Source organism: Aminobacter sp. MDW-2 (genome assembly GCF_014250155.1).
GTDB lineage: Bacteria > Pseudomonadota > Alphaproteobacteria > Rhizobiales > Rhizobiaceae > Aminobacter > Aminobacter ciceronei.
In genome coordinates this window covers 169,384-227,054 of the sequence record NZ_CP060198.1, presented here as the reverse complement: position 1 = coordinate 227,054, position 57,671 = coordinate 169,384, and the positions used below count along the sequence as shown (strand labels likewise).

Genomic DNA, 57,671 nt, shown 5'->3' with positions numbered 1-57,671 from the left:
ATATTGGCAACCGCGCCCTTGGCCTTGAGCGGGGCGACGAAGGATTGCGGCACGATGCCGTGGCGGAAGATGGTGGCGTTTGCCGACATCTCTCCGACGGTCAGAAGAGCGACATCGGCCTTTGCCGCGCGTTTGCGCACGTCGAGCAGTTCCGGCTGGGCCCACAACAAGTCTCGCAGCTCGCGGCTGTGGGCGATGACCGGCGCGGTGATCTGGTAGCTGTCGACGCCAAGCGTCTCCGCAACCTTTGCCGCCACCGCCGACGGGTTGACCCATTGTGAGTGCGGCAGGCTGCCGACCAGGGCGACAACGCTCGCGTTCTTGAGCTGCCGGCGGTTGAGAAAGCCGATGCTGGAGTGAAGCGTCGCCCCGCCGCCGATCGCCAGCGTCATGCCGTCCTGCATCTGCTGGTCGAGATAAAGCGCCACCGAATGGCCGATCGCCCGTTCCAGATGTTCGTCGGCCGAAGGTGTCGGCACCACGATCGCGGCGTCGAGCCCCCAGCGCTTTTCCAACGCCCGCTCGAGCTCGACCTGCCTGGCGGTCTGGGCGTTGATCGTCGTTACCACCACGCCGTCGGCGGTGCAGGCGGCAAGAGTGCGCATCACCTTGACCCGGCTGACCTTCAGCTTGTCGGCGATCTGTTCCTGGGTCAGGCCCTCGACATAATAGAGCCATGCCGTCTTCACCGCGAGGTCGGACGAGACCATGGCGGCACCCGGCTCGACCGACATTTCCTGCTTCGTGCGCATTCCTTGTCCGGTCTCCCCCTCGGCGCCACAACGATTCTGGAGAATGGCTGTTCTGCAGTCTGGCGCAAGGGCCGGATGCCGGTTCCGAAGCCTGTTTTCATGCTCCAAATTTCGCAATGCAGCATGATCATTTGTATTTGACACGCAACAAATGATCATATCATAAATGTGTCAGCGTTCCGTCACCCAAGTGTCAAACGCGCTGTGTAGGGAGGTCGTGGCACGCGGATCTGAAGCCGACTTGCCATGTGTGGACACAACAGGAGGTTTCATGAAAACGACATTCGCCAGGCTGGCCGCAAGCCAGCTCGCCCTGGCCGTGGCGCTCTTCGCCGGCGCTGCCAGCGCTGAAACGTTGACCCTTTATACGTCGCAGCCGGAAGCTGATGCGACCAAGACCGTCGAGGCCTTCAAGAAGGTCCATCCGGACGTCGACGTGCAGGTCTACCGTTCGGGCACCAGCGATATCCTCGCCAAGCTCGCCGCCGAGTTTGCCGCAAACAGCCCGCAGCCGGACGTGCTGCTGATCGCCGATGCGGTCTCGATGGAACTGCTGAAGAAGGACTCTCGCCTGATGGCCTATGCCGAGGCCAAGCTCGATGGCTTCGCAGCGGACTCCTATGACGCCGACAAGACTTACTTCGGCTCCAAGCTGATCACGACCGGCATTGCCTACAACACCGCAGCTGCCGAGAAGCCAGAGCATTGGGCCGATCTTGCCAAGCCGGCTTACGCCGACGGCCTCGTTATGCCGAGCCCGCTCTATTCCGGCGCCGCCGCCTACCTGCTCTCCGCCTTTACCGGCAATGTCGACTATGGCTGGGACTATTTCGACAAGCTGAAGGCCAACAACACGATCTCGGTTCGCGGCAACGGTGCCGTGCTGAAGTCCGTGGCCAGCGGCGAGAAGCCCTATGGCATCCTGGTCGACTTCATGGCGATGAATGCCAAGGCCAAGGGCTCGCCGGTCGAGTTCGTTTTCCCGTCCGAGGGCGTACCTGCCGTCACTGAGCCGGTGGCCATTCTTTCGACGGCAAAGAACGTCGCGGGCGCCAAGCAGTTCGTCGACTTTATCCTGTCCGACGATGGCCAGAAGCTGGCACTCGAGCAGGGCTACCTGCCGGCCAAGCCTTCCGTCGGCCGGCCCGCCTGGCTGCCCGAAGGCGTCGAGGTCAAGGTCATGAACTTCGACGTCAAGGCGATCGTCGAGAAGATCGAAGCCGACAAGGCGAAGTTCTCCGGCCTGTTCGGCGGCTGATCGTCCGACCCGGAAGGCCGATCGGCCTTCCGGGTCCTTTCTCCAGATTTGAACTGGCCGATGTGCCAGTATCGCGCGGCATCCTTGTTAGCGAGTGCCGCCCTGCTTTCCGGAACCCGAAAATGTCTGTCAGGCTGAAACAAGGTCGCGGCCAGGAATGGGCCATGACGGTGGTGGTTGCCGCACTCATCGTGCTGCTGTCCATCCTGCCGATGCTGCGCCTGATCCAGGAGATCTTTGCTCCCGGCGGGACGCTGTCCACCGCAGCGATCAGCGCCGGACTGACCAATGCGACGACCTGGGTCGCCACCGGCAACACGCTCGTGGTTGGCTTCTTCGGCACAGCTCTCGCCGTGATCCTGGGCACCTCCGTCGCGCTGCTCGTCACCCTCACCGACGTCCGGGGACGCAGCGCCTTCGTGCTCTGCTACGTCATGCCGCTGATGATCGCCCCGCAGGTGACGGCACTCGCCTGGCTGCAATTGTTCGGCCCGGCCAGCCCGCTGCTCAAGATGCTCGGCATCGCGCCCCCGCTCGGCAGCCGCAATCCGCTCTATTCGCCGGAGGGCATCATCCTGCTGCTCGGCGTGCAGTATGGCCCGCTGGTCTTCCTGCTCGTGCGCGCCGGTCTGCGCAAGCTGCCGCGCGAGCTGGTCGAGGCCGCCCGCGCCAGCGGCGCCGGCTGGTTCACAGTGCTGCGCACCATCGTGCTGCCGCTGATGACGCCGTCGGTCGTTGCCGCCGCTGCACTTGCCTTCGTCTCCTGCGTCGGCAATTTCGGCATCCCCGCCTTCCTCGGCATCCCGGCCAACTATCTGGTGCTGCCGACGCTGATCTACCAGCGCCTCGCCGGCGGCGGCCCGGCCGTGCTCGGCGACGCCGCCTTCCTGTCGGTGCTGATCGGCCTCATCGCCATGGCGGGCATCCTCGCCCAGGAAATGATGAGCCGGCGCCGCGACTACCGTATCAGCTCGACATCGCTTGCTGCCGAACCCTACGAGCTTGGCAAGTGGCGGGTGCCGGTGCAGGTCGTGATGTGGTGCCTGATCGTGCTGATTCTGGTGCTGCCGCTGTTCGGCTTGCTGCTTTCGTCGCTGGTGCCCGGCTATGGCATCCCGCTCACCGCCGCCACCGCCACGCTCGACAATTATCGCTTCGTGCTGTTCGAATATGGCGCCGCCAGGCGCGCTTTCCTCAACAGTTTCGCACTGTCTCTCTCCGCAGCCGCCTTCGCCGTGCTGGTCGCCATCCCGGTCGCCTATCTCGTTGCCTGGAGCGGCAAGAAGTGGGTCAAGTATCTGAACCTCGCAGTCGAGTTGCCCTATGCCCTGCCGGGCGTGGTGCTGGCGATTGCGTCCTTGCTGATGTTCCTCAAGCCGATTCCGTTCACCGGCATCCAGATCTACAACACCGTCTGGATCATCCTTTACGCCTATCTCGCACGCTTCCTGGTCCTGGCGCTCAGGCCGACGATCTCCGGCTACCACCAGATCGACCGTGCGCTCGAGGAGGCGGCGCGGGTCGCAGGTGCCAGCCTGTTCACCCGCATGCGCACCATCATCTTCCCGCTCGTCGCACCGGCGGCCCTTGCCGGCGGTCTGCTCATCTTCATGACCGCACTCAGCGAGCTGACCGTCTCGGCGCTGCTGTGGTCATCAGGTTCCGAGACTATCGGCGTGCTGATGTTCTCTTTCGAGCAAGGCGGCGATTCCAACTACGCGTCGGCGATTTCGGCGATCACGGTGGCGATTACCTTCGTCCTGATGCTGCTGGCAAATCTGCTTGCCGCCCACCTACCCAGCGGAGTGCTCCCATGGCGGGACTGACCATCAACGGCGTTACCAAGACCTTCGGTGATTTCGACGCCGTCAAGGATGTCTCCATCGACGTCAGGGACGGCGAGTTCCTCGCTGTTCTCGGGCCGTCGGGTTGCGGCAAGACCACGCTTCTGCGGCTCGTCGCCGGTTTCGAGAACGTCACATCGGGCGACATCCGCATCGGCCGCGAAATCGTCTCGACCGCGCAAGGCTGTGTTCCGCCGGAAAAGCGGCGGGTCGGCATCGTCTTCCAGAATTACGCTTTGTGGCCGCACATGACGGTTGCCGAAAACATCGGCTATTCGCTGAAGGTCGCCAAGGTCGATGCAGAGACCCGCAAGCGCCGGGTCGAGGATGCCATGGCGCTGGTCGACCTCAAGGGTTTTGGCGACCGCCGCCCCGCCAATCTATCGGGTGGCCAGCGCCAGCGCGTCGCGCTCGCCCGCTGCCTGGTGGCGGCACCGTCGCTGGTGCTGTTCGACGAGCCGCTGGCCAATCTCGACGTCCACCTGCGCGCGGCCATGGAGGACGAGTTCGCTGCCTTCCACAAGCGTACCGGCACGACGATCGTCTACATTACCCACGACCAGGCCGAAGCGATGGCGCTGGCCGACCGCATCGCCGTCATGGACAATGGCCGCCTGGCCCAGCTCGCGGCTCCCCGCGATCTCTATCGTGAGCCGGCCAACGAGATGGTCGCGTCATTCATATCAGAAGGCATCGTCCTCCCGGCCAAGGTGCTGATCCCGGCCGAAGGCGGCCACGTCAAGGTCGATGTGCTCGGCCAGGAGGTCGTGGTCCGCTGCCGTCCTGACGAGATGCGACGCGCCGAAGCCAAAATTTGCTGCCGGGGGCCTGAAATCTCGGCGGCCGCCCCGGACGAGCCGGGCATCGACGGCACGGTCAGGCGCGCGGTCTACAAGGGCGGCGTGGCACGCATCGAATTCGCCCCCGATGCCGATCCTTCGGTCGTGCTGCACTTCGAACAACCCGATCCCAATCCCTTCGAGGCCGGCGCCAGGGCCCGCGTCCGCATCGCTTCCGGCTGGCTCATCCCGGGCGGTGCCTCGGCATGAGCATGCGCATCGACCTCTGCGGTGGTTTCGGTGAGAAGGGACGCACCAGTGTCGCCGTGTCAGGCGGCAACCGACGCATCCTGCTCGACGCCGGCATCAAAGTCGGCGCTTCCGGCGCGGAATACTACCCGGTGCTTCCTGCCGACGTCGGCGACATTGATGCAGTGCTGATTTCCCACGCCCACGAGGACCATGTCGGGGCGCTGAGCTGGTTGCTGGCGCAAGGCTATCGTGGTCGCATCCTGATGACGGCCGAGACGCGGGAGGAAGCTTCGGCAACGCTCGATGCCTATGCCGAGCCGGATGATTTCAAGCGCTTTCCGCTTCCCGAGGAACAGATAGAACTTTTTGAGCCCGGCGACAGCCTGATCATCGGCGGGTTGACGATAGCGACGGGCCGCTCCGGCCATGTCGTCGGCGGTGTCTGGTTCGCCGTCGATGACGGCAGCCGCAAGGTCGTCTATTCCGCCGACGTCGTGCCTGACAGCAGCGTGTTCGTCATGGATTCGATGCCGCGTTGCGACCTTCTTGTGTTCGATGCGTCTTATGGCGCCGATCCGGTCAGCGGTACGGCACGTGCGCAAGCCATCGCCGAATGGGTCGCGGCCCGGCCCGGCGGCTGCCTGCTGCCGACGCCGCTTTCCGGCCGCTCGCTCGAGCTGATGGCCATTCTCGATGGCCCCTTTGCCATCCATGCCAGCATGCGGGCATCGCTCGCCGTCCAGATCGAGGCGAGGACGGCTCTTCATCCGACGATGGTCCCCCAGTTACGGCAGCGTCTGGCCAATGCCATTGACTGGCATGACGGCGATGCCTTGCCGGCCTGCCCGTTGCTCGCCGATGACGGCATGGGCAAGGCCGGGCCGTCGGCGATGCTTCTGCCGCTGGCGGACGCTGCCGGCTATCCCATCCTGCTCTCTGGCCACCTGCCGGCCGGTTCGCCGGGCGATGTGCTGCATGCTGCGGGTCGCGCCGACTGGATACGCATGCCGACGCACCCGACATTGTCGGGAAGCCTGGCCATCTGGGAAGGCGCTGGACGCCCGACAGCTTTCGGCCATTCTTGCCTGCCGGGCATGCTCGCCGAGCTTGCGCCCCACATGCCGTCGCTGCGCACAGGCCTGCGCACCGGCGACAGCTACACTCTAGCTGCCTGAGGTCCGCCATGAGAATCCTGATCTGCAACGACGACGGCATCGCTTCGCCGGGCCTTGCCCGCCTGGCGGCAGCGGCAGAGACCATCAGCGACGATGTCTGGGTCGTGGCGCCTGAACGCAAACACACCGCCGCGGGGGCCTCGCTGACCATGGCCGAGCCGCTCACCATGCGTCGTACCGCCGAGCGCTGGTACTCGTGCTCGGGTCGCCCGGCAGACTGCGTCGTGACCGCCATGACCTGGCTGCTTGCCGGCGACGGCAGGCCCGACCTCGTGCTCGGCGGCATCAATGACGGCCGCAACGTCGCCGAGGATCTCGCCTACTCCGGTACGCTTGGCATTGCCCGCGAGGCGAGCTTCTGGGACGTGCCGGCGATCGGCTTCTCGCAGGTCAAGTCGCCGGAAATCCGTGCCGGCAATGATGCCTGGCTCGGCGGCCTGATCGCCGACCTCTGGCGCAGGCGGGCTGATTGGGTGCTGGAGGGCCATTGGCTCAGCATCAACCTGCCGTCGTCGCTGCCGGCCGAAATCCGCCAGCCAAGCATCGGTCGCGACAAGATCGCCCGGCGCTCCGAGGTCGTCGAACAGGATGGCGACCGCACCGTGCTCGTGGTGCCCCGCGGCCGTGAAAGAACAACAGTCGAGGGTGATGAGAACAGCACCATCGACGCCGGCTACATCACCATCAACCGTATCAACTGGTTCGGCGAGACGCGCCTTGCCGAGGGTTTTCTGAAGACGCTATAGGTCGACATCGAGGCGCGTGCGGTTCGTACCGAGGTCACAGTCTCCGTCGGGCCAACAGCAGAAACAGCGCCAACGCACCGCTCATCAGGCCCAGTGCCAATGGCAGGCCCTGATGTCCGATCAGTTGCATGGTGAGGCCGGTCGCGGGCGAGCCAGCGATGCCGCCAATGCCCCAGGCCAGTGCGAAGCCTGCATTGCCGGCTATCAGGGCCTGGCCGGCGAAGCGTTCGCCGAGCTGGATCAGTGCCATGGTGTAGATCCCGAACGATGCGCCGCCCCATAGAAACAGCATCGGCCAGATCAGCCACGCGTCGAAGACCAGCGGCAAAAGCAGGCAGCCGGCCAGGGACCCCAGCGCACAGAGCAGCATGGTCCGCGCCGCGCCAAACTGCTCGGCCAGCCGTCCGAGCAATATCTGCAGCAGGGCGTTTCCTGCGATGAAGCAGGTGATCAGCGAAGCGATCCTGCCCTCGGCGCTGCCAAGTGCTGCGCCATAAACCGCAAACAGGGAGATCAATGTCTGCTCGAAGGCTGCGGCGGTGAAGACCGCAAACAACAACAGCGGCGCAAGCGCGACGAAGCCGCCGATCGAAGCTGCGTCGCCGTTATGCGCCATCTTTGGCATGCGTTGTATGACAGCAAGCACGATTGTGCCGCAGACAAGGAATGCCACGATGCCGACCATGAAGGGCGGCCAGCCATCGGTGCCGACGAAGCCCAGGGATAGCGGGCCGATGGCGAAGCCGCCTGAGACGATCGACGAGTAGAGGCCCATGATGCGCCCACGGCGCGATGCCGGCGTGATCGCCAGCAGCCAGGTTTCGCTGATCACGTAAAGCGGATTGGCGAAGAAGCCGAGCAGGAAACGCAGCGGCATCCAGGCCCAGACGTCCTGCATCAAGGCGATCGCCATCAGCGTCGTTGCCGCCAGCATCGAGCACAGGATCGCAAGCCGTCCCGCGCCGATGCGCTGCGTCAGCGCGGGTATGACAGGCGAAGAGGCGATGAAGCCCAGCGGCGTCATCGCCGCCGACAGGCCGATCAGGCTCGGCTCTGTTCCTTGGCGTTCGAGGATGAAACTGAGCAGTGGATAGGTCAGCCCCTGTGCCACCGCAAACACCGTGACGGTGGCGATGACACCGGCCATCGCTTCCCATGGGACCTCTCGCCTCGATGTCGCGCTATCGGTCGTCATGCAGGCCTCGAAACAGGGCAAGCCACTCTCGGCTCCTCTGCAGGCGTTCGGGGTATTGGCGGTCAGGTGTCATCGGTCTTCTTCACGCCTGCAAGAAGTGCTTGGCGATCTCAGCCTCGACCTGTGGTGCCGTCAGGCCGATATCCTCGATCAAGTGGGAATCGGATTTCAATTTCTGCTCGAGTTCCCAGCGGAAGCGTATCCGCCAGCGCCAGTTGGCTATGGTGCCTGGCAGGGCCGCCCATCTCGCTCGAGGGGAGGCAGATGTGTCCATGCAAATATCGTTCATGCCACCCTCCGTCTGGTGCTGGAGCTTCGACCTGGATGAGGATGACTTCTGCAGAAGACGAACGGCGTCGTCCTTAAGTCCCGCCAAATAGTTCCAAAAACTTCCAAACCGGCTATAGATGCGCTGCATGGGAGTGCGTTTCGCCTTTGGTCCGTTCTTGCTTGATCCGGATGCCGGAACGCTGCTCCGGAACGACGATCCCGTAGCCGTCAGCCATCGCGGGATGAAGCTGCTTGCAGCGCTGGTCGGGCGGTCGCGCGCGATCCTCGGCAAGGCCGAGTTGATGGACGCGGCCTGGCCCGGTACAACCGTTGAGGAGGGCAATCTCACCGTCCAGATCGCGCAGCTCAGGAAAATGCTCGGTCCTAAGGCCGACGGTGGCGAATGGATCTCCACGGTCCCGCGCGTCGGCTACCGCTTCCTGGGCAGGGTCGAGCAGCTTGGCGAAGCCGGGCGAAAACCCTTGCCGCTGCCCGACAGGCCGTCGATTGCCGTGTTGCCTTTCGTCAATGTCGGCGACGGTTCAGAGCAGGGGGCTTTCGCGGACGGCCTGACCGAAGACCTGATCACTGACCTGTCCAGGGTTCCAGGCCTGTTCGTCATCGCGCGCAACTCGTCCTTTGCCTACAAGGGGAGGGCGATGGATGTTCGCACGATCGCAAGCGAGCTCGGTGTGCGCTACCTGCTCGAGGGCAGTGCCCGGCGCGCTGCCGGGCGGGTGCGCATCAACGTCCAACTGGTCGATGCCGTGAGCGGCGATCATCTCTGGGCGGAGCGCTTCGACCGCAGCCTGGAAGATATCTTCGCCGTGCAGGACGAGGTCACGGGCAAGATCGTCGAGGCGTTGCTTGGCCGGTTGCGCACCCCGCCACCGCGCGTCCGGCCCAAAAACCTCGAGGCCTATGATCTGTGCGTCCGGGCACGCAAGCTGATGGACGATTCACCGCAAGCGGCGCGTGAAGCGCATCTGATGTTGTCGCGCGCGATCTCGCTCGATCCCGGTTACGCCGAGGCCCATCGCTGGCTCGCCATGAACCATTGGATGGGATGGGTGCACAGCGGCGGACCGGCGGAAGCCGGCCGCAAGGACGCTTTGGACCTGGCGCGCAAGGCTGTGGCGCTCGATCCCGGCGACGCCGGCTGCTGCTGGGTGCTGGCATATCTGCTGGCCTACGACAAAAGCTTCGCCGAGGCCGATGCGGAGTTCGCCAGGGCGATCGAGCTCGACCCGAACGAAGCCGACACCTGGGCTGCACTCTCCGACATCGCGATCCTTGCAGGACGGATCGAAGATGGCCTCGCTCACATCCACAAGGCGTTCCGGCTCAACCCGTTTCCGGCAGGCTGGTATTATCTGGTGCTTGGCCAGGCGCAGTATGCGGCCCGGGACTACGAGGCTGCCGCCGAGACGCTGCTCAAGGACGAGACCTATCGCACGAGCTCGCGCCGTTTCCTGGCGGCAAGCTTGGCCCAGCTGGGCAGGCTCGACGAGGCACGTGCGGAAGCCGAACTGTTTCTTGTCGGCAACCCCGACTACACCACCCGCCACTGGGCCGCGACTGAGCCGTTCCGCGACGCCGCCACGCTTGCGCATTTCGTCGACGGTTTCTGCAAGGCGGGGCTTCCCGAGTGAGGCGCAAGTAGTTACCTGTCGCAATGTCGTCTGGCAAGTTCCATAAGATAGATTACGCGGCAATTGCTGTTGCCAGGGTGGTGGCCGCTGACGGACATTCGGCCACGCCGCCTGCCATTGCGAGGCGTCCGGCGCGTGTCTAGGGCAGCCTGGTGAGCACCACGTCACGACCGCGATCGCTGTTGAGCACGATCGCGTCGCTCCTGATGCGAACACTGTAGAGCCACGGCAGCACCCAGGGCGCGATACGCCATTGGTCGTGGATGTCGGTTTCGCTCGGGCGAGCGAGATACATGTCCGCATCGCATGCATCGAGCGAAAGCCGTGCCGTGCCAAAAGGCGATGTCACGCGCATGCTCCAGCGGCCGTCAACATTTCCGATGCTTGCGGTCAAACCGCTCTCTGTGCTGCTGTACGTGCCTGACGGGTCGCTCCCGGTTTGCCTTGATGCTTCCACCCGTCGATAGCGCCTTGAACGGCCGAACGTTTCGGTTCGTATGGATCCGTCCGCTTCCAACCAAAAGACAAATGCCGGCAGCGAACCACGGGCATGGAACTTACCCACTTCCGGTTCCTCCAGTGCCGAGACGCCCATGCTGCCGACGATTGCTGGCAGTCCGCCCGACTCCTCGAGACCAAAGACGCGGCCGCCATCGTCGGATCGCCAGAACCCGTAACGGGTCTCGAGGGATGCAATGCCTTCCGGCGAGAGCAGGCCGCCAGGGCTGCGGCCAAGCACGATGTCGAGCACGTCGCGCGCGAGCCCAAACGATGAAAAATCATCGTGATTGGACAAGACGATGATGGAGATGTCCTCCGACAGGTTGCGGAACGATTCCGAACGCGAGCCGGCGATCCAGCCGCCATGGCCGACGAGCGGAGCGCCCTTGTGGCATGTGTTGACGAGGCCTAGTCCATAGGGCGACGCGACGCCGTTGATCGTTACATAGGGCTTTCCCATGCGCTCGATCATCTCGGCTGTGCCGACCTTTGGCTCCCGCAGGTTTTGCTGCCAGATGATCATGTCCGCCAGGGTCGACACCAGGCCGCCTTCCCCGCCGATCGCAATGCCCCAGGCAGATTTGAGCCATTGGCCCTGTGGCCCACGCCGGTGATGATCCGCCAGACGGGGACGGATTTCGTCATCTCTCACCATCAGTTGCGTATCAGTCATCCCGAGGGGACCGCTGATGTAGTGCTCAAGCGCCTCGTTGAAACTCTTGCCTGTTACCTTCTCGATCAGTTCAGACAGCAGGAGAAAGTTGGAATTGCTGTAGAGGAGGTCTGTCAGGGGCTCGAAATTGAGCCCCTGTTGCCGTGCGACGATTGCCTTTGCAGCCGACCTGGAGGACGGCGCGGTGATTGGAATACCAGCCATGATCATCGAATCCAGGATGTCGCGAATGCCGCTGGTGTTCGATGCCAGATGGCCAAGCGTCACCCGGCTGCCCCAATCGGGCAGCCATGGAAAGTGATCTCGTATGTCGTCTTCGAGCGAAAGCTTGCCCTCACTCTCCAGCATGAGGATCATCAGCACGGTGAACTGCTTGCTTTGGGACGCTATTCGCACAACCGAGCGGTCCGTCAGCGGCAGTCGATGGGCCAGGCTGGCAAGCCCCCTCGCCCGTTGATAGACAGGGCGGCCCTTGTGCAGAACAGCTACGGCGACGCCGGGGCCGTCGGGCGATGCTGCCTCGGAGATACATGCATCAAGCAATGCGACTTCGGTTGATCCGAGCGATCCCGAACGCTGAGAAACAGACATTTGATGTTCCGCTAATATTCCGCGACAAGAAGCCTGTCCCCGTGAGGAACGGGGACAGGCGGTCCCTTACTTCTCCAGCGACACGTTCCAGAACGAGGCCCAAGGAGACGGCCAGAAACCCTTCAATCCGGGCGCCTTGGCCGAAAGTGCGCTAAAATTTCCAACCTTGATTATTGGCGCTTGCTCCATGATCAGCGACTGCACGGTGCCAAAAGCAGCAACGCGCTTCGCCGGATCGGCGGTGCCTGTCAGCGCCGTCATCGCATCCGCAATTTCTGGCGTGCTCCACCAGCCGACCGCCGTTGGAGAAAAGATATTGATCAGCGCCGGCTCAGCCAAGAACGGGCTGTGCGTGATGAAGATGTCCCACAATTCAGGATTCAGGATGCGCTGGGTCAAGGTCGCCCAATCGACGACCTCCATTTTCACGTCGAAACCAGCGAGCTTCAGGTATTCTGCAGCGACCAGCGCCATCTTGTAATGAAACTCGTACTGGCGGCTGGTCAGAATCCGCAGCGGCGTCGGCGTCGTCAGCCCGGCGTCGGTGAGCAGCTTCTTTGCTGCATCGGCATCGCCGACATCATAGTTGCCCTCAACACCGACGTTGCTATGCCATTGGTATCCCTCCGGATACATTGCGCCCTCGACAGCAAAGAATTTCGGGTCGCCAAAGGCGGCAGCGAGCATATCGCTTTCGCTGAGGGCCGCCTGCACGGCCTTTCTCACCTTTACGTCAGCAAGAACGCCTTGCTTGGCATTCATGCGCATCATCAGCCAACCGGAGTTCTGCAACAGAACCGCCTCTGACTTGCTGTCGGCGAGCCGGCCCATTTGTTCGACGGGCAGCGAGTCCGTATATGCAAATTGCCCCGCAATGGCCCCTTCGAGACGGGTGGAGGCGTCCGGTGCCGGAACGAACCTGATCTCGTCGAGATAAGCGATCCTCGCACCAGCATAACCGGAGCCTTCCTCGGCGCGCGGCTTGTATTTGTCAAAGCGCGTCAGCTGGATGTATTGATCCGGCTTGCGCTCCTTGAGCTGATAGGGGCCGGTGCCGATGACCTCGACCATCGGGTCTGTCTGCTTTTCGCTGGGCAGCATGATCGCGGCGGAATTGTTGAATGCAAGCAGAGCCGGCAGTGCTGAATAGGGCTTGGTCAGGGTGATACGAATTGTCGACTGATCGACAGCCTCGATCTGCTTGACGGTCGGAGCGATCTGCTTACCCCGGCCTGCGAGCTTCATCCAGCGGTCCAGGGAAGCGACGACGTCTGCGGCGTCGAACTGGGTGTCGTCGTGGAAGACGACGCCCTGGCGCAGCTTGATGGTGTACACGGTCCCATCGTCGCTCACCTCGGGCAAGCTCTCCGCCAGCAGCGGCGCGACATTCCAGTTCTTGTCGAAGGTAAAGAGCGTCTCGAAGATGTGCTGGCTGATCATGCCGACGAGATCTGTCGACGTAATCATCGCGTCGAGCGTTGGTGGCTCTCCAACCGTCGCGACATTGATAATGCCACCTTTGGTTGGCTCCGCATAAGCCGCAGATGCGGTTGAAAGCGCGGCCAACGCAGAAACAACAGCCAGTCTCATCGTCATAATGCCAGTCCTCCCAGACTTCCAGTGTAATGGAATATATTCCATATTTTAGAGGCTAGGCTTTTGTCGGTTGTTGTCAAACCTTTTCTGCCGATCCAGTGGCATTGATGCTTGGGCCAATGCACGTCGATCCCTCTTCGCCGAGCTCCTTCGGGGCGCGAAGGTTTGCCCGGTTAGGATCGGCCCTGATGGCATGGAACCGCGTGCCCACGCCCACACGGCCGTGAAGCTTGGCGTTGCGCTTCGGTTGTGGAGCGGCGCCGCGTCAGCGGTCCCTGATCTGGTGGAGCTGATGCCTGGACCGCGGCTGGATCTCGATATCGCCAGGCGACATGGCCTGCGTCTGGTCTTGCTGTCATGACCGAACCTGCCGAGATATATTGTATATATATACTTAAATTTATGTGCATCTTAAAAGCAACTTCGTGAATAGATGATATTTTGATAATTGATCACCTCCGTAGGTCGCATGGGGGTGCGGTGTGGTCGTGTCAAGTATATTTCCCGAGATGCAACAGACCGGTACGAATGGCTCAAAAGTACAGACTCTCAATTATTCAGTCTCAGGTGATACGGACTCTGATAGCTTTAAATCTTGGCAACAGCTTCTGGCGTCGCTGTTCAGGGTGACGCGGCCGTTTCATCGGCGAGAGCATGGTTTTTTCGCCTCGCTGACCGTTTACCACCTAGGCTTGGCGCTGGTTCTGCACGGAAAGAGCGATGCCGTGCGTTACTCGCGCTCCGATGCCTGGACCCTGCGCGATGACTTGGATCATCTTTTCATCCATGTCTGCAGCCAGGGCGGCGGCCATCTCAGGCGCGCCGGCGAGAACAGGCGACTGAACCATCTCGATGTCGGGATCGTCGACCTGGCAAGCCCGCTCGATTTCGTCGCCTATGCCAGCGAAAGCGTAAGCCTTGTGTTGCCGCGATCGCTCCTGTCGCCGACCACCGGCGAACTGGACAGGCAGCATGGCCGCATTCTGTTGCGGGACACCCCGGTTGGCGGTCTGCTTGGGCAGCACATCGTGACCTTGTGCCAGACGGCGCCACGGCTATGGCTCCACGAGGCGGTGGCGCTCGCTCGGGTGACGGCGAACCTGGCCGACACATGCCTGGGCATCGGCGCCGTCTCGTATCCGGCGCCCACGACGACGTCTCACGGCGGTCTCATGCGGTCCATCCGAGGTTACATCGAAGAGCGGTTGCACCAGCCGGAACTGGCGCCCGAAGAAGTGGCCTCAGCGTTCCTCATTTCGCGAAGCCAACTCTATCGGTTGTTCGAGACATCTGGCGGCGTCAGGCACTACATCAGCCGCCGCCGCCTTCGCCGCGCGCTGCTCGACATCTGCAGCCCGGCCCTTCGCCATAGGCGTATCGGCGACATCGCCTACGATCTCGGCTTCAGGAATGAGGCTCATTTCAGCCGGATCTTCCACGACGCCTTCGGCAGTTCGCCCCGTGCTGCACGCGCTGCCAGCAAGCGCGGCGATGCTGAATGGCTCGCGGTCGCCTCTCCCGCACCGGGCGGTAATCAGCTGGAGCATTGGCTCAAAGAGTTGATGGCTGGGTGACCTACCCACAGCGCCTCGCGGTGGAGAGCCAGCAGAGCTTGCTGGGACAGACAGACATGTTTTTGGGACGCCAGCCGGAGGACGGGTCTCCGAAATTGCGACAGATTATATTCAGCGGCGTGGCGGAAGGTTACTTAAAATACTACGAAATATTCTTGGAGTTCCAAGAGTTTCGTGGGAGCGCGCTTCGCGGCGATTTCTGTTGTGTCTGATTTTTGTCAACCATAGTTCCAGGAGGCCAAAATGGCGAAGCTACACATCTACAAGAAGGTCGGGAATACATGGACGAAGATCGCCAATGGTGACGGCACCGTCAGCACCGACGAGCCGTTCACGGTTACCTTGTCGTCAGGGTCCGTCACCAGCGGAAACACCTACGACATCAGGCAAGGCCAGTCGGTGACCGGCGACCTGTGCAATTGCACTGCGGTCAACGGCAAGAACGCGACCTTCAGCGCGGCGGCGGCCGACGAGGTGGAGACCTACGAACGAGATGTCGCACGGCAGAGCCTGGCGAGCTTCTACGCGGCCCTGGACGCGGTGTCCAAGGCAGTGACAATCCTTGTCGATCTCGATGACCTGGCCACGCTCAAGACCAACAACTACGCCATGTGCTTTGCCAAGAAGGTCGCCTCCGGCAGCGACGGCGGCAGCTACAACGTCGTCTGGCAGTCGCTGACCAAATATGTCTACAGCACTGCCTTCTCGTGGACGCCTCAATTCTCGCTGTTCGGCACCAATGTCTTCGCCGACACGGTGACGGTCACGGCGACAACCAACCAGCGGGCGCTCGGCCTCGGCCAGCAGTGCCTGCTCGACGCGAACGGTATCCTGCAGCCGCCGGCGACCGGCGGTCCAGTCACCGGTGTCTCCATGCAGAACCAGTTCGGCCTGATCCACCCGGCGCTGAGCCAGATCTCGACGCTGAACGGTGTCCAGCAGACGACGCCGCTCTACGTGGCGCCCAGCGGCATGGTTCAGGGCTCGGTGACGCTGACCCCGATCGACACCGTGATGGTGTGGTTCCAGCAGGACATCGCCACCTCGACGATGTTCAGTTCGGCTCGCTCCATGTCCACCGAGATCGACCTCACCTCGACCAACACCGCCACCCGCCTCTACAAGGGCGGCCAGTGGTCGACCCCATCCTGACCTGCAAAGACTCCCGGGCGGTGCTCGTCGCCCGGGAGGTCTTTCGCGGCAACGCAATACCCCCTCACCATCGTTCGGCGCTCGTCGCACCTGTCATGAAACCATCATGCTGTTGTCATCGCGCTGAAATCTCATTGCCCCAAACGAGGACCGCAATTCCGTTCAGGCAAAGAGGTTTCCCATGTCACGCAAGCTCCTGCTTTTGACGTCCGCGCTGGCGGCGTCCGCAGCCATCCCCGCTTATGCCGACCAGGCGTTCAACCGGATCGCCACCTTCCCGGTCGCAACCAATCTGCCGGCTGGCGTCGACGCCGCGACCCTGACCTCGTCGGAGATCATCGCCGCGACCGAAGACGGCATGACGCTGGTCTATTCCGACAGCCCGCTCGGCGGGGTCGGCTTCATCGACATCACCGACGCCAAGGCGCCGAAGGCTGCCGGTATCGTCAAGATCGAAGGCGAGCCGACTTCCGTCACGGTCCTGGGCGGCAAGGTCTTCGCCGGCGTCAACACATCGAAGACCAAGCAGGAGCCTTCGGGCAACCTGACCATTATCGACCTCGCCTCCAAGGCAATCGACGCCTCCTGCGATCTTGGCGGCCAGCCGGACTCGGTGGCGCTGAGCAAGGATGGCAAGTTCCTCGCCATTGCGATCGAAAACGAGCGCGACGAAGAGCTGAACGAGGGTGCGCTGCCGCAGCTGCCAGCCGGCAATCTGAAGATCGTCTCGTTGAAGGACGGTACAGCCGACTGTGCGTCGATCAGGACGGTCGACCTGACCGGTATCGCAGCGGTTGCGCCGGAAGATCCGGAGCCGGAATTCGTCGCCTTCAACGAAGCTGGAGAGATCGCCGTCACGCTGCAGGAAAACAACCACATCGCCATCGTGGATGCAGCCTCGGGCAAGGTCGTCTCGCATTTTTCGGCAGGCGAAGTGACGCTCGAAAACGTCGATACCAAGAAGGATGGGGCGCTAAGCTTCACCGGCAAGGTCGAGAACGCTGTGCGCGAACCCGATGCGGTGAAGTGGCTCGACAATGATCGTCTCGTCGTTGCCAATGAAGGCGACTACAAGGGCGGTGCGCGCGGCTTCACCATCTTCTCCAAATCAGGCGAAGTGCTCTACGAGTCCGGTCCATCCTTCGAATACCAGGCCGCCACCGCCGGTCACTATCCCGACGCCCGCAACAAGAAGGGCATTGAGCCGGAAGGCCTGGAGTTCGCCCAGTTCGGCGGCCAGAAATACATCTTCGTTGCCGCCGAGCGGGCGTCGCTGATCGGCGTCTACAGAGACACCGGCAAGGAGCCGGAATTCGTCCAGCTGCTGCCCTCGGGCATCGGCCCCGAGGGCCTCGTCGCCATCCCGCAGCGCAACCTGCTGGTCACTGCCAACGAGACGGATCTCGTCGAGGATGGCCTCGCACGTTCGCATGTCATGGTCTATGAACTCGGCGAAGGTGCAGCCAACTATCCGCAGATCGTGGCAGCTCCCAACGAAGACGGCACGCCGCTCGGCTGGGGCGCACTTTCGGGTATCGCCGCCGATCCCAAGGAAGCCGGCAAGCTCTATGCGGTGTCGGACTCGGTCTACCGCTCGGCGCCGGCGATCTTCACCGTCGATACCACCAAGACCCCTGCCCTGATCACCGCAAAGACCGTCGTCACGCGTGACGGCAAACCGGCGCAGAAGCTTGATCTCGAAGGCCTGGCACCGGATGGCAAGGGCGGCTTCTGGCTCGCCTCCGAAGGCCGTACCGACAAGCTGACCCCGCACGCCATCTTCAACGTCAACGCCAAGGGTGAGATCAAGGAAGAGATCGCGTTCCCGGCCGAGCTGCTGGCGCACGAGACCCGCTTCGGCCTCGAAGGCATCACCACGCTTGGCGAAGGCGACAACCTGACCCTGGTCATGGCGATCCAGCGCGAATGGGCAGACGACCCCAAGGGCCAGGTCAAGCTCCTGGCCTACAAGCCCAAGGACAAGGAATGGTCGGCGGTCCGCTATCCCCTCGACAAGACCGAGAAGGGCTGGGTCGGCCTGTCGGAAATCACCGCCCATGACGGCAAGCTGTTCATCGTCGAACGCGACAATCTGATCGGCCAGGAGGCCGTCAACAAGCGTCTCTATTCGGTCGCGCTCGATGGCTTCAAGCCGGCCAAGCTCGGCGGTGAGCTGCCGGTGGTGGCGAAGACGCTGGTGCGCGACCTGGTGCCGGATCTCAAGGCCGCGACCAACGGCTACGTCGTCGACAAGGTCGAAGGTTTTGCCATCGATACGTCGGGTGAGGCCTTTGTTGTCACCGACAATGACGGCGTCGACGACTCTTCGGGCGAAACCCTGTTCATTCGTCTGGGCAATATTGCAGCGGTCAACTGATCGGATGACGTCAGTCGAAACGAAAAAGCCGCGGCATCGATGCCGCGGCTTTTTCTGCTGTCCGGCGTTGCGGAGGCTGGATGGTGTTCGTTCAATCGATCTGCAGGACCAGCGCCGGATGCAGCTTCTTCAGGTTCGGCAGCGACTTCGACTGCCATGGGATCTCGGAGCTGCCGCGCACGACGAGTTGCACATCTGGGTGTTTGCGCACCTCGATGGTGAACTTGGCCAAAAGGTTGATGCCGGATGAGTTGAGAAACTCGAGGTCGGTCAAGTTGAGCGTCATCGTCTCAGGCTTTTCAGCCAGAATGGTGGTCATGACAGCCAGCACCGGCGCATAGGCTTCGGAGCCGGCAAGCCGCATGGAGCCGTCGAAATAGACATCGCTGTTTTCGGTCCAGACGCGATAGTCATCGGTTCTTACTTCCATGTGCGCCTTCATTCTTTCCTAGTGAGCCTGCGAGATCGGGATCGTGGCATAGGTCTCGACGTGCACTCGGTTGCTGGACTCAACCGGGCTGAAGATCCATGCCAGTCTGGCGCCATAGTCGCTCATCAGCGTCAGCAATCCAAGCCCCGAGCCGGTAGCATCGGGATCAGCTGCATTCGCCTCGATCTGCTGGATCAAAAGGTCTCCCGGATCTCCTATGGTAATCTGGGAGAGAAGCTTCTGAAACGTTATCGCGGTCTTGTCTGCCACGACGTTGGAAACCTTCACCTTGAAATTGTTTGAGTCCATCGATGCTTCGACGATGATCTCGCCCGGCTCGCGAAACTTCACGGCATTCTCGATCAGCTCGTTGACGAGGTATCCAATGCTGTGGCGCACTTCCTTGTAGTCGTTTCGCGACGCGTGGAAGGGCAGCGCGAAAAGATCAGCGATGAAGTCCGAAGTCGTTGCGCAGTGGTGCCATTTCAGGTCCAGCGGCCCGTCAAACAACCTGACGCGGCTGATGTTGTCCCGCATGCCCATCGCAATGTCGGCCGGTCCATACATAGTTGTCATGTGCTCACCTGTGCCTCATGACGACGAGTGTAATGTCGTCGTGTATCTTCCGTGTGCCGATATACGCCATCAGGTCGTCGACAATTCCGCTCTTGATCTCTTCCGCGCTGCTACCGTAGCGTGATCGTGCACTTTCGCTGAGCCGGTCGAGGCCGAACAGTTTGCCGCCCGTTCCTTCAGCCTCGGTCACGCCGTCGGTGTGAAGAATGATGACGTCGCCGCTGCTGAACGGGATGTTGCGAGTGGCGACAAACGGCGAGATGTCCCGTTCGAGGCCAACCGGCAAGCCCAGGTCGAGCGTGTCGATCCGTTCGACCTTGCCGCCGTCGCGGACGACAAGCACCTCTTCATGCTGACCCGACAGAACCAGGCGCTCGTCTTCATAGTCGAGGAAGGCCAGTGACAGGTGCTTGTCGGAGTTGGTGCGCTCCAGGTTCTTGAAGATGGCGCGGTTCAAGCGGTCGAGGAACTGGCGGGGATTGTCCTCGCCGGTCTCCTGCAGCGCGCGTGCCACCGACTGCACCATCAGCATCAGCACGCCACTCTCGAGGCCGTGTCCAGTGACGTCGCCAATGCCGATCTTCAGGCGGTGCCCATCCTGTAGGACGTCGTAATAGTCGCCGCCGACCTCGTCTGCCGGCCGCATGTAGGCCGCGATCTCGATGCCCGGGATCAGCGCCAGTTCGCGTGGCTTGGGCAGCACCATCATCTGGATCTGGCGCGCCACGTCGAGTTCGGCGCCGAGCCGCACATTTTCGCTGCGCAGCTTTTCGTTGAGCGTCGAGATTTCGACATTGGCGTCTTCGAGATCCCTGGTGCGCGCGTCAACCAGCTGCTCGAGGTTCTCTGTGTGGAAGCTGATCTGCTCGGCCATGCGGTTGAAGGCCACACCGACCTCGCCCACCTCATCCTTCGACGGGATGTTGACGCGGACGGAATAATCCTTTGCCTGCAGCCTCCTGGCGCCAGCTGCAAGCGCGCTGAGGCCTGCCGTGATGCGCTTGGACAAGCCAAACACTGCGGCAAACACGATCATCAGTGAAACGATGATGGCCAGGAGCTGATAAAGCAGGATCCGGTTCGTCGCCTTCGAAATGCTGTCCTGCGCTGCAAACAGCGCAGCATAGATCTCGCGCTCGGGCACGACGATGCCGACCGACATCGCCTGTTCTTCGATGGGTCCGGTGGTCCATAGATTCGTCGGCTTCAGCCCCTTCAGCACGACAATGTAAGGGACGTCCTCCCCGTCCTTCTGCAAGAGGACATGCTGAATCGCACCGTCATTGCTGCTGTCGAGGTCGAGGGTTGCGATCGCAGGTTGGGTGCTGGTACGCAGAGAGCGCTCGAGGCCGGTAACCCCGCCCGTACCCTGTTCATTCGAGGAAACCAGCCCGATCGTCGCTTCGCTCTTCGCGTTGATGGCGACCACATTGCCGTTCGGCATCGTCAGGAAGCCGAAACCCGTTTCGGCGATCTTGACGTTCTCGACGATCTCGGCGAGCTGGTCGAGGGTGATATCGGCGCCGGCGGCACCTGCAACGCCCGTGCGGTCGCGCGTCCACAGCGGATGGAAAAAGCTGACGATCAGCTTGCCGGTGATCGCGTCGGTATAGGGCGCGGTCTGGGTGATGTCGTTGTTGGGGATGAAACGCGACGCCGGATCGAGCGCCCATTTCTGCCACGAGCCATAGATGCCGGGGAAAAAGAACTCCCAGAATTCCGAATTGTTGTGGCCGGGATAGAGGCGATCGAAGGTCTGGGCCTGGTCCGTATAAGGCGCCGTCCTGAAGATCGGGCGCTCCTTTGGGCCAATGTAATACATCTGCAGCTTTGACGAACCGCTGGTCAGCAGGCTCGGCGCGACGAGGTCGAGCACCGCGCTGTTTTCAATCTCATCCTGGACCGCCGGCAGCGGCTTGTGGTCGGGGCCAAGCAGGTAACCCCAGACGCTGACCACGGAAGGTGCGCCTGGCAAGTTCTGCGCCCACTGTCCCTTGGTGTCATAGACCACATTCACCGAGGCTGCGGCCTGGTTTGCCAGCGTGGCGCCGACCTGCTTCTGCCGGTCAGGGTCGTCGATCTGCCCTTGTATGACGCCGGCAAGCGTCTTGACGTCGGCATGGACCCGGTCGAGCAACAGGTCGACCCGCGACGCCGTCGACTCGGCATAGGAGCGGATATACTCCTGGTTTGCCGTCGTCAGGCCGGCGCCGACCTCGGAGGTCGCGTCCTGGGACAGCCGCTGCACGTTCCACAGCGCCAGGCCGCCGCTCATCAGCAGGTCGAACAGCACTGCTCCGCCCACCACCAGCACGAACTTCGCGCGGAAGGAATGCAGTCCGAAACGAGGGGTGTCCTGCATGTCCGTGCTCATAGTGGCTTCTGCCCTGAGGCAGCCCAGATTGGCCAACCGGCATACCCCTTCGGGTGGAGGGCGGCCGAGATGTGGTCCTTGAACCCTTGCCTGAACTGCTTGATGAACTCGCTGGAATCGCCGCGCTTGACGGCCATGTCGCCGGCATAGACGTCTTCCCATGCCGCGATCATGTCGGCAAAGTCCTTCGGATCGCCGTCGAGATTGGTGACCATGAACTGTTCGACGCGGATGTCGTCGAAGCCAGCATCCGCCAGATAGCGCCGGCTCTTGGGCCCGAGCTCGACGTCCATGTCGAAATGTTCGAACAGTTTGGCTACCTCGTTGTAGGTCCAGCGGATGCTTTCGCCGCGTGGTTCGCCCAGGCAGTGCGAGTTCTTCTCGTTGGTGATGTAGACCCGGCCACCCGGCTTGCAGATCCGGAACAGCTCCTTGAGGATTTGCGCAGGACGATTGAAGATCTGCAGTGAGTGCCGGCAGGTGACGAGGTCGAACTGGTCGTCGTCGAGCAACATCTCGGAGGCGTCGCCATAGGTGTATTCGATGCCGGTGATGTCGAACTCCGTAGCGACCTTCCTGGCGTAGGCCAGGCTCGACTTGGAATGGTCGAGGGCGACGATCCGCGACGGCTCGAATTCCTTCTGCACCAGCACCGCGAAATCACCGATGCCGCAGCAGATGTCGGCCATGACGATGCCCGGCCGCATGCCGTGACGCGGCAAGATAGAGCGTTCGTGACGCCAGGTCATCTTGGTCTGGGTCCGCAGGATGGGAATGAACCCACCCTCTTCTAGGAAGCTCTGGCCGGGGTAGAACTCGCTGTCATATTCCTCGACGGTGATACCCGGCTCGATCTTGCTGAGACGGCCGAATTTGCGCGTCGTCCAGCCGACGACGCTGGAGGTAATGACGACAAATCTCAGGTCCGGCCTGACCCGGCAGGCGTCGATGATGACGCGTGAAAAGGCATGGAACGCAGTGTTGTTCATCTGCGCGAGGCGTCTGACGTTGATGTAAAGCACGCCGCGGACGCTTTCGATGGATTCTTTCAGCAGGCCCAGGCTGGGCGCCAGCTCGTCAATCGTTTGCGGGCGTACCGACCCGGCAAGCGAGAATTCCTGGTTGTTCAGGTCGAAATGCGCCTTGAAGCGCCCTGAAATACTGGAAGGGGCAGGGTGCGCAGTCAATTTGCCAGGCCCCCGAGCGGGAGGTCGACAACGATTGTGACCGTATCGCCATCAACCTCTTCAAGCCGAAGCGTGGCGTTGTAGTTGACGGTCAGTTCGAGAAGCATCATGTCGCGGCTAGGCGCGACATCGCCTGAAAGCGAACTCAGGTAACGTGCCTGCCGGTCGGCACCCTGAACCCGCGCAATGGCAGCCTCCAGGAAGGTGTGCTCTTCCCGGCTGCAGGCAAACGTCAACTCGATTCGGTCAGTCTCGCCCAAGCGAGACAGCCTGCACTCGAGTGCTCCCCCAGAATGACGCGTCCTGAAAGTGACCTCCAGCAATTCATTCAGTGCGGACGAAAAGAGATTGGAGAAAAGAACGGAGTCTGGTCTGTTATGGCTGATAGTACGCGCAAGGTAACTCGAAATGTAGTCGCAATGCGCCCAATTCGAAAGGAAAGATGCGATCTCCATGTCGACCTGGATCATCGTGCGAAAACTTGGTTCCGCATTCGCATCTTTCGTAGGCATGTCACCCTCTTACCGTTCTGGCCGTGCAACAGGGTTGCTCGGCTTATCTGCGGTGTCCGGCCCGAAGTCGGTGCGCCGTCACACTATGCGTATGTATGGCCTTCTTCGCTTGCCCCGTCGAGGCAAGCTTGCAGGGTGTTGCCTGTCGTCATGATCGGTCTTGTTCTTGCGGCGCCTTCTGTTCCGCCGGCGGGCGGTCCGCAAACTCACCCGTCGCGTCCGCCCCCATCGGCCGCCCCAGGAAGTTGCCCTGCAAGCAATCGCAGCCCTCTTCGATCAGCCAGTTTGCCTGGCCGGCCGTTTCGACCCCTTCCGCGGTGACGCTGATACCCAGGCCGTGTGCCAGGCTCATGACGGACCGGACGATGGCCTGGCTCTTGCGGTCGGCTACCAGGTCCTTGATGAAATACTGGTCGATCTTCAGCGTGTCGAACGGGAAATTCTTGAGATAGCTCAGCGACGAGTAGTGCGTGCCGAAGTCGTCGAGGGAAATCCGGATCCCCAGGACGTTCAGCGTGTTCAGCGTGTCGAGGTTGTCGACTGTCTGCTCCAGCAGCACCGTTTCGGTGATTTCGAGCTCGATGCGGTCGGCGCGGATGCCGACCTTGTCGATGATGTGCGCCACGGTGTCGGTGAGCGAGCCACTCAGGAACTGCGCCGGCGACAGGTTGACCGCGACGTTCATGGACGATGGCCAGGTCATCGCCTGGCGGCAGGCCTCCTCGAGCACCCAACGGCCGATGTCGTCCATCAGGCCATCGGCCTCGGCGATCGGAATGAAGACGTTGGGCGGGATGAGGCCAACCTCGGGATGGTGCCATCGCAGCAGCGCCTCGAACCCGACTACCGTCGATGGCGGGCGGATGAGTGGCTGATATTCGAGATAGAGTTCCTGCCGTTCCAGGGCCATACGCAGGCTTCGCCTAAGGTTCTCCCGTTGCTCCAGAAGCAGCATCATCGAGCGATTGAAGGTGCGGGCGCAGCCACGGCCGTCGCGCTTGGCGGCGTAGAGGGCGATGTCGGCCGCCTTCATGAGCTCCTCGCTCTCCGCGCCGTGCTGCGGGCCGAAGGCGATACCGACACTCGCGCCGACAAACAGCGGGATGTCGTTGATGACGAAGGGCGCCTTGAAGGAATCGACGATCGCCTGAGCCAGCCGTTCGGCCGCCATGGGCTGCTGCTTGTTGGCCTGGATCACCGCGAACTCGTCGCCGGCATATCTGTAGGCCGCATCGCCGTCCTGGAGCGCGCCGCGGATTCGATTTGCCGCCAGCTGCAGCAAGGTGTCGCCAGTGCCATGGCCAAGCGTGTCGTTGACCGACTTGAAGTCGTCGAGATCAATCTGCAGCAGCGCCGACTTGTCCCGGGAATCGCCGCTTTCCGCCAGAACCTCGTCCAGGCGCTCGCTGAAGCGGCGGCGGTTCTGCAATCCGGTCAGCGCATCATGTGTCGCCTGATGCTGCAGAAGTTTGACGCGATCGGCTTCCTCGGTGGCAGCGCGGCCGTCATGACCGGTTTCCGCTGTCTCGATGATGCCGACGCCGTCGGCCATTCCGAAACAGAAAACCACTCCCGCCGGCTGGCCCGACAGCGCCTTGAGCTTGATTCGCGTCGACGAGCCATCGCGCGCGGCGAGCTGCATTGCCGCGCGAAGCTCGTTTTCGCCAAAGTTCGGATAGATCTCCCACGCCACCGCGCCCGGGGTCATGGCGTTTCCGCGAATGCTTTTCAGTCGGGCCGAGCAGTCGGTCAGCCGGAATTCGTGGTCATAAAACGATACGAGATCGGTGGTGTTGGCGAGGAAACCTGAAAGGCGGGCATCGCGGGCCATCGAGAGGTTCGAGGGCCCCTGCCCTCCGCCTCTTTTGTCCCCAGCCTTCGGATACCCAAACCAATTCCAAAAGCGGTACAAGTCCGCATCTCCTTACCGCATGACGTAAAGTTAGCACAGCGGAACAAGGGCTTGCAAACACTCGGCGTGCGAACTCCACAACCATCCATTGGTGTCAGCGATTGCCGTACACTCATCTAACAATCACAGCATGGCGTGATGCGGTGGTCGCGAATTGCCGCTTCCAGATCACAAAGCAGGAAGCTGGAAGGAACTGTTAACCACTGGCTTCCTATTGCTCGGGGGACGTTTCATCAGCGAGTCTTGAGCATGGGAAGCACGCGTTTGCCTCGAGTGAATTTTTCGAACCAAGTCTCGCACGATGACGGCCAGAATCGCCCGGAAAGCAAGGCAGACGGAACGCATGTGGCTTCGCCGGCCGATGGCCCCGGCTGGCAGGATTATTTCTTCCTCGCGCCCAATGTGCGCTTCACCCGCACGCCGGATTACGATGCCGCCAAGCGCCAGGCATATGAAGCGGCGGAGGCCGCCCACAATGAAGCCCAGGCGAACGCCGCCGGCCTGCAGCCGCTGACGGCCGAGCGCGCGACAGTTGTCGCACCTGTCGCGGTTCCGGCAAGACCGGCGACCGTGACGACAGGGGCCCAGGTCATCGAGGCCTTGCAGGCGCAAATCGCAAGCAGGATTGCCGCGCCGGTTCCACAGGCGCCCTCGCCCGTACGACAGCCCGTTGCAGCAGTGAACTCCGCCAACCCGCCAGTGCAAGCCGCAGCCAAGCTGGCCGGCGCCGGTGAATATGCGGCGGCCCAGCCCAAGAAGGCTCGGTGGTCCTATCTTTCCGATCACGCATTTTTCGAGCTGATGGCGCCGAGCACATCGGACGGTCCGTCACCGGTAGCCGCGGTTGCTACCGCCCGCCCCGCGCCGGTGCCGGTGCGAGTTGCGCCGGTACCTGTTGTCGCCAGGCAGGCCGAGATTGCCGCAGCCGAAATCACGGCGCTGTTCAGGGTCATCGAGTGCATTCCGACCCAACAGGTCAACACAGCGCCTGCAGCGCCTGCCAACTCCAATGAGGTGAAGATCGAAGCTCCCACGATTGCCGAACGCGCTGAGCGCGCGTCGGTCGTCGCTGGCACGCCAGAACCAGTCACCATCGCCGAGCCGACGGCTCCCCTTCGCGCGGTGTCGCCATTGCCTCTGATGGGCAAGATCGTGCCGGCGACCACCGGCGATACCTACGAATTGCCCTCAGAGGAGTTGTTGCAGCTGCCGCCGGCAGGCCAGGGCTTCTACATGTCGCAGGAGCGGCTGGAGCAGAACGCCGACCTGCTGGAAAGCGTTCTCGAGGACTTTGGCGTGCGTGGCGAGATCATCCATGTTCGCCCGGGCCCTGTTGTGACGCTCTACGAATTCGAGCCGGCGCCGGGCGTGAAATCGTCGCGCGTGATCGGCCTTGCCGACGACATCGCTCGCTCGATGAGCGCGATCTCCGCGCGTGTCGCGGTCATCCCCGGCCGCAACGTCATCGGCATCGAACTGCCCAATGAGACACGCGAGACGGTCTATTTCCGCGAGCTGATCGAATCGGACGGCTTCCGCAACACCGCCTGCAAGCTGGCGCTCTGCCTCGGCAAGACGATCGGCGGCGAGCCGGTCATCGCCGAACTCGCCAAGATGCCCCATCTGCTCGTCGCAGGCACCACCGGCTCGGGCAAGTCTGTCGCCATCAACACCATGATCCTGTCGCTGCTCTATCGGCTGAAGCCGGAAGAGTGCCGCCTGATCATGGTCGACCCGAAGATGCTGGAGCTCTCCATCTATGACGGCATCCCGCATCTGCTGACGCCTGTCGTCACCGATCCGAAGAAGGCGGTCACGGCACTCAAATGGGCAGTGCGCGAGATGGAGGATCGCTACCGCAAGATGGCGCGGCTCGGCGTGCGTAACATCGACGGCTACAACGAGCGTGCCGCGATCGCCCGCGACAAGGGCGAAACGGTGGTGATGCAGGTGCAGACCGGCTTCGAGAAGGGCACCGGCGTGCCGCTGTTCGAGGAGCAGGAAATCGACCTTGCCCCGATGCCCTATATCGTCGTCATCGTCGACGAGATGGCCGACCTGATGATGGTCGCCGGCAAGGAGATCGAAGGTGCGATCCAGCGCCTGGCGCAGATGGCACGTGCCGCCGGCATACATCTGATCATGGCAACCCAGCGACCCTCGGTCGACGTCATCACCGGCACCATCAAGGCCAACTTCCCGACCCGCATCTCGTTCCAGGTGACGTCCAAGATCGACAGCCGCACCATCCTTGGTGAGCAAGGCGCCGAACAACTGCTCGGCCAGGGGGATATGTTGCACATGGCCGGAGGCGGCCGCATCGCCCGCGTCCACGGCCCGTTCGTCTCGGACGCCGAGGTCGAGCATGTCGTCAATCACCTCAAGGCACAGGGACGTCCCGAGTATCTCGAGACCGTCACCGCCGACGAGGAGGACGAGGTGCCGGACGTCGATGACAGCCCGGTCTTCGACAAGGGCTCGGTCGCTGCCGAGGACGGCGATGCAATGTATGACGAGGCGGTGAAGGTGGTGCAGCGCGACAAGAAGTGCTCGACTTCCTATATCCAGCGCCGCCTCGGCATCGGCTACAACCGTGCTGCATCTTTGGTCGAGCGCATGGAAAAGGAAGGCCTCGTCGGCGCGCCGAACCATGTCGGCAAGCGCGAGATCATGGCCGGTCGCCGTGACCACGCGCAGACGAATGACGATCAGGAGTGATCGCAGGCCTGGTTGAAAGACAGGGCGGGGTGAACCGCCCCGTCCTTGCTCGCGCTACTTGATGGCCTGCAGCTTTTCGATCGCGGCGGTGAAGCCCGCCAGCGACACCGGGATCGCCACCGCCTTGCGCGTGACCGATTCCATGCCAACGTTCAGATTGGTGCCTGCCTTCATTGCCGTGATCAATTCCGGCGTCAGCGGTGCCGCGGCATAGGCGCCGTTCTGGTCGCTCGTCTGAATCGCGACGGTCACCTTCTCACCCTGGTCGATCTGGTAGGACGCGCCGGAGGGCAGGAACAGGCCGTGCGGCAGCGCAAGCAGCATGGCCAGGCCGCCTTTGTCGTTTTCCTTGCGAATAGTGACCGTCAACACGCGTTGACCTGTCTTCGACTCGGTCAGGTTCTGCGACACCTGGCATTGTAGTTCGTTGATCGTCGCACCGCTGGCGCAGTTGACCGCCCAGGGGTTGGCGTCGGCCGGCTTGGCTTCGACTGGCTTGGCTTCCTGCGCAAACGCGCTGCCGGCAAACAACAGTCCGATTGCGGCGGCCATCATGTTGATGATGCGACCTGGCTTTGTTGTTCGCGTGAACGTGGAGCGCATATTGCTTGCCTTTTCTGGGAAATCGACTTGGTGAACTGCGCGAAACTTATGCGCAAACAATCATATTAGGTGTTGCTTGACGGCAACATCTTTGTTTTTTGTGTGTGTACACGCGTTGGTAGCAAAGACTCCTCTTGCAAGTGCCGGGCATTGGCAGATCAATCGCAGCAACCAAGAACGCCCCCCTTGGATGGATGATCTATGCATTCGCGTTTGTTCCTGCCCGGAAACGCAAGACAAGCAGTGTCTAATGTACCGCCCGCGACCGCGACGCAAGTTTCGGTCGAGTATAGGCTGTCGCGCAGCGCTCGGGGCTTGTTGCGGACGTCCGCCCTATCAACGATCGCGTTGGCCTTGTCGGGCATGGCGGCCTTTGCCGAGGAAGGCGGGCTGTGGCAGCCGCAAGTGCGCGCCATCATCGGCGCCAACAATGACGGCGCCACCGCGGCGCTCGAAGGTTTCGTTCCGCTCAAGCAGACGGCCGAATCGGTCCTGTTCCTCGATGTCAGGGCCAAGCACGACTTCGAGGACGGTTTTGGCCAGGACTTCGGCATCGGCATCCGCCGGATCGTCAATCCGGACCTGATGCTTGGCGGCTATGCCTACATCAACACCCAGCGACAGGACGGACACCAGTTCACCGGCGCCACGCTGGGTCTCGAAGCGATTACGACCAATTTCGACGCGCATGTGAACGTCTTCCTGCCGATCAGCGGAGACCGGGCAGAACAATCGACCAGATCCAGTCTGTCGATGGTCGGCAACCAACTGCTCGAGCAGATATCGGTCATCGACCGGCGCAATTATGCCGCATGGGGCATCGAGGGTGAGATCGGCGCGCAGGTGCCGGTCGAGCTGCCCGAGAACCATGCGCTTCGGCTCTCCATCGGCGCCTACCATTTCGGCGACCCCGACGGCGACGACGACGGCATCACCGGCGGCAAGGCCGGCTTCGAATATCAGATCGGCGACGTCTTCGGCAGCGGCGCGTCCCTCGCCTTCGCCGGCGAGGTGCGCAACGACAATCGCGACGATACGCAGTTCGCCGGCAGCGTCAGGCTGACGATCCCGTTCAATCCGGGGGGCGAGGCCCAGGGTGACGCCGAGGGACCGGAGCCGGTCCATGCGGTCGGCGAAGGCTTGCGCAAGCGGGTCAACGAGCGCGTCCGCGGTGACATCGGTGTCCGTATCGAGGGTGGCGAAAAGCTCGTCGGCTCGTCGACGCGGGTGGCGATAAACGCCGCCACGGGCACGGCGTTCGGCAAATTCTTCTTCGCCGACGGCGCCAACACGCTCGGCCTCGGTACGTTAGGCGATCCTACGACCCTGGATGATGCCGTCACTGATGCGGGCGCCAACGGTTTTGTCGTCGTGCTTGGCGGCAGCGGCAACCTGCTGACGGCGGGCGTGACACTGGCCAACGGCCAGACGGTCATCGGCGGTGGTGAGAGCGTCACCGCCCAGCTGTTCGGCGGCGGCACCGGTTCCTACAATCTCGGCGGCAGCAACGGCACTATCGCCGGCACAAACGCCGGCAACAACGTCATTACGCTCGGCAACGGCAACACGCTCCGGGGCATCACCATCACAGGCGGTGCCGACGGCATCTTCGGCAACAACGTCAACGGCGCCACCCTGACCAGCGTGACCGTGAGCGGCGCCGGCGGCCATGGCGCCAACTTCACCGGCACGTCGACCGGCATCAAGGGTTCCAACTTCACCTCGACCGGCAATGGCCTCGATGGCCTGCACATCGTAGGCAACGGCACCTACAATTTCACCGGCACCACGCTGCTGCAGGACAATGGCGACGATGGCCTGGATATATCAGGCCAGGGCACCTACAGCTTCGCCATCCTGAATGCGCAGGACAATGCGGACGCCGGCATCTACGTCGCCGGCACCTCCGTTGCGGGCAGCTTCACAACCACAGGCGGCACCGTTTCGGGCAATGGCGGCATCGCCGTCTTCATCGACCCGATCACGGCCCATGTGACCCTGAATTCGATCAGCCATACCGGCGGCACGTCGGGCGTGGTGCTCGACAACCTCGCCGGCAGCTTCACCGTCACCGGCCAGACGACGATCTCGAACACGTCTGGCCCGGCGATCGACATCGTCAATTCGCCGGCGTCGATCCGTTTCGGCGACATCAGCATCACCAATCCGGGCGGCGACGGCATCTCCTTTGCCGGCGTCAATGCCGCTGTCGTTGCCGGCAACATCGTCATTTCGGGTCTGGGCCTCGGCACCGGTCTCGATCTCTCCGGCAGCAAGACGAATTTCACCGCCCAGTCGGTCGACATCACAGGTACCGGCGCCGGATCGATCGGCATCGATCTGGCCCAGACCGTCGGCGGCTCGACGATCGTCATCACCAATGGCGGCGTCATTGCCAATGTCGGCACCGGCGTCCGCCTCGGCATCTCCGGCTCGCTGGTCAATTCTGCAAATGCCCAGTTCACATTCGGCGGCGGCTCGATCTCGGGCGTCACTGCGTCGCTCGACGCGCGCGGCCTCAACCAGACGCTCGGTAGCTATGCCTTTGGATCGACGACCTTCGTCGGGCCGCAGCTCTTCGACGCCCAGAATCTGATCTTCGTCGGCGCCTCGGCCACCGGTTCGGGCACAGGCTCGTCGCTGCTGGACCTGGCCTCGATCGCCACCGCCGATGCCAACACCGACGGCACGGCGATCTTCGTGCTGGTCAATCGTGGCACGGACATCAACGACGCCGACGGCTTCTCGCTCAGTGCCGGCCAGACGCTTGCTTCCTTCGGCAACGGACGACAGTTCTCGCTCGGCGGCGTGCCGATCAACGTGACCGGCGCCAACGTCCAGCACAGCACCACCATATCGGACGCCGGCGGCGCCGCGACGCTAACAAACACCGGTGGCGGCGACACGGTCACATTGGCCAACAACACGTCGCTGCTCGACTTCAACTTGTCCAATGCAGGCGGCGGCAACGGCATCTATGGCAACAACGTCACCAACGTCGCACTGACGGGGCTGACGATTTCGGGTGCCGACCTCAATGGTGTACTGCTCGCGGGTGCCAGCAGTGTCACGGGTTCCAACCTGACGTCGTCGGGCAATGGCGGTGCCGGTCTCTCGCTCCAGGGTGGTGGCACCTACGCCTTTACCGGCACGACCACGCTTACCGGCAATACGGGTAGTGGATTGCTGATCGGCAGTGGCTCCGGCAGCTACAGTTTCGACACGCTCAACGCGACGGGCAACGGCTCCAGCGGCGTCGTTGCCACCGGCTCGTCGGCGGGTCTGCTGACGATCGACGGCGGAACCATCTCCGGCAACGCATCTTCCGGTTTCGACGCCACAGGCCTCGGCCTCGATGTCACGCTGAGCAGCCTGAGCCAGACCGGTGGCGCGACCGGCATCAACCTCAACGGCGTTTCCGGAAGCTTCGCCGTTTCCGGCACGACGACGATTTCCAACACCACCAGCCACGGTATCTCGATCGTCAGCAGCTCGGCGATGGTCGGCTTCGCGGGCGCAGTCACGATCAGCAATGCCGGCGGAAGCGGCATCCTGCTCGACGGCAACTCGGGCGCAGTCAGCTTCGCCGACGTGGCGATCAGCCAGCCAAGCGCCAATGGCATCGACGTCCAGGGCGTCAACGGAACGATCAGTTTCCAGAACATCGACGTTACCGGCGTCTCGGCTACCGGAACAGGGCTCGACCTGTCGGGCAGCAGCTCGACCTTCACGGCAACGACGCTCGATATTGCCGGAACCGGCGGCACCTCGACGGGTATCGACCTCTCCGGCACCTCGGGCGGCACCGTCACTATCGGCAGCGGCGTTATTTCGGGCGTCGGCACCGGTGTCCAGATGGGCCCCAATGGGGCGATCGGCGCGACTGCGAACATCACTTTCTCGTTTGGCGGCGGCTCGATCACCGGCTCTGTCGCCTCGCTCGATATGCGCGGGCTTCTAGCCGGCAGTGGCACCTATGCCTTCGGCACGACCGCTCTGGTCGGTCCGCAACTGTTCGACACGGCCAATCTGATTTTCGTCGGATCGTCCAACACCGGTTCGGGCACCGGTTCGAGCGTCAACGACCTCATCAACGCCGCCGCCGCCGACGACCTGACTACTGACGCCAACACGATCTTTGTCTTCGTCAAGTCTTCGGCACTCGATCTCATCAACACCGACGCCGATGGCTTCACGCTTGCCAACGGCCAGTCGGTGGTGTCCTTCGCCAATGGCGCGACGGTCGACCTGGGAGCGCCGCCTGCCAACGTCACCGGCGCCAATGTCGTCACCGGCGCGACCCAGGTGGATCCCTTCGGCCATGGTGGCGCGGTTCTCAACAACGCTGCCGGCAGCGCCATCAACCTCGCCAATGGCAACCTCGTCCAGAACCTCACCGTCAGCAATGGCGGCTCGGGTGCTGCCATCGACGGGACGAGCATCTCGGGCCTCAATGTTGCCGGCGTCACGATCGCCAGCGCTGTTACCGGACTCGACCTGACGGGTGCTGCTGGCGCGATCGGCGTGCAGAATCTTGCCATCCAGTCTGCCCAGACCGGCATCCTGCTGGCCAACACGGCTGCCACCGTTACCTTCACCGGCGCCAATACGATCGGCAGCGTCAGTGGCACCGCGCTGTCGTTCAACAATTACAGCGGCACGGCGACCTTCGCCAATCTCGACATTTCGGGCGCATTCACCGGTATCAGCATCGCCGGCGGCTCCACCGGCACGATGAGCTTCGACGCGGCGAGCTCGATTGCCAACAGTGCGGGCATGGCGTTCAACATAGATAGCTCGACGCCCGACCTGACCTATGACGGCACCATCAACCACAGCAGCGCGGCAAGCGCTGTGCGCGTCAGCTCCATGACCGGAGGCAGCGCGACATTCGGAGGTGCAATCACCGCCAGTACCGGCGTGGCCAATGCCATCGACCTCACCAGCAATGCCGGCGGCACGATCAATTTCACTGGTGCCCTCAGCCTGACCACGGATGGCGGCTTCGGTTTCAGGGCCATCGATGGCGGCACGGTGTCGGTGACGGCGGCCGGCAACACCATCAGCACCGGCGCCGGCGTGACGGAACGCGGCATCCAGCTCGGCGGCACCGGCCTGACGATTGGCACTGGCGGAATCAGTTTCGCCAGCGTGACCGTCGACGGCTCCGGTGGCACAGTGCCGACCGGCATCCTCATCGAGAACACCAGCGGCGGCAACGTCACCTTCGGTACCGTCAACATCAGCCGTGCCATGGGCGACGCCATCCGGCTGACAAATGTTCAGAGCGGCACCTATACCTTTGGTGGTACGACCACCATCGCAATGGTTGGCGGAACGGGTCCGGGCTTCGCCGTCCAGGGCAGTGCCGCCACCATCAACGTCAACAACCTGGTCACGTCCAATGTCGCCGGCGCCGACGTCAGCCTGACCAACAACACCGGTACGATCTCGATCGGCGGTACCATCACCAATGGCGGCTCCGGCGACGGCGTCGTCGTTTCGGGCGGCAGCGCTGCGATCACCATCGGAGCCTCGATCTCGAGCTCGGCCGTCCTGGGGGGCAATGCCGTCAAGATCGACGGCATCACAGGCGGCTCGGTTGCGTTCACCGGTCCTGTCACCTCGACCAGCTTCGGCAACCTGTTGACCATCGGCGCGACGACTGCGCCGACCGGCGGCACGATCAGCTTCACCGGCTCGGCGCTGACCGCGAGCGGCGGCGGAACGGTGACGATGGCCGGGCTCGGCACCGGTGCGACCTTCAACGCCAGCGCGCCGCTGTCGATTTCCAACACAACCGGGACCGGCTTGCTGGTGACCAATGTCGCCGGCAGCGCCACTTTCGATTCCGTCACGGTCAGTGACGCCGCGACCGGCATCGGTCTCGGCAACAACACCGGCACCGTTGCATTCGGCGCTACCAGTGTGACCAACGTAGGGCTGGGCCAGACCGGTGTCAGCGTGTCCGGGACCAATGCGGGTACGGTGTCCTTCGCCAGCCTCGGCATCGCCATGTCCGGCAATGGTGCTACCGGCATCAGCTTCGCCAATGCGGTGATGAACGGGAACTTCACCGCCACTGACTTCGACCTGAGCAGCGACAGTTCGCTCGGCACGACGGCAGTGGATTTGTCCAACACCACCGGCACGGGTACCATCCAGCTCGGCGACGCGGGCGCGCCCGGCAACACGACCGCTGCCACCATCGGCGGCAGCGGGAACGGACCGGCGATCGGCTTTCAATTCACCAGCACGACGGCCGTCAACTTCATTTATGGCGATGGCGAGGGGTCAGTCGACAAGCTGTCGACGGTGAAGGCCGTCGACATCATGGCCTCGACTGGCGCCTTCCCCGTCGCCGGAACTTACAATTTCAAGGACGTCGACGGCGCCAATGGCGGTTTCGTCGGCGATATCTCGGAGGCGCAAGGGCCGACGGTCTATTACGTCGACCAGAACGGCACCGGCAACGGCACGGCAGCAAATCCGGGATCTATCGAGGGCGCGGAAGCCTCGGGCGCCGACGTCATCGTCTTCATCGACACGTCGGTAAACGGCACCAGCGACTTCATCGACATGATGCTGGCGCAGCAGGTCGGTGCCGGCAACAACACCTTCAACCTGGCCGATGGCCAGGTGGTGATCGGACTTAAGGCAGGCGAATCCATCGACACGGCGCCGCTCGGCGCCGTCGGCGGTGGCCTTGGCAATGCCTTCAGCTTCAGCGGCATCAGCTCGTCGACGATCATCGATGCACCCAGCGGCATCGACACCGTGCTTCCGACGTTGACCACCGCCAACGGCAACACGATCAGCTTCACCGGCACGGCGAGCATCGACAACGTCATTATCGCCAACACCGGTGCCTCAGGCATCGGCATCCAGGGCAGCGACATCACCAAGTTGATGCTCAGCCGCGCCATGATCGCTGGTGGCGGTGGTGGCGCGCTGTCGCTGACCGACGGTGTTGCCAATGGCGAGATCGCGCTGTCGGACCTGATCCTGTCGGCGACCGGCGGCAACATCGGCGTCGTCGATGGTGCGGTGGGGGCGGGAGTCCTGAAGGTCAGTGCCTTCTCCGACGTCACGCTGCTGGGCAACAATGGCGAAGTCGGCGGCTTCATTCTTGGGGGCGTGGTCTTTGACGCCAACGCGGCGACCGCCGGCATCGACCAGGTCGATGGCGGTGCCTTCGTCGCCGGCACCGCGGCCAACCGTGTTGGCGGCTTTGGTCTTTTGCTGGACGATACGATCTCCGGCAATCTGAAGTTCGACACGACGAACATTGCCGTCCAGCAGGCAACGAACGTGCTCTTTGGCGGCAATGTCGCACTCGGCATCTACGCCAACGCTCTCGACGGTTCCGGAAGCACGCTTGATTTCGGCACGGCGACGGTCGACATCGCGGGCGGCGGAACGGCCGGCAGCTTCTTCAACGGCGCGTATCTGCTGGTCAACAGCACCAACAAGATTGGCTTCTCCGGCGCCACCAGCTTCACCGGCACGAACGGTGTCGGCGGCATCTCCGCCAACAGCGCGGCAGCCACTGGCGGCGAGCTGTTCTTCGCCAGCGCCAGCAACGCGTTCAATGTCAATGGTCCGGCACTGGACGTCTCGAATGTTGCGCTCACCAATGGTGCTGCGGGCCCGGCACAGTTCGGTTCTATCAATGTGACCGGCGGCCAGAACGGCATCAAGCTGCTTAACCTGATCGCCTCGCCGACGGTCCAGTTCAACGGCCCGGTCACCATCGCCAATACCACGGTCAACGCAATCCAGCTCGACAACGTCACCAACGGCGTTTCGGTGACCTTCGCCGGGACCGTCGGGATCACCAATGCCGGCCAGGGCGGCGTCAAGTGGCAGCGCTCCGCCGGCAGTACCGATACGCTGACTTTCGCCGGTGGTCTCGACATCCAGAACAATGCTGGGGTCGGCTTCAATGCCACCTACGGCAATGTCGTGCTGTCGGGTGCTGCGACCAGAAACATCGCCACGACGAATGGGCGTGCGCTGGTCATCAACGGCGCCAATTTCAGCAACGGTGCTGCCGGCGCGGCCGAGTTCAACAATGTCAGCGCCAACGGCTATCTCAGCGGTGGCGGCATTGACATCAATGCCGGCTCCGGCGCCGTCCGCTTCGGCGGGACGGTGACCCTGTCACCGGATGCCGCCACGGTCGGAACCGCCTACGGCATCAGCATCGGTGGCGGCACGACGGGCACCTACACCTTCGCCGGTTCGACCACCATCACAGGCGGGGCCGACGACAATGGCGTCTACATCAGGAACACCGGCGCCGGGCTGACCGTCGACTTTACCGGGCCGCTGAACGTCACCACCGGCATGAATGCCGTCGACCTCAACGACACGACAGGCAATCTGGCGGTCTCGATCCAGCACGCATCGAGCAGCCTGACCTCCACGAACGCGGCTGGGACGGCATTCCTGGCCGTTGGCGGCAGCGGAACGATCAGCAGCGCCGCATCGATCTCGAGCGTCGGTCTCGGTGCGTCGATCACCGGTCGTTCGGGTGGAACCGTCACCATCTCAGGCAACATCACCCAGGCGCTGCGCGGCGTCGAGGTCAATGGCGGCAGCGGCGGCAGCGTCGTCTTCTCCGGCACGCAGAAGACCCTCAACACTGGCACCTTCAACGCCGTGCGTGTGTTCTCGCCGACGGCGGTCAGCTTCATCAATGGCGGCCTCGACATCGACACCACGACGGGCACCGGCATCAGTGTCAACGGCACCGGCGGCACCGCGAGCGTCGCCGTCTCCGGCGCGGGCAACACGATCAACACCGGATCCGGCACGGGTGTCACCGTCACCGGCGGCGTCGGTGCAGTCGCTGTCGACATCAATTCGGCGATCGCCTCGACGAGCGGTCTGGCGGCCAATGTCCAGGGCGTCACGTCGGGCACGGTTACGCTGTCGGGCGATCTGAACGCGGCCGGTATCGCCGCGAACAGCAACAGCGGCGGCACCATCGACTTCTCGGGCGCGACGAAGATCCTGACCTCTGGCATCGCGAACGCCGTCAACCTGACCAACAATGCCGGCGCGACGATCAATTTCAGCAATGGCGGGCTGGCGATCAGTGCCACCAGCGGCAGCGGCTTCAGCGCCAGCGGCGGCGGCACCATCAGTGTCGGCACCGGCGTCAACGCAAACACGATCACCACGACGACTGGCACGGCTCTGAGCCTCGACGGCGCCACCGTCGGCGCGGCAGGCCTGAATTTTGCGACGGTTTCAGCGAACGGCGCGGCCACGGGCATTGTGCTGAACAATGTAAGTTCGAGCGGCGGTGGCGCCATCGCGCTGGGCACCGTCAACCTCCAGGGCATCACCGTCCGTGGTGTCGACATCTCCGGCACGCTGGGGACTGCGGTCTCCTTCAACGACCTGGACATCGGCCTGAACGGCTCGGCGGTTGCCTTCGACCTCAATGGCGCCACCATCAACGCCGCTGTCACGGCCAACGACTTCGACGTGACCAATTCGGGCGCGGCGGGCACCTCGATCGGCGTCGACCTGCGCGGTGCCATAGGCGGCCAGACCGTGCGGCTCGGCGATGCCGTCGTCGGCGGCAACAGCTCGAGCATTGCAGGCGTCAATACCGGTATCTACCTCAACAGCTCGACCAACCTTGCCTTCACCTATGGCGACGGCGAGTCTGCCACCGACAAGCTGTCGACGATCGGCGCCAATGTGGCGATCGACGCCAGCAGCGCGCCGGTCGCCGGCAGCTACGACTTCCAGGACGTCGACTTCCAGGCGAGCCCTGGCCTCGGCTTCGGCATCGGCAAGGTCTATTTCGTGGATTCGGACGGCGCCATCGGCGGCGGCAACGGGTCGGGCATCGACGGCGCCAACCCGATGACGCTGGCAGAGGCCGAGGCGGTCGCGGGCGTTAACGACATCATCGTCCTGATCAACAACGGTAGCGTCATCACGGCTGCCGGCACCAACGCCGACAACACGCTCAATCTTGCTGCCGGCACGCAGGTGCGCGGCTTCGGCAATGGTGCGATCAACCTGGCGATGACGGTGCCGAGCACGATCCAGCTCGCCAGCAACACAATCTCCATCGCCGCCGTCGGTAGCGGTGCGGCGACGCTTACCAGCAGCGCCGGCAGCAACGTCATCACGCTGGGCGCCAGCGGCAACATCATCGACGGCTTCATCCTCGACGGCAGCCCGGCGGGTGCGGCGCGCGGTATCAAGGACAATGGCGGCGGCGCTTCCGGCACCGCGGTGACCAACATGACGATCAGGAACTTCCTGACCGCTGGTATCGAGATCACGCCTTCGTCCAGCACGACGATCAACAACGTCGTGTTCTCGGACAACGGGTCCGACGCGATCCTCAACGCCTCGAACACCACCATCACCAATGTGACAAGTAGCGGCGCGACAGGCATCGCGCTCGACATCCGCAACGCCAGCGGCACGACGACGCTCGGCAACATCTCGATCACCGGCGCTGGTACCGGCGGCATCTCCTTCGGCGGCGTCTCCGGCCCGGCCGGCACGATCACCGCCACCAACGTCGACATCGGCGGCGCCAACGCCCTTGCCATAACCGGCGGCAATGCCGCGATCAGCTTCGATGCCGCAAGCTCCATCGCCAACAGCTCGGGCACGGCGGTGACGATCGCCAACCGCACCGGCGGCAGCTTCAGCTTCGCTGGCTCGGTCGTGGCAAATGGCGCGGCGAGCGGCATCAGCGTCTCGGGCGCCACGGCGGCAAGCGCGGTGAGCTTCACCGGAACCGTCGACCTCGGCACCACGACCGCCATGACCGGCACTGCCGTTGCCATCAACAACAATGGCCAGGCCTCCACGGTGACCTTCGCCAACCTCGACGTCGTCTCCAGCGGCACGACCGGCTTCTCGGTCAGCAATGGCGGCACGGTCAACGTCACCACCGGCACGATCGCCGCCACCTCGGCGCAGGCCGTGTCGCTCAGCGGCGTCGCCGCCACCGCCACCTTCACCACGGTCACCTCGACCGGCGGCACCAACAATGTCGGCCTGACCAACGTCACCGGCACGGTCAATCTGGGCACGGGCACGCTGTCCGGAGCTGGGGGAGTGGCGTTCCTCGTCGGCGGCGGATCTGCCAATGTCGACTATGCCGGCACCATCGCCAAGACGACGGCCGGCAATGTCGTCAGCATCGCCGGCCGCACCGGCGGCACGCTGACCCTGTCCGGCAGCCTCAGCGCGACGGGCGGTGTGGCCAATGGCATCTCGGTCAGCGGCAACAGCGGTGGCATGATCAACTTCTCGGGTTCGACCAAGACCCTGACGACGGGCGCAAACACGGCAGTCAGCCTCGCCAGCAACACCGGCACGACCATCAATTTCACCGGTGGCGGATTGGCCATCTCCACGACGTCAGGCGCCGGTTTCAGTGCCACGGGCGGCGGCACGTTCAGCGTCCAGGGCTCGAATAACACGATCGCTTCGACGACCGGCACGGCGCTCACCGTCACCAGCACGACCATCGGCGCAAATGACCTGACCTTCCGCAGCATTTCGTCCAACGGTGCCGCCAACGGCATCGTGCTCAACACCACGGGTGCTCTTGGCGGCCTGACGGTGACCGGCGACGGCGGCGGCAGCAACAACGGCTCAGGCGGTATCATCCAGAATTCGAGCGGAGACGGCATCAGCCTGAACAACACCGCGCAGGTGCGGCTCGCCCGGATGAACATCACCAACAACCTTGGCAGCGGCATCGGTGGTTCCACGATCAACGGGCTGCTGATCGAGCGGTTCAACATCAGCGGCAACGGCAATGACGCTGGGACCGACGAATCCGGCATCAATGTTTACGAGCTGACCGGCACCCCATTTGGTGGCACGAACGACACCGGAATCATCGACTCGGTGATCAGCAACAACCACGAGTTCGAAATCCAGATAACGAACACGGCCGGCACGCTCAGCGATTTCCGTCTGACCAACAACACCATCAGCAGCAACGGCCCGGTCGGCGGAGCCCATGGCAATCTCGTCAACTTCCTGGGCCTGGGCACGGCCAACATGACGCTGAATGCGAGTGGCGGCAGCTACACCGGCGCCGCGCCGGACACGGCGACGGGTCTGCATATCGACCATTCGGGCACCGGTGGGTTGATGACGGCCAACGTCAATGGCGGCACGTTCACCAACAACAACGTCGCCGTGAGCGTGTCGTCGGCAAATGGCGGCAATCTCGATTTCGACATCAATGGCGTCACCGCCACCGGCAATCGTGCACATGGTCTCAATCTTTTTGTTGGTGCGTCGAGCACAGGAGCGGTTACCGGAACCTTCCGCAACAACATCATCGGCACGGCAGGTGTCACAGGATCGGGTGCCGATCTCGGCTTCGGTATTCGTGTCCAGAACGAGGGCAGTACCACAACTGCAAATGCGGTTACGGTATTGATCGAAAATAACACAGTGCGCGAACTTGCCAATTTCGCGGCGATCAATGTCAACCAGGGCATCGTCGGCCAGGCGTTTACCCGCACCCAGAACGTCACGGTCCGGAACAACATTATTTCCGATGTAGACAACAGTCGCGGCATCACCATCCAGCAGAACAACAGCACGGCCCCAGGCATCATGAACGCGACCATTCATGGCAACACGTTTGCCAATGTCGCTGGCCAAGCCGGCGACGGGACCGAGATCCGGCTTCGCCAGCTGGCTGGTGGAACGTTCAATCTGGTTCAGCTCAGCGCGGCTGATCTCGCAACGCTGAACGGGCTCACCCTGGCGGATCTTAGCATTGGAGGGACAATCACCTTCGGGGCGGCGCCACCACCGCTGCCTTGACCGGCATTCATCTCTTGCTCGGATGGTCCGGATTGGGTGAATAGTGTCTAAGATGTCTTGAAATATAATTTCAGTAGTTGATATAATAGTTGTTTTAGTAGACAGTTCTAATTCTTGATTCTAGATTGAAATGGGTTGAGGGGCGATCATGGCGGAACCATTTCTATCGGAAATTCGCATCATGTCCTTTGCGTTTGCGCCCAGAGGCTGGGCATTGTGCAATGGACAGCTTCTTCCGATAAACCAGAACCAGGGATTGTTTTCTCTTCTGGGCACGACGTTCGGCGGCGATGGCCGGGTGAATTTTGCCCTGCCGGACTATCGCGGTCGGCTGCCGATCCATGTCGGCTCCAACCATACGCTGGGTGAACGTGGTGGTGAGCCGGCGCATACGCTGTCGATCTCCGAAATACCCACTCACACCCATGTTCTCAGCGGGTCCAGTTCGCAAGGTGACGCCGTCAATCCGCGACCGCAGAACACCAACGGCACGGTGTTTGCCAAGGACCCGGGCAACACCTACTCGGCGAGCGCGCAGAGTTTGGTGGCTTTGAAAGCCGGCAGCATCAGCAACGTCGGCGGCAGCCAGGCGCATCTCAACATGCAGCCGTTCCTGACGCTCAGCTTCTGTATCGCCCTCCAGGGCATCTTCCCTTCGCCGACCTGAGGAGGCAAAGCCATGGCACAGCCCTATGTTGGCGAGGTTCGCATGTTTGCCGGCAATTTCGCGCCGGCGGGATGGATGTTCTGCGAAGGTCAGCTGCTGCCGATCTCCGAGAACGAGACGCTGTTCAACCTCATCGGTACGACCTATGGCGGCGACGGTGAGAGCACGTTCGCGCTGCCCGATCTGCGCGGCCGGGTGCCGCTGCACCAGGGCAATGGATTTATCCTGGCCGAGACCGGCGGCGCCGAGGAGATCACGCTGACCATCGGCCAGATACCCGCGCACTCCCATCCCTTGCTCGGCTCGACAGTCAATGGCGCTCAGCCGGCACCCGAGGGTAACGTCCTGGCCAGCTCGACTGTGATCACACCCTACGCTCCGGAGACGGTGACTGTAGCTATGGCGCAAGCCGCGGTGGGATCGGTCGGCGGCAGCCAGCCGCACGCCAACTTCCAGCCCTATCTCTGCATCAATTTCATCATCTCGCTTTTTGGAATTTTCCCGTCGCCGACCTGAGAGGAAGCAATGGCCGACCCCTTCGTCGCCGAAATCCGTATTTTTCCCTTCAACTTCGCGCCCAGGGGGTGGGCGTGGTGCGACGGCCAGTTGTTGCCGCTGTCGCAGAACACCGCCCTGTTCTCGCTGCTTGGCACGACCTATGGCGGCAATGGCAAGTCCAATTTCGCCCTGCCCGATCTGCAGGGACGAACGCCGATGCACCCCGGCCAGGGACCGGGGCTGTCGCTGCACGATCTCGGCGAAACAGGCGGGGAAGAGACGGTGACCCTGCTCGAATCCGAGATCCCGACGCATTCGCATAGCTTGATGGTGACAAACGAGGATGGCACGCAAGGTTCGCTGACGGCAGACATTACCGTGGCCACCTCGGTTGGCGGCAAGCTTTACCAGACCAATGTCTCAGCCAATCTGACAAGCATGAATGCCAATGCTCTCGCACCCGCCGGTGGCGACGCAGCACACAACAATCTGCAGCCCTATCTCACCTGCTATTTCTGTATCGCGCTGCAGGGTGTCTTCCCGCCCAGAGGCTAATGAATTTCGAGCCACGCAGGACCAACATCATGGCCAAGAAAGCAGCTCCAAAGTCGACGGCGCGTGATAGCGCCGGCAAGAACGCAACCGCCAAGAAGCCTGTTGCAGCCAAGGCACCAACCGCAAAGGCAACGTCGACGCCGGTAGCGAAGAAGGCGGCGGCCAAGTCGGCGCCCGCATCGAAGGCGAAAGCCGCGCTTGCTTCGGCCACGAAGAAAACGGCCCTTGCCAAGGCGTCTGCCTCGACGGCGAAAGCAACAACGCCCGTCAAAGCCTTGGCCGTGCGCGCGAAACGGTCGAGTGGACCGGCCTTGCGCCACCTGCCGCCTGGCGTGAAGTTTTTCGAGCTGTCACGGCTGATGGTCATCGCCATCGATGGCAACAGTCAGCTCGTGCAGAAGGCGCAGAACGGTCCCAATGGCCCCTGGGCCAAGGCTTGGTCGCCTGTCGCGCCGGGCACCTACGCCATCATGGCGACAGGCTTGACGCGCGATGGCCGGGTCGCAGTGGTGGCACAGCCGTCCGGCGGCCCGCAACTCGTCTTCATCACCGAAGACGCCAACCAGGTTGGGCCGATCGAGAAATGGAACCCGCCGGTCAACATCGGCGCGGTACCGGGCGCAACGGGCTATCAGAGCATGTCGATGGCACGGGATGCCGACGGTCTGATTGAGATCTTTGTCGTTACCGCCAATGGCCAGATCTGGTGGATACGGGAGAACCCGCCCAAGGTCGTGGAGAAGACGGTCACCGTCACGCCGCCCGGCACCGACAAGCCGATCACCATAACCGTGCAGGAGCTGGCGCCGCCTGACAAGCCGTGGAGCGACTGGCAGCAGATACCGGGCAGCGTCGTTGCCATATCAGCCAAGCGTCAGGGCGATGGCCGCATCGTCCTTTTCGGCATCAATTCGGGCCTCAATCTCTACCGCTGCCAGCAATCGGTGGCGCGCACGACCGCTGTCGGCCAGTGGACGCCCTGGGTGATGATGAACACGCCGACGACAGGCACGTTTGTGGGAATGTCACCGGTGCTGGGGCCCGGCGGCGGGCTCAATTTCTTCGGCCTGACCAGCAATGGCCAGGTGGTCCACACCAGGCAGAAGCCGGCGGGATCGGATACGTGGACGCCATGGGCGACACCGGGCTTCTCGCGCACGCCCATCTACACGCTCGCCAGCGGCATCCAGGGCGACAACGACATAGTCCTTGTCGGCAGCGACCGCAGTTTCGTTCATCAGTTCAATGCGCAGAACAGCGCGCGCACGCAGAACTGGACCGGCTGGCGCGATTTTTCCAGTTCCGACAGCAATGTCGAATTCAAGCTCGACTACAACGCGGATGGCCGGCTGATGCTGTTCAGCCATGCGACGAGATCTCCGGCCGGAGGCGGCCTGTGGGCCAAGCGCCAGACAGCGTTTGACAGCACGGAATGGGACCTCGACTGGGATCAACTGGCCGACGGCGGCATCCGCCGCTTCTCGGTGGTGCGTGACCTGACGCCGCCGGTCTGATGACTGCAATTCTGAGGGGCAAGGCCGAGACCGTCTCGGCGGGAAGTCTGTCGTCCTGGCGTCGTTCTCGCCAGGCGGGTCTGAGTTTCCGGCCGGCTGGTGATCAGGACCTGCCGTTCCTGTCGGCGCTGTATGCCTCGTCGCGATGGCAGGAGCTCGAGCCGACGGGATGGTCGGAGGGCCAGAAACAATCATTCCTGGCACAGCAGTTTGCCGCCCAGCACCATCACTACATCAAGCATTATCCCGGTGCCGAACGGCTCGTCATCGATCATGCGGGCCGTCCCATCGGCAGGCTCTATGTCGCGCGCTGGCAGGATGAGCACCGTATCGTCGATGTCGCTTTCGTAGCCGAGGCCTGCGGCCAGGGCTACGGCGCGGCCGTGCTGGGCGACGCGCTCGACGAGGCTTTCGCAGCGGGCAAGCGCGCCTCGATCCACGTCGAAAAGAACAATCCGGCGAAGCGGCTCTATCTCAGGCTGGGTTTCACCGTCGTCGAAGACAAGGGCGTCTACGACCTGATGGCGGCGTTTCCGCCCGGCTCGCAGCCGTCATGACGCGTTCAGTTGAACACGGCCTCGTAGAACACGGCAGTCGCGTCGGCCGACACTGGCACGATGAAGATGTCGTCGGCGAAATCGGCGCCGACAAAGCGGTACGTTGCCTGCTGCAGGGCAGCATTGCGCGGCCCCTTGAACTGCAGCGAAAAGCCGCCGCCCGGGCGCGCGCTCGAGGACAGTGGGCGCACCGCATGCAATTCGAGCCGCAACTGCGTGCCGCCGGCGTCGACGGTGAAGGTCTGCCCGACAGAGCTTTCAAAATCCGAAGCCGAAATCATCTGGTCCGCCCACTAGTGTACAATCCGAGAAGCACCCAATCTTGCTGCTTGCCAGTGTCCTGTCCATAGTCGCAGTACAGTTTCACGACATTGCCAACTCTATGAAGCAAATATCAAGACGATCGCGCAGTCGCCACGCGATCCGAGCCGCCGGAAGGACTTGACCGATGACCGAACCGACGACCGAAACCAAAGCCGTGGAAGGTGCCGCGGCCGCCGGCCTGCCGCTGTTCTATTCCAGGCCCGAGGCGCTCAACCCGGCACGGCATGGCTCGCTCGGCCTGACGGCGCGCAGTGATTTTTCCTTCGCCCGCGAGGCGCATGCCATCCCGGTGGTGGCATCCGAAATGCCGGCAGCGATGCGCTCCTATCCGATCGTCTTTATCGGGGCCGCCAAGGCGCCTGTCGTCATCACCGGATTGCGCCAGAACGAAAACCTCTTCGTCGAGGCAAGCGGCAAGTGGCTCGAGCCGCATTACATCCCGGCCTATGTCCGCCGCTACCCCTTTATCCTCGCCAACGACTCCGGAACGGGCACCGGCCGGCTGACCTTGTGCGTCGACCGCGCCAGCGAGCGCGTCACCGAGGTATCCTCCAGCGCCGGCAAGGTCGCACCGTTCTTCAATGCGGCGGAAGCCAGCGAGGCAAGCAAGCAGGCGCTCGCCTTCTGCAACCAGTTCCAGATCGATTTCAATGCCACCCGCGCGATGGTGGAAAAGATCGACGCCCACGGCCTGTTTGCGCCGCGCCAGAGCACGGTCACGCTCGAAGGCGGTGAAGTGCTCAACGTCACCGATTTCCAGGTCATCGACGAGCCGGCATTCAACAAGCTCTCCGACGAAGCCTTTCTCGATTTGCGCAGATCGGGCGCGCTCGGGCTGGTCTATTGCCACCTCGCATCGAGCAACAGCTGGACCTCGCTCGTCTACCAGGCTTCGCAGCGGCGGCTCGTCACGGGCGTCTGATTTTTCACGACGAAGCTGGGAGAGCCGTTGCGCGGCTCTCTTTTGGAGGGGCGTCGGGGTGACCCGTTGCGGTCGACCGGCCACGGAACAAATTCCTGTCTGCACCGTTGCCATCTGGTTGCAGAAGGAAAAATCATGGCTGACACCCCCAAAACCGAAGTTCCTGGTATCGACGGCATCCAAAAGTCGGTCGAAAAGCAGATCTCCGAACTGCGCAAGGAGATCGCCAAAATCAACAAATCCCTTACCGACCGCAGCTTGGACCTTGTCGCGGAAGCACGCGACACGGCGCACGGCGTCATTGAGGGGGCGTCGATGCGGACGTCGCGAGCGGCCCGGCAGCTTCGCTCGCAAGCCCAATCTGTCTCCGAGGCCGCCCGCGAGAATCCGGCAACGACCGGTGCCGTGATTGGTTTGGCAGGTTTGGTCGGGTTCATGATCGGCTTTGCGATCGCGAAAGGCTCAAACGGTGAGGGTGGCCGCTGGTATTGAACGATCACAGCGCCACCAGCCGGCCCCATTCCATTCAGTTCCCATAGGAGAACCCCATGGCTTCATCCGTGCTCATCGGTATCCTGATCACGTTCCTGGTGATCATACTTGTGCTTTATCTGGTTCAGCGCCTGCCCATCGACGCCAAGATGCGGCAGATTGCGCAGATAATTGTGATCATTATCGGTATTGTTTCGCTGCTTAAATACTTGGCAGTCTTTTAGCCGGCTGTGCCACGACAACAAAAAGCGGCCTTTGAGCCGCTTCTTGTCAGCATCGGGCGCCATGCGCCAAGCGTATCAGCACCGCCACATATCTGGTCAGCCCGTCGCCTTACAGCACGTGGGACAGGAACTCGCGCGTGCGCGGCGATTGCGGGTTGGCGATCATTTCGCGCGGTTCGCCGCGCTCCTCGACGACGCCGCGATCCATGAAGATCAGCTGGTCGCCGACCTCGCGGGCGAAGCCGATCTCGTGGGTGACGACGACCATGGTCATGCCGCTCTCGGCCAGGTCGCGCATGACCACCAGCACCTCGCCGACGAGCTCCGGATCGAGCGCCGAGGTCGGCTCGTCGAACAGCAACACCTTTGGGTTCATCGCCAATGCTCGCGCGATCGCGACGCGCTGCTGCTGTCCGCCGGAAAGCTGGCGCGGATAGGCGTCTGCCTTGGCCGATAGCCCGACGCGCTCGAGCAGCGCATGGGCCTTGTCCTTGGCTTCGGCCTTGGACATGCCCTTCACCATGATCGGCGCTTCGATCAAATTCTCCAGTGCGGTCATGTGCGAGAACAGGTTGAAGGACTGGAATACCATGCCGATGTCGGCACGGCGTTGGCACAAAAGCTTGTTGTTGACCTCGTAGAGCTTGCCGTGGCGCAGGTCGTAGCCGACGAATTCGCCGTCGACCAGGAGCACGCCGCCGCTGACCTCTTCGAGATGGTTGATGCAGCGCAGGAAGGTGCTCTTGCCCGAACCCGACGGTCCGATGACACAGGCGACAGAGCCGGTCGGCACGTTGAGGTCGATGCCTTTCAGCACTTCGACTGCGCCGAAGGACTTGCGCACGCCGCGTGCGAACACCATCGAATTGTCGGGAACGCCGAAGCGGGCCTGGTTTTCTGCTTTCGATGTCATGCTGGCTGTGCCACCCGTCCGAACCTGAAGGCGCGTTTCAGCGTGTCGCCGAAGGAGGCGCCCTGCTGCAGGTCGCTTCTGCCGTAATATTGCTCGATGTAGTGCTGGCAAATCGACAGGATGGTGACGACGAACAGATACCAGAAAGCCACGACGATCAGCAGCGGGATGGTCTCGAAGGTGCGCGCATAGATGCTCTGCGCGGCATAGAGCAAATCGTTGACGGCGATGATGGTGACCAGCGATGTCGTCTTCAGAAGGTTGATCGTTTCGTTGCCGGTCGGCGGCACGATGAAGCGCATTGCCTGGGGCAGCGTGATGCGGCGCAGGATCAGCCGGTGGTTCATGCCGAGACTGCCGGCAGCCTCGGTCTGGCCTGAAGCCACCGAGTTGATGCCGGCGCGCACGATCTCGGCCATGTAGCCGGCTTCATGCAGCGACAGCGCGATGACGGCCGCCACGAAAGGTGTCATGAAATCGTTGGTCTTGACCGTGAACAGCGTGCCGATGAAGGGCAGCGTCAGCGAGAACTCGCGCACCACCAGTGCCAGGTTGAACCAGAAGATCAGCTGGATCAGCGCCGGTGCGCCGCGGAAGAACCAGATGTAGGCGCTGGCAAAGGCGTTCAGGATGCGGCTCGGCGACAGCCGCATGATGGCGACGATGGTGCCGATGACGATCGCCAGCACCATGATGGTGACGGTCAGTACCAGCGTCTGGCCGAGGCCGCGCATGATCGAGGGGTGGAACAGGTACTTTCCGACTGTCGGCCAGTCGAAGGCGGGATTGGTGGCCAGCGCCTTGAGGATCAGTCCGAGGATAGCCAGCGTGATCGCTGTGCCGACCCACAGGCCATAGTGGCGCAGCGGCACGACTGTCAGCGCCTCCGGCGGCGGCGTTTGCGTTTCGGCCCGGTCCATTCAGCCGCCCTCCCAGCAGTGCTGATGGCCGGCGAAGGTTCCATGTCCCTCGCCGGCCTTTCGTATTACTTGCGGATCTTGTCGGCGCTGTCGACGATATAGGCTTCGTCGATCATGGCGCTGGTCATGCCGTACTTGGCCATGATCGTCTTGTAGGTGCCGTTCTTGATCAGCTCGTTGACGCCGGCGGCCAGCATGTCGGCCGTTTCCTTGTCACCCTTGGGGATGGCGATGCCGAGCGGTGCGACGTCGTAGAGACCCGGAACGACCACCATCTGCCCCTTGCTGGTCACCTCGAAATAGCCCGATGCGGTGGCGTCGTCGAGGCGGGCATCGATACGATCGGAGAGCGCGGCCTGGATGATGTCCTTACCCTCCGGGAAGATGCTCTTGGCAATCTCCGGCAGGCCTTTTTCCTTGCACTCGGCGCTCAGGCGGTCGGCGATGAAGTCCGACACCGCGCCGCCGATGACGCCGACCCGCTTGCCGCAGAGATTGTTCTCGCCCTGGAACTGCGAGACTTTGTCGGCGGTCGTAGACGCAACGATGCCTGACTTGATGAACATCACGAAGTCGACCTGCTTCAGGCGCTCGTCGGTGGCGGCGAAGGTTTCCCACGCGACCTTGAAGCGGCCGGCGGCGAGGCCCGGCACCATCGAGGGGAAGGGAATGCGGGTGACTTCAAGCTCGGCGCCGAGCAGCTTGGCGGTTTCCTGGGCCAGCTCGATGTTGATGCCGACCTGCTTGCCGTTTTCGTCGATGAATTCGAACGGCGCGTATTCGAGGGTGTTGGCGATGATCAGCTTGCCGGTGTCCTTGACCTCGGCCGATTTCGGCAGTTCGGCGGCGGTCAGCGCGCCGGCAAAAGTCACCAGGGCGGTTGCAGCCGTTGCGGCCAACGTTGCGCCGCGCAGAAGCGAAAAATGATGCACTTTGTTCCTCCTCATGATGCTGAGATGGCCGGCGGCGGCTGCCCCTGGCTTCGTCCCCGTGACCGCCCTCCCCTCGATGGAGCGTGCTTCTTGCCGTCGGCGTTCACGTCAGAACCAATTCTGATATTGAAATGTATTTTTATGGCCGCTGAATTGTCAAGCGAGCAGCACTGGCCCTGTCACAGAAATCGCGGCGGCAGAACGGGCACTCGATATCGCTTCGTGCTTCACCCGCCACGATCAGAACCGAAGCGAACGCAGCCCGACCGTGCGGTCGATGATCAGGATCGCGGCAAAGGTCATGAAGATGCTGAGCGAGGCGATGGCCGCTGCGGTCGGATCGAAGTTGAAGCGCAGGTAGTCGAACAGTTCGAGCGGCAGCGTGTTCTTGCCGAGCGACTTCAGCAAAAGCGAAATGTTGAAGATGTCGAAGGAGATGACGAAGGCAAACAGGCAGCCGGTGATGATGCCAGGCTTGATCGCCGGCAGCGTCACGCGCCGGAAGGTCATCCAGCCGCCGGCACCGAGGCTGCGCGCCGCCTCTTCCTGCGAACGGTCGAAGTTGAACAGCGCCGACGACACGTTGAGGAAGACATAGGGGAAGGTGACGACGATGTGGCCGATCTGGATGGCGATCGAATAGTCGGTGCCGATCCGGATTTCGTAGAAATAGAACAGCAGCGCGATCGCCGTCAGAATCTCCGGCACCAGCAGCGGTGCGGTCATGATCAAGCGGATGTAGTCGCGGGCAATCGTTGCGTGGCGGGCAACGTAGATCGCCGCCAGTGTGCCGATCACGCCATTGACGACCGTCGATGTCGCGGCGATCTGGATCGAGTAGAGCGTGGCATCGAGGAAGCGCTTGTTGGAAAACAGCGCCTCGAACCAGCGCAGCGAAAAGCCCTCGAGCGGGAACGCCAGGAACTCGCCCGAGTTGAACGACAACAGCACGACCAGCACGATCGGGAACATCAGGAAGATGTAGATCGCCGTGACCAGCGCGGTGAACAGGCGGTCCCAGATGGTCTTTTCGACGCCGTTCGACGAACCTGTCATGGCAGTCTCCGCATCGCGCGCGCCGTGAGCCTGAGATAGAGCCCGACGAAGATGACCGCCACCGCCGCCATGATGATGGCCAGTGCCGCCCCCGCCGGCCAGCGGAAGTTGTCGACAAGGTATTGCACCACCAGCACCGACATGGTGCGGCCGCCGGTGCCGCCAAGCATGGCGGGCGTGACATAGGCGCTGATCGACAGCACGAACACCAGGATCGTGCCGGCCTGGATGCCGGGCATGCTGAGCGGCAACGTCACCTTCCAGAAGGTGCGCATGCGCGAGGCGCCGAGCGAGCGCGACGCCATGGCAAGGTCGGGACTGATCGCCTGCAAATTGCCGAGCAAAGGCAGGATGATGAAGGGCAGGAACACATGCGTCAGCGCGATGGTGACGCCGAGCGAATTGTTCATCAGCTGCAGCGGGAAGTCGATCAGGCCGGCCGCCTTGAGCGCCTGGTTGGCGACGCCGTTGTTGGACAGGATGATCATCCAGGCAAAGGTCCTGACGACCAGCCCGACCAGCAGCGGCGACAGCACGAAGATGTAGAGCAGGCTGGTCCAGCGCGAGCGCGACTTGGCGAGGTGATAGGCGACCGGATAGCCCAGCAGCAGCGAAATGACGGTGACGGTCGCGCCGATCAGCAAGGTGCGTCCGAGGATGCCCCAGATGTAGAAATCACCGAGCGCCGTCGTGTAATGCGCCAGCGTGAAGCCGTCGCCATAGACGGCGCGGGTCGATGCCTCGCGCAGGCTCATGGTGATAATCGTCAGGTATGGCAGCGCGAAGAAACCGATCAGCAGCACCAGCGCCGGCACCACCATCCAGGCAGCACTGCCACGGTTGCCCCGGCTGTCCACGCGAGGTGCCGCCTCGACCGCGCTCATGATGCGAGGACCCAGCTGTCGCGTGCGGCAAAACGCAAGGCGACCTGCTCGCCAATGTCGAGCGGGTTGCGGCCATTGACGTCGACGATCATGCGGTCGCCGCTGGTGAGCCTGACGGCCAGCTGGTTGGCACTGCCCTGATAGACCGAGTTGATCACCGATCCGGCGAGCACGTTGTCATTGTCACCCGTCTCCCCTGTCCCTTGCCTGCGGGTGTCGATGTTTTCCGGCCGGATCATGATCTTGACCTCAGCCCCCTTGGCGAGCCCCGCCGGGCCCGTCGTGCCGATGCTGCCGCATGGCGTGTCGACCTTGTAGCTGTCCGGGCCAAGCGCCTCGGCGATCTTGCCCGCAATGGTGTTCGACCGGCCGATGAAGCCGGCAACCGATTGCGACGCCGGCCGCTCATAGATGTCGCGCGGCGAGCCGAACTGCGAGATCGCGCCGGCGCTCATCACGACGATCTTGTCCGACATCACCATCGCCTCGGCCTGGTCGTGGGTGACATAGATGCTGGTGATGCCGACGCGCTGCTGCAGGTCACGAATGAAGAAGCGCATCTCGTCGCGCAAGGTGGCGTCGAGATTGGCCAGCGGCTCGTCGAGCAAAAGCACCGACGGCTCGATGACCAGCGCGCGGGCAAGCGCCACGCGCTGCTGCTGGCCGCCGGAAAGCTCGCGCGGATAGCGCTTGTCGTAGCCTTCGAGGCGCACCATCGCGAGCACGTCGGCAATGCGCCGTTGGCGGTCGGGCAAGGAGACCTTGCGCACCTCGAGCCCGAAGCTCAGATTCTCGGCCACCGTCATGTGCGGAAAAAGCGCGTAGGACTGGAACACCATGCCGATGTCGCGCTGCTCCGGCAAGGCGCGTGTCACGTCGCGGTTGCCAAACAGGATGCGGCCATCGTCGGGCCGCTCGAAGCCGGCGATGCAGCGCAGCGTCGTTGTCTTGCCGCAGCCGCTGGGGCCGAGCAGCGAGACAAACTCGCCCTGGGCGATCGGGATCGATATGTCCTTCAGGATGTGCAGGTTTCCATACCGCTTGTTGATACGGTCGATGGTCAGTGCGGTCATCCGGCGTCCTCGCGGGGTTCTCGGCCGGGAGGTGGGGGCATCCCTCCCGGCCATTACGTCGATGCGATGGCGGGGTGGCTTTACGCCATCTCCCGGTTCCAGCGGTCGGCAATGTCTGCCGCCTTGTCGACGTAGCTGTCCCAGTCGTAGCTCTTAATCTCGGCCATGCGCGGGCCGACGATCGGCGTGCGCGCCTTCATCGCGTCGTCGACGGAAGACTCGCTGTTGCTCGGAGAGGTGTAGAAGGCCTTGGCCATGTCCTGCTGGACCTTGGCGTCGAGGATGTAGTTCAGATAGGCGTGCGCGGCGTCCTTCTCGGCCCCGGTCGCGACCAGGTTGAACGACTGCTCGAAGGCGAGCACCCCTTCCTTGGGGGCGACGATGGCCACCGGTGCCCCCTTGTCCTGCAGCGTCATGATCTCGGTCCAGTCGACCGGCGCGATGATGGCGTCGCCGCGGATCAGTGCCGTTGCCACCTCGCCGCTCCATGAAGCCTGCGTGAAGGGCAGCAGTTCCTTGATCTTGGCAAACGCAGTGTCGAAATCGTCCGGGCCGCTGCCGAACAACTCGGCGACCAGGCGTAGGAAGAGGACCGCACCGGTGTTGCCGATCTGGTAGAGCCCGGTCTTGCCCTTGAACTCGGGATTGTCCCAGAGGTCGTGCCAGGAGGTGGGCGCGGTCTTCACCAGGTCGGTGCGGTAAGCGAGTCCGATCGGTGAGACGATGGCGCGGATTCCTTTGGCGTCCTTGTTGACGAATTGCGGGAAGGTCTTTGCCGCATTCGGCACCTTGGCGAGGTCGAAAGGCTCGAAGAAGCCCTCGGCACGCAGCACGGCGGCGATGTTTTCGTTGCCCATGAAGATGCTGTAGGGCGACCGACCGCCGCCGGCGCGGATCTTGGCGACGAAATCCTTGCCGAGCCCGACGTCGAGCTGCGGCTGGATGCCTGTTGCGGCCGTGAGGCCGGGCAAGAGCTTCTCTTCCCAGAATTTGGCCCATAGCCCGCCATAGGTCGGAACGACCAGTGGCGATTGCGCCGCGGCAAGCCGTGGCAGGGTGATCGAGGCAATAGCCGTCGTCATACCGACGGCGAATTCACGCCTGGTCAGCTTCATCGGAAATTATCTCCCATGTTCCCACTGAAGTTCTTATGGTGGCTTGCGTCGCGGGTCGAAAGCGCAGCCCTGTTGGATCGAAGGCTTGCATTTTTGGATCAGGCGGTCAACAATTTAGATATTGTAATATTGAAATAATAAGAAGCGGCCAACGAGGGAGAGCATAAGGGCATGGAGGACGCCAAGCAGGCAGTCCAGGCGACCAAGAGCCTGGCACATCAGATCGCGACGTCGCTGCAGCAGGAGATCGTGCAGGGCACGCTCAGCGTCGAGGCGCGGCTGCCGTCCGAAGCCGAAATCGCGCAGCGCTTCGGCGTCTCACAGCCGACAGTGCGCGAAGCGCTCAAGATTCTCGCGGCGAAGAAGCTGGTGCGTTCGAAGCGCGGCCCCAATGGCGGCGTCTTCGTCAATGCGCCTTCGCTCACCGCCGCCAGCCAGATGCTGCAGGAGATGACCACATGGTTCGTCGGGCTCGGCGTCTTCGGGCTCAACGAGATCGTCGAGGCGCGGTTGTTGCTCGGCCGCACCTGCGTCCAGCTCGCCGCCGAACGCGCCACTAAGGAAGATCTCGAAACGATCGAGGCGACGCTGGAGGCGTTCGAGCGTGACGACATTTCCGACGAGGAATTTTGCCGCCTCGACGTCGCCTTCCACCACGCCATTGCCCAGGCCACCGGCAACAACGAGCTGCGTTTCATCATGCTGGTCGTCAACGACTCGCTGATTCCGGCAACCAACATGATCTCCTTCCGCTTCCGCGAACGCGGCCGCGTCGTCTCGCTGCACGCCGATATCCTGGAAGCGCTGCGCGCCCGCGACGCCTCGGCTGCCACGGCGGCCTTCGAGGAGCTCATTGCCTATCAGTCCAGCGTCTACGAAAAGGCGCTGTCGGCGCGCCAGGGTGACGGCGCCCAGCGGCAGGAAGCCTGATGGGACAGCTCGTGGCGCCGGGGCAGAAGCTGGTCGAACAACAGCTTGCCGACGGGCGCCGCGTCTACAGCAGTTCGATCCCCCTGCCAGATGAGCTGCCTGATATTCTGGTGCGGCTTGCCAGATGGGCGAAGGAGCAGCCTGACAAGGTGCTGTTGTCAGAGCCGCGGGAAGGCGCCAGGCGGTCGATCAGCTATGGCGAGGCACTTGCACGCGCCCGTGCCCTGCGGCAGGTGCTGACGGGCCGCTACGGCCTGCGCAAGGGCGATTGCGTGGCGACATTGGCTCCGGCCGGCATCGATGCGCTGGTGCTCAAGCTCGCTTGCCTGTCCGGCGGCTTCGTCCATGCGGCGCTGCCTCCCTTTCCTTTCCGCGATGGCGTTGAAACCGAAGCGACAAGCTCGTTTCTCGAAAACGCCAGGCCCCGGCTGATCGTGGCGCCGTCAGGCCATCCGGCCATCCAGGGCATGGACGCCGTTTCGCTCAACGACCTTGCAGTCGATGGCAGCGACATGGCCACGCCCGGAGTGGACGAGCCAGTGTCGCCGGATGACTGGGCCGCGATCTTCTTCACCTCCGGCAGCACGGGTGCGCCCAAGGGCGTGCCGATCACGCGAGGCATGGTTTCGTCCAACCAGGCCGCCATCGCAGCGATGTGGCCGTTCGTCGTGGAAACGCCGCCCGTGCTCGTCGACTGGCTGCCATGGCACCACGTCTTCGGCGGCCTCGACAACATCTTCAAGGTGATCTGGAACGGCGGCGCGATGCATGTCGACGCCGCACCTGGCCCCGCGACGATCGAGGCAACGGCAAAGCTGATGGCCGATGTCTGCCCGACCATGCACATCGCCGTTCCGCTCGGGCTGAGGCTCCTGCTCGACCGGCTGGAAAACGACGATGCCGGCGCTCTTGCCCTGACGCGGAATCTGCGCGCCATCTTCTTTGCCGGCGCAGGTATCGATGCCGATTTGTGGCGCCGTCTCGCCGCCTTTCGCGACAGCCATGGCGATTTCCAGGTTCTCTCAGGTTATGGCGCGACCGAAGCGGCTTCGACGATCACGCTGTCGCCGGCGCCGCTCGAGCGTCCGGGTGAGCTTGGCCACCCCCTGCCCGGTCATAGCGTGGCGCTTGTCGACATCGACGGCCGCAGTGAGCTGCGCGTCTCTGGTCCCAACATCGCACCCTGCTATCTGATCGAGGGCCGACGAATTGACCTGCCGATGGACGAGCATGGCTTCTATCGCAGCGGCGACGCCGCCGTTCTGCGCCTGCGCTCGGACGGTGTTGCCGTGTTCGGCTTCGATGGCCGTCTCGCCGAGGATTTCAAGCTGTCGAGCGGGGTCAAGGTGCGCACCGGGCCGCTGCGCGCCGGCCTTCTGGCGCAATGTGCGCCGCTTGCCGACGACATCGTCATTTCGGGCGAGAACCGTGACCGCCTCGTGGCGCTGGTGTTTCCCTCGCCGGCGGGCAAGGCTCGTCCCAACGAACTCAGCGCGCGCATTGCCGCCTGGAACGCCGCCAATCCCTCGGGGTCGACCGCGATAGCCCGTTTCGATCTCGCAACTGCGCCGGCCGATCGCAGCAAGGGCGAGCAGTCGGACAAAGGCCAAATCGTCCAGTCGCGCTATCTGCGCAACCACGCCGACCTGTTCGAGGCGCTTCAGGCAGGTGGCGGTCAGGCACCCGTGGGCGCCTGACGCCTTGAAAGCCTAGTCCAGATCGCGGAACGGCTTTTCGCGGATGTCGAGGAATTCCTTCAGTGAATGCTCCTTGAGCAGCCGCATCCAGTAGCGACCCTCTTCCGAGGCATGCAGGATTGCGGTGGTTTCGCGATTGTAAGTCCAGGAGCTCTCGAGACCGGCCGTCTGCTGCTGGTGGTTGAGCGCTGCCTTGGCGAACTTGATCGCGGCACCCGGCATGCGCGCACATTTGCGCGCCAGCTTTTCGGCTTCCACCCTCAATTGGTCACGCGGGACGGCCTTGTTGACCAGATGGATGCGCGCGGCCTCGCGGCCGTCGATCAGGTCGCCTGTGTACATCAGGTGGCGGGCATGGATCATCGGCACCGTCCAGGGCAGCATCAGCGTCGGTGGCGCCGAGACATGGCGAACTTCGGGCTCACCCAGCATCGCGTCGTCGGCGGCGACCGTCATGTCGCAGCACATCATCAGTTCCAGCCCGCCGGCTAGACAATAGCCGTTGACGGCGGCAATGATCGGGATCGGCGCCTCGCGAATGAGCTTCATGCGGCGCATGTTGGCGCCGATGTCCTCGCGCCAGGCTTCCGCATCCATCTCGAAGTCCTCGCCGCCGAGGTCGAAGCCGGCGGTGAAGGCGCGCCCGGCGCCGGTGATGATGACGGCGCGGATCTCGGGATCCTTGACCGCCCGGGCGATCGCCGCCTCGAGCGCGTCGCCGAGCTCCTGGTTCATGGCGTTCATCTTGTCGGGGCGGTTGAGCGTCAGGGTGACGAACGCATCCTCGGCGTCCTTCTCCCAGATAACGACGTCAGTGCTCATGGTCTCCCCTCCCCTCAGGCGATTTCGATGACGACGC

General features: G+C 62.9%; 43 protein-coding genes (2 of these 43 only partly in view). 21 read left to right on the top strand and 22 right to left on the bottom strand.

What is annotated here, in order from left to right; translation table 11 throughout:
• Positions 1 to 752 carry the 5' portion of a sugar-binding transcriptional regulator gene (locus tag H5P29_RS29705; RefSeq protein WP_067968263.1) on the bottom strand. 214 nt of this gene lie to the left of the window's left edge, so the window shows 752 of its 966 coding nt (coding positions 1–752); it begins with the start codon at positions 750 to 752; its stop codon lies beyond the left edge, outside the window.
• 271 nt (positions 753 to 1,023) lie between these two features.
• Here H5P29_RS29705 and H5P29_RS29700 point away from each other — a divergent pair, with 271 nt between their 5' ends.
• The 5 genes from H5P29_RS29700 to H5P29_RS29680 all read left to right on the top strand — a co-directional run bounded on the left by H5P29_RS29700 (position 1,024) and on the right by H5P29_RS29680 (position 6,806).
• Positions 1,024 to 2,010 (top strand): ABC transporter substrate-binding protein, encoded by a 987-nt coding sequence (locus H5P29_RS29700; RefSeq protein ID WP_154384402.1) that lies wholly within the window; start codon positions 1,024 to 1,026, stop codon positions 2,008 to 2,010.
• Between the two features lie 122 nt (positions 2,011 to 2,132).
• Positions 2,133 to 3,836, top strand: coding sequence for an iron ABC transporter permease (locus H5P29_RS29695; protein ID WP_154384403.1), 1,704 nt, complete (start codon positions 2,133 to 2,135; stop codon positions 3,834 to 3,836).
• Positions 3,824 to 4,903 carry an ABC transporter ATP-binding protein gene (locus H5P29_RS29690; RefSeq protein WP_067968271.1) on the top strand — a complete coding sequence of 360 codons (1,080 nt, stop codon included), beginning with the start codon at positions 3,824 to 3,826 and terminating at the stop codon, positions 4,901 to 4,903. The genes H5P29_RS29695 and H5P29_RS29690 overlap by 13 nt, the downstream gene beginning before the upstream one ends.
• A complete protein-coding gene (locus tag H5P29_RS29685; RefSeq protein WP_371818668.1) occupies positions 4,900 to 6,060 on the top strand; it encodes an MBL fold metallo-hydrolase in 1,161 nt (386 codons plus the stop codon). Before H5P29_RS29690 ends, H5P29_RS29685 begins: the two co-directional genes overlap by 4 nt.
• Before the next feature lie 8 nt (positions 6,061 to 6,068).
• A complete protein-coding gene (locus H5P29_RS29680; protein WP_154384404.1) occupies positions 6,069 to 6,806 on the top strand; it encodes a 5'/3'-nucleotidase SurE in 738 nt (245 codons plus the stop codon).
• Positions 6,807 to 6,840: 34 nt separating this feature from the next.
• On the opposite strand, the gene H5P29_RS29675 is transcribed toward H5P29_RS29680, so the two are convergent.
• Entirely contained in the window at positions 6,841 to 8,001 is a 1,161-nt protein-coding gene (locus H5P29_RS29675) for an MFS transporter (protein ID WP_154384405.1), read from the bottom strand.
• A gap of 82 nt (positions 8,002 to 8,083) precedes the next feature.
• On the bottom strand, positions 8,084 to 8,419 hold the full coding sequence (locus tag H5P29_RS33015; protein WP_371818667.1) for a hypothetical protein: 336 nt from the start codon (positions 8,417 to 8,419) through the stop codon (positions 8,084 to 8,086).
• On the opposite strand from H5P29_RS33015, the gene H5P29_RS29665 reads away from it, so the two are divergent.
• Complete coding sequence (locus H5P29_RS29665) at positions 8,409 to 9,923, top strand: winged helix-turn-helix domain-containing tetratricopeptide repeat protein (RefSeq protein ID WP_083948845.1); 1,515 nt, start codon at positions 8,409 to 8,411, stop codon at positions 9,921 to 9,923. The genes H5P29_RS33015 and H5P29_RS29665 overlap by 11 nt on opposite strands.
• Before the next feature lie 139 nt (positions 9,924 to 10,062).
• Here H5P29_RS29665 and H5P29_RS29660 read toward each other — a convergent pair whose 3' ends face one another.
• Positions 10,063 to 11,688, bottom strand: coding sequence for a serine hydrolase (locus H5P29_RS29660; protein ID WP_154384407.1), 1,626 nt, complete (start codon positions 11,686 to 11,688; stop codon positions 10,063 to 10,065).
• A 66-nt stretch (positions 11,689 to 11,754) separates the two neighbouring features.
• Positions 11,755 to 13,284 carry an ABC transporter substrate-binding protein gene (locus H5P29_RS29655; RefSeq protein WP_154384408.1) on the bottom strand — a complete coding sequence of 510 codons (1,530 nt, stop codon included), beginning with the start codon at positions 13,282 to 13,284 and terminating at the stop codon, positions 11,755 to 11,757.
• A gap of 509 nt (positions 13,285 to 13,793) precedes the next feature.
• On the opposite strand from H5P29_RS29655, the gene H5P29_RS29650 reads away from it, so the two are divergent.
• The 3 genes from H5P29_RS29650 to H5P29_RS29640 all read left to right on the top strand — a co-directional run bounded on the left by H5P29_RS29650 (position 13,794) and on the right by H5P29_RS29640 (position 18,387).
• Positions 13,794 to 14,858, top strand: coding sequence for a helix-turn-helix domain-containing protein (locus H5P29_RS29650; protein ID WP_154384409.1), 1,065 nt, complete (start codon positions 13,794 to 13,796; stop codon positions 14,856 to 14,858).
• Positions 14,859 to 15,101: 243 nt separating this feature from the next.
• The gene (locus tag H5P29_RS29645; RefSeq protein ID WP_154384410.1) at positions 15,102 to 16,010 is read left to right on the top strand and encodes a hypothetical protein; all 909 of its coding nucleotides are present in this window, start codon (positions 15,102 to 15,104) and stop codon (positions 16,008 to 16,010) included.
• Positions 16,011 to 16,191: 181 nt separating this feature from the next.
• Positions 16,192 to 18,387 carry an esterase-like activity of phytase family protein gene (locus H5P29_RS29640; RefSeq protein ID WP_154384411.1) on the top strand — a complete coding sequence of 732 codons (2,196 nt, stop codon included), beginning with the start codon at positions 16,192 to 16,194 and terminating at the stop codon, positions 18,385 to 18,387.
• Between the two features lie 91 nt (positions 18,388 to 18,478).
• Here the strand turns inward: H5P29_RS29640 and H5P29_RS29635 are convergent, their stop codons facing one another.
• From H5P29_RS29635 to H5P29_RS29610, 6 genes are all read right to left on the bottom strand, one after another.
• A complete protein-coding gene (locus H5P29_RS29635) occupies positions 18,479 to 18,817 on the bottom strand; it encodes a hypothetical protein (protein ID WP_067968546.1) in 339 nt (112 codons plus the stop codon).
• A gap of 18 nt (positions 18,818 to 18,835) precedes the next feature.
• Positions 18,836 to 19,393: an ATP-binding protein gene (locus H5P29_RS29630; RefSeq protein ID WP_067968307.1), complete on the bottom strand. Its 558-nt coding sequence runs from the start codon at positions 19,391 to 19,393 to the stop codon at positions 18,836 to 18,838.
• A 4-nt stretch (positions 19,394 to 19,397) separates the two neighbouring features.
• Positions 19,398 to 21,755, bottom strand: a complete 2,358-nt coding sequence (locus H5P29_RS29625; protein ID WP_371818666.1) for a SpoIIE family protein phosphatase — start codon at positions 21,753 to 21,755, stop codon at positions 19,398 to 19,400.
• Between the two features lie 8 nt (positions 21,756 to 21,763).
• A complete protein-coding gene (locus H5P29_RS29620; RefSeq protein ID WP_067968313.1) occupies positions 21,764 to 22,954 on the bottom strand; it encodes a class I SAM-dependent methyltransferase in 1,191 nt (396 codons plus the stop codon).
• Positions 22,951 to 23,466, bottom strand: a complete 516-nt coding sequence (locus H5P29_RS29615; protein WP_246670713.1) for a ubiquinone biosynthesis methyltransferase UbiE — start codon at positions 23,464 to 23,466, stop codon at positions 22,951 to 22,953. Before H5P29_RS29615 ends, H5P29_RS29620 begins: the two co-directional genes overlap by 4 nt.
• 148 nt (positions 23,467 to 23,614) lie before the next feature.
• A complete protein-coding gene (locus H5P29_RS29610; protein ID WP_154384412.1) occupies positions 23,615 to 25,297 on the bottom strand; it encodes a bifunctional diguanylate cyclase/phosphodiesterase in 1,683 nt (560 codons plus the stop codon).
• 330 nt (positions 25,298 to 25,627) lie between these two features.
• Between H5P29_RS29610 and H5P29_RS29605 the strand changes: the two genes are divergently transcribed.
• The gene (locus tag H5P29_RS29605) at positions 25,628 to 28,096 is read left to right on the top strand and encodes a DNA translocase FtsK (protein WP_154384413.1); all 2,469 of its coding nucleotides are present in this window, start codon (positions 25,628 to 25,630) and stop codon (positions 28,094 to 28,096) included.
• Between the two features lie 54 nt (positions 28,097 to 28,150).
• Here H5P29_RS29605 and H5P29_RS29600 read toward each other — a convergent pair whose 3' ends face one another.
• A complete protein-coding gene (locus H5P29_RS29600; RefSeq protein ID WP_154384414.1) occupies positions 28,151 to 28,699 on the bottom strand; it encodes an invasion associated locus B family protein in 549 nt (182 codons plus the stop codon).
• 363 nt (positions 28,700 to 29,062) lie between these two features.
• On the opposite strand from H5P29_RS29600, the gene H5P29_RS29595 reads away from it, so the two are divergent.
• From H5P29_RS29595 to H5P29_RS29570, 6 genes are all read left to right on the top strand, one after another.
• Positions 29,063 to 41,539: a hypothetical protein gene (locus H5P29_RS29595; RefSeq protein WP_246670714.1), complete on the top strand. Its 12,477-nt coding sequence runs from the start codon at positions 29,063 to 29,065 to the stop codon at positions 41,537 to 41,539.
• A 148-nt stretch (positions 41,540 to 41,687) separates the two neighbouring features.
• Positions 41,688 to 42,206: a phage tail protein gene (locus tag H5P29_RS29590; protein WP_067968327.1), complete on the top strand. Its 519-nt coding sequence runs from the start codon at positions 41,688 to 41,690 to the stop codon at positions 42,204 to 42,206.
• A 12-nt stretch (positions 42,207 to 42,218) separates the two neighbouring features.
• A complete protein-coding gene (locus H5P29_RS29585; RefSeq protein ID WP_067968330.1) occupies positions 42,219 to 42,722 on the top strand; it encodes a phage tail protein in 504 nt (167 codons plus the stop codon).
• Positions 42,723 to 42,731: 9 nt separating this feature from the next.
• Positions 42,732 to 43,259: a phage tail protein gene (locus H5P29_RS29580; protein WP_067968333.1), complete on the top strand. Its 528-nt coding sequence runs from the start codon at positions 42,732 to 42,734 to the stop codon at positions 43,257 to 43,259.
• A gap of 29 nt (positions 43,260 to 43,288) precedes the next feature.
• Positions 43,289 to 44,773 (top strand): hypothetical protein, encoded by a 1,485-nt coding sequence (locus H5P29_RS29575; RefSeq protein WP_154384415.1) that lies wholly within the window; start codon positions 43,289 to 43,291, stop codon positions 44,771 to 44,773.
• Complete coding sequence (locus H5P29_RS29570; RefSeq protein ID WP_067968340.1) at positions 44,773 to 45,330, top strand: GNAT family N-acetyltransferase; 558 nt, start codon at positions 44,773 to 44,775, stop codon at positions 45,328 to 45,330. Before H5P29_RS29575 ends, H5P29_RS29570 begins: the two co-directional genes overlap by 1 nt.
• Positions 45,331 to 45,335: 5 nt before the next feature.
• On the opposite strand, the gene H5P29_RS29565 is transcribed toward H5P29_RS29570, so the two are convergent.
• Positions 45,336 to 45,611, bottom strand: a complete 276-nt coding sequence (locus H5P29_RS29565; RefSeq protein ID WP_067968347.1) for a hypothetical protein — start codon at positions 45,609 to 45,611, stop codon at positions 45,336 to 45,338.
• A 167-nt stretch (positions 45,612 to 45,778) separates the two neighbouring features.
• Here H5P29_RS29565 and H5P29_RS29560 point away from each other — a divergent pair, with 167 nt between their 5' ends.
• From H5P29_RS29560 to H5P29_RS29550, 3 genes are all read left to right on the top strand, one after another.
• Positions 45,779 to 46,576 (top strand): SapC family protein, encoded by a 798-nt coding sequence (locus tag H5P29_RS29560; RefSeq protein WP_067968349.1) that lies wholly within the window; start codon positions 45,779 to 45,781, stop codon positions 46,574 to 46,576.
• Between the two features lie 135 nt (positions 46,577 to 46,711).
• Positions 46,712 to 47,068 carry a hypothetical protein gene (locus tag H5P29_RS29555; protein WP_067968351.1) on the top strand — a complete coding sequence of 119 codons (357 nt, stop codon included), beginning with the start codon at positions 46,712 to 46,714 and terminating at the stop codon, positions 47,066 to 47,068.
• A gap of 56 nt (positions 47,069 to 47,124) precedes the next feature.
• Complete coding sequence (locus H5P29_RS29550) at positions 47,125 to 47,292, top strand: Thivi_2564 family membrane protein (RefSeq protein ID WP_154384416.1); 168 nt, start codon at positions 47,125 to 47,127, stop codon at positions 47,290 to 47,292.
• Positions 47,293 to 47,401: 109 nt separating this feature from the next.
• Here the strand turns inward: H5P29_RS29550 and H5P29_RS29545 are convergent, their stop codons facing one another.
• The 7 genes from H5P29_RS29545 to H5P29_RS29515 all read right to left on the bottom strand — a co-directional run bounded on the left by H5P29_RS29545 (position 47,402) and on the right by H5P29_RS29515 (position 54,185).
• Positions 47,402 to 48,205 (bottom strand): amino acid ABC transporter ATP-binding protein, encoded by an 804-nt coding sequence (locus tag H5P29_RS29545; protein WP_067968354.1) that lies wholly within the window; start codon positions 48,203 to 48,205, stop codon positions 47,402 to 47,404.
• Positions 48,202 to 49,125 (bottom strand): amino acid ABC transporter permease, encoded by a 924-nt coding sequence (locus H5P29_RS29540; RefSeq protein WP_067968357.1) that lies wholly within the window; start codon positions 49,123 to 49,125, stop codon positions 48,202 to 48,204. Before H5P29_RS29540 ends, H5P29_RS29545 begins: the two co-directional genes overlap by 4 nt.
• A gap of 65 nt (positions 49,126 to 49,190) precedes the next feature.
• Positions 49,191 to 50,072: an ABC transporter substrate-binding protein gene (locus tag H5P29_RS29535; RefSeq protein ID WP_154384417.1), complete on the bottom strand. Its 882-nt coding sequence runs from the start codon at positions 50,070 to 50,072 to the stop codon at positions 49,191 to 49,193.
• A gap of 225 nt (positions 50,073 to 50,297) precedes the next feature.
• Positions 50,298 to 51,113 carry an ABC transporter permease gene (locus tag H5P29_RS29530; RefSeq protein ID WP_083948851.1) on the bottom strand — a complete coding sequence of 272 codons (816 nt, stop codon included), beginning with the start codon at positions 51,111 to 51,113 and terminating at the stop codon, positions 50,298 to 50,300.
• Complete coding sequence (locus H5P29_RS29525) at positions 51,110 to 51,997, bottom strand: ABC transporter permease (RefSeq protein WP_083948852.1); 888 nt, start codon at positions 51,995 to 51,997, stop codon at positions 51,110 to 51,112. Before H5P29_RS29525 ends, H5P29_RS29530 begins: the two co-directional genes overlap by 4 nt.
• Positions 51,994 to 53,070, bottom strand: coding sequence for an ABC transporter ATP-binding protein (locus tag H5P29_RS29520; RefSeq protein ID WP_067968361.1), 1,077 nt, complete (start codon positions 53,068 to 53,070; stop codon positions 51,994 to 51,996). The genes H5P29_RS29525 and H5P29_RS29520 overlap by 4 nt, the downstream gene beginning before the upstream one ends.
• Before the next feature lie 80 nt (positions 53,071 to 53,150).
• Complete coding sequence (locus tag H5P29_RS29515; protein WP_154384418.1) at positions 53,151 to 54,185, bottom strand: ABC transporter substrate-binding protein; 1,035 nt, start codon at positions 54,183 to 54,185, stop codon at positions 53,151 to 53,153.
• 171 nt (positions 54,186 to 54,356) lie between these two features.
• Here H5P29_RS29515 and H5P29_RS29510 point away from each other — a divergent pair, with 171 nt between their 5' ends.
• Together H5P29_RS29510 and H5P29_RS29505 are read left to right on the top strand one after the other, a co-directional pair.
• Complete coding sequence (locus H5P29_RS29510) at positions 54,357 to 55,115, top strand: FadR/GntR family transcriptional regulator (RefSeq protein ID WP_067968364.1); 759 nt, start codon at positions 54,357 to 54,359, stop codon at positions 55,113 to 55,115.
• Positions 55,115 to 56,812 carry an AMP-binding protein gene (locus tag H5P29_RS29505; protein ID WP_154384419.1) on the top strand — a complete coding sequence of 566 codons (1,698 nt, stop codon included), beginning with the start codon at positions 55,115 to 55,117 and terminating at the stop codon, positions 56,810 to 56,812. The genes H5P29_RS29510 and H5P29_RS29505 overlap by 1 nt, the downstream gene beginning before the upstream one ends.
• Before the next feature lie 12 nt (positions 56,813 to 56,824).
• Here H5P29_RS29505 and H5P29_RS29500 read toward each other — a convergent pair whose 3' ends face one another.
• On the bottom strand, positions 56,825 to 57,634 hold the full coding sequence (locus H5P29_RS29500) for an enoyl-CoA hydratase/isomerase family protein (protein ID WP_067968368.1): 810 nt from the start codon (positions 57,632 to 57,634) through the stop codon (positions 56,825 to 56,827).
• A 14-nt stretch (positions 57,635 to 57,648) separates the two neighbouring features.
• Positions 57,649 to 57,671: the 3' end of an MDR family oxidoreductase gene (locus H5P29_RS29495; RefSeq protein WP_154384420.1), read on the bottom strand. Its footprint extends 970 nt past the window's final position; 23 of the gene's 993 nt are visible here — the last part of the coding sequence; its start codon lies off the right edge, out of view — the gene reads right to left on this strand; the stop codon is at positions 57,649 to 57,651.

Excerpts from the sequence above, each read along its gene's own strand:
- H5P29_RS29700 (WP_154384402.1), top strand. The coding sequence starts at position 1,024 with ATGAAAACGACATTCGCCAGGCTGGCCGCAAGCCAGCTCGCCCTGGCC.
- H5P29_RS29695 (WP_154384403.1), top strand. The coding sequence starts at position 2,133 with ATGTCTGTCAGGCTGAAACAAGGTCGCGGCCAGGAATGGGCCATGACG.
- H5P29_RS29690 (WP_067968271.1), top strand. The coding sequence starts at position 3,824 with ATGGCGGGACTGACCATCAACGGCGTTACCAAGACCTTCGGTGATTTC.
- H5P29_RS29685 (WP_371818668.1), top strand. The coding sequence starts at position 4,900 with ATGAGCATGCGCATCGACCTCTGCGGTGGTTTCGGTGAGAAGGGACGC.
- H5P29_RS29680 (WP_154384404.1), top strand. The coding sequence starts at position 6,069 with ATGAGAATCCTGATCTGCAACGACGACGGCATCGCTTCGCCGGGCCTT.
- H5P29_RS29675 (WP_154384405.1), bottom strand. The coding sequence starts at position 8,001 with ATGACGACCGATAGCGCGACATCGAGGCGAGAGGTCCCATGGGAAGCG.
- H5P29_RS29665 (WP_083948845.1), top strand. The coding sequence starts at position 8,409 with ATGCGCTGCATGGGAGTGCGTTTCGCCTTTGGTCCGTTCTTGCTTGAT.
- H5P29_RS33015 (WP_371818667.1), bottom strand. The coding sequence starts at position 8,419 with ATGCAGCGCATCTATAGCCGGTTTGGAAGTTTTTGGAACTATTTGGCG.
- H5P29_RS29660 (WP_154384407.1), bottom strand. The coding sequence starts at position 11,688 with ATGTCTGTTTCTCAGCGTTCGGGATCGCTCGGATCAACCGAAGTCGCA.
- H5P29_RS29655 (WP_154384408.1), bottom strand. The coding sequence starts at position 13,284 with ATGACGATGAGACTGGCTGTTGTTTCTGCGTTGGCCGCGCTTTCAACC.
- H5P29_RS29650 (WP_154384409.1), top strand. The coding sequence starts at position 13,794 with ATGCAACAGACCGGTACGAATGGCTCAAAAGTACAGACTCTCAATTAT.
- H5P29_RS29645 (WP_154384410.1), top strand. The coding sequence starts at position 15,102 with ATGGCGAAGCTACACATCTACAAGAAGGTCGGGAATACATGGACGAAG.
- H5P29_RS29640 (WP_154384411.1), top strand. The coding sequence starts at position 16,192 with ATGTCACGCAAGCTCCTGCTTTTGACGTCCGCGCTGGCGGCGTCCGCA.
- H5P29_RS29635 (WP_067968546.1), bottom strand. The coding sequence starts at position 18,817 with ATGGAAGTAAGAACCGATGACTATCGCGTCTGGACCGAAAACAGCGAT.
- H5P29_RS29630 (WP_067968307.1), bottom strand. The coding sequence starts at position 19,393 with ATGACAACTATGTATGGACCGGCCGACATTGCGATGGGCATGCGGGAC.
- H5P29_RS29625 (WP_371818666.1), bottom strand. The coding sequence starts at position 21,755 with ATGCAGGACACCCCTCGTTTCGGACTGCATTCCTTCCGCGCGAAGTTC.
- H5P29_RS29615 (WP_246670713.1), bottom strand. The coding sequence starts at position 23,466 with ATGCCTACGAAAGATGCGAATGCGGAACCAAGTTTTCGCACGATGATC.
- H5P29_RS29610 (WP_154384412.1), bottom strand. The coding sequence starts at position 25,297 with ATGGCCCGCGATGCCCGCCTTTCAGGTTTCCTCGCCAACACCACCGAT.
- H5P29_RS29605 (WP_154384413.1), top strand. The coding sequence starts at position 25,628 with ATGGGAAGCACGCGTTTGCCTCGAGTGAATTTTTCGAACCAAGTCTCG.
- H5P29_RS29600 (WP_154384414.1), bottom strand. The coding sequence starts at position 28,699 with ATGCGCTCCACGTTCACGCGAACAACAAAGCCAGGTCGCATCATCAAC.
- H5P29_RS29595 (WP_246670714.1), top strand. The coding sequence starts at position 29,063 with ATGGCGGCCTTTGCCGAGGAAGGCGGGCTGTGGCAGCCGCAAGTGCGC.
- H5P29_RS29590 (WP_067968327.1), top strand. The coding sequence starts at position 41,688 with ATGGCGGAACCATTTCTATCGGAAATTCGCATCATGTCCTTTGCGTTT.
- H5P29_RS29585 (WP_067968330.1), top strand. The coding sequence starts at position 42,219 with ATGGCACAGCCCTATGTTGGCGAGGTTCGCATGTTTGCCGGCAATTTC.
- H5P29_RS29580 (WP_067968333.1), top strand. The coding sequence starts at position 42,732 with ATGGCCGACCCCTTCGTCGCCGAAATCCGTATTTTTCCCTTCAACTTC.
- H5P29_RS29575 (WP_154384415.1), top strand. The coding sequence starts at position 43,289 with ATGGCCAAGAAAGCAGCTCCAAAGTCGACGGCGCGTGATAGCGCCGGC.
- H5P29_RS29570 (WP_067968340.1), top strand. The coding sequence starts at position 44,773 with ATGACTGCAATTCTGAGGGGCAAGGCCGAGACCGTCTCGGCGGGAAGT.
- H5P29_RS29565 (WP_067968347.1), bottom strand. The coding sequence starts at position 45,611 with ATGATTTCGGCTTCGGATTTTGAAAGCTCTGTCGGGCAGACCTTCACC.
- H5P29_RS29560 (WP_067968349.1), top strand. The coding sequence starts at position 45,779 with ATGACCGAACCGACGACCGAAACCAAAGCCGTGGAAGGTGCCGCGGCC.
- H5P29_RS29555 (WP_067968351.1), top strand. The coding sequence starts at position 46,712 with ATGGCTGACACCCCCAAAACCGAAGTTCCTGGTATCGACGGCATCCAA.
- H5P29_RS29550 (WP_154384416.1), top strand. The coding sequence starts at position 47,125 with ATGGCTTCATCCGTGCTCATCGGTATCCTGATCACGTTCCTGGTGATC.
- H5P29_RS29545 (WP_067968354.1), bottom strand. The coding sequence starts at position 48,205 with ATGACATCGAAAGCAGAAAACCAGGCCCGCTTCGGCGTTCCCGACAAT.
- H5P29_RS29540 (WP_067968357.1), bottom strand. The coding sequence starts at position 49,125 with ATGGACCGGGCCGAAACGCAAACGCCGCCGCCGGAGGCGCTGACAGTC.
- H5P29_RS29535 (WP_154384417.1), bottom strand. The coding sequence starts at position 50,072 with ATGAGGAGGAACAAAGTGCATCATTTTTCGCTTCTGCGCGGCGCAACG.
- H5P29_RS29530 (WP_083948851.1), bottom strand. The coding sequence starts at position 51,113 with ATGACAGGTTCGTCGAACGGCGTCGAAAAGACCATCTGGGACCGCCTG.
- H5P29_RS29525 (WP_083948852.1), bottom strand. The coding sequence starts at position 51,997 with ATGAGCGCGGTCGAGGCGGCACCTCGCGTGGACAGCCGGGGCAACCGT.
- H5P29_RS29520 (WP_067968361.1), bottom strand. The coding sequence starts at position 53,070 with ATGACCGCACTGACCATCGACCGTATCAACAAGCGGTATGGAAACCTG.
- H5P29_RS29515 (WP_154384418.1), bottom strand. The coding sequence starts at position 54,185 with ATGAAGCTGACCAGGCGTGAATTCGCCGTCGGTATGACGACGGCTATT.
- H5P29_RS29510 (WP_067968364.1), top strand. The coding sequence starts at position 54,357 with ATGGAGGACGCCAAGCAGGCAGTCCAGGCGACCAAGAGCCTGGCACAT.
- H5P29_RS29505 (WP_154384419.1), top strand. The coding sequence starts at position 55,115 with ATGGGACAGCTCGTGGCGCCGGGGCAGAAGCTGGTCGAACAACAGCTT.
- H5P29_RS29500 (WP_067968368.1), bottom strand. The coding sequence starts at position 57,634 with ATGAGCACTGACGTCGTTATCTGGGAGAAGGACGCCGAGGATGCGTTC.